Genomic DNA, 54937 nt, shown 5'->3' on the forward strand with positions numbered 1-54937 from the left:
GACCTCGTGCAACGCGCCGACGTCGCCCTATATGCCGCAAAACAGACACAGCGAGGCACCGCCCAGACACACGCCCCAGAGAAGTGGCAACAGTCGCTGGGGCTGTAGAAACGGCTCGAAGCTTCATTGCGTATGAAGGAGAATGCTGGAGCGGCCAGTTGCCTCTGCGGGCCGACGCGAACAATCTCCATCGCCGGGACAGCCGGCTATTCGCCCAAAAGCAAATGTTTCTACACGCTAAGAGTGAGCAGGGCGGGCGTAGAGGTCGACAAAAAAAACACTGCCGGCTGAGCCGGCAGTGTTCCAGAGGTGCTGACGCGTGAATGCGAGCCGAGCACTCTTGCTTAGTATTGATCGTCGTTTGATCGATCAGACGAGCCGCTCATCTTTTCGATGATCTGCATCAGCGTATCCGCGCAGACCTTGGTCGGTTCGTCGTCCGCGCACTTGACGTCTATCTTCGTTCGACCGTCCTCGATCCGGAAATGTGCGGCCTTCGACGGTGGCGGTGGCGGACGGTGGTGCCCGCCCATACCCATCTCGCGAGGACCGGGCGGCGGCGGTGGCGGCGCATCGCGACCCGGCATTGGCGGAGGTGGAGCGTCGGTGGCGTCGCTCATGACTTCCGGCACTGCGGAATGCGGCGGTGGCGCCATCTTTTCCTGTGCTACCGGAGGAGCAGGCGGAGCCGGCTGCGGCGAAGCCGTCTGGGCAAAGGCCGATGTCGTCAATGCGGCGATGGCTAATCCGGTCACTAAAATGGACTTCATGGGGTTTTCCTCGTGCGTTGATAGCACCGGTTAACCCGGGGGACGCCGTTTCGTTCGAGCGGGATGGAGATTTAGTCGGGGAGGCCGGCTCATCTATGCGGCCGGCGTCAAGCAGGGCTATTCTTTGGGGCATAAATAAAGGTAGCCGAACTTGATTTAAGGACGTTGGAGCCTAATGATCGCTCGCCGTAAGTGCTACCACGGCTGTTACCAGGCATGTATCAGCTGCAACACCGAGGTAACGTCATGCTCAGACCTTTTGTGCCTTCGCAAGATTACGAGCGGTCGAGGCAATTCTACGAAGCAATCGGATTTGAAGCCCATTATGCAGACGCAAGAATAGCCGTAATGTCCAACGGAACGGACAGCTTCATCCTGCAGAATTTCTACGTGAAAGAGATGGCGGAGAACTTTGTCTTGCAGTTAACTGTTCCGGACGCCAACGCATGGTGGGCCAAATACGATCCCACCCATGTTGCCAAGCGGTTCAGAACGAAACTGCCTACGTCACCGATCTTGCAACCTTGGGGCATGATTGTCGGATTTGTTCACGATCCGTCGAGTGTCCTTTGGCAAGTGACTGAAGCGAGGCTATGATCCGCAGACGGTACGCCGGATCACTGCGGAACCGTCCACCTCGCACTCGCAAGCACAATATTCCCATCAACGACGCTAAACCTCCCATCTTTATACCGCATCGCAACATTCCGCCGTATTTGTCGCCTTTCAATTCTTCTGGGATCGATTACGATTGGCCTTCGAGGGGCATGCGCAATGGTCAAGTGGGTTTACACATTCGGCGAAGGCAAGGCGGAAGGCCGGGCCGGCGATCCAGAGCTTCTGGGCGGCAAGGGTGCCAATCTGGCGGAAATGTGCAGCCTCGGCCTGCCTGTGCCGCCTGGGCTCACCATCATTGCCGATGCCTGCTGCCTGTACCTCGGCAATGGCCGCAATTTTCCCGACGAGATGAAGCGCGAGGTCATGGCGGGCCTTGCACAGATGGAAGCGATTGCCGGGCGGCGGTTTGGCGGCGCCGAGCGTCCGCTGCTGGTGTCGGTGCGCTCCGGTGCCCGCGCCTCCATGCCGGGCATGATGGATACCGTGCTCAATCTCGGCCTCAACGACGAGGCAGTCGAGGCGCTGGCAATCGATTCCAGCGATCCGCGCTTTGCCTGGGACAGCTATCGCCGCTTCATCCAGATGTATGCCGATGTCGTTATGGGCATCGACAACGAGGTGTTTGAGGAAATCCTCGAGGACGAGAAGGGCCGGCTCGGCCACGAATTCGATACCGATCTGACAGCCGGCGAGTGGCAGGCGGTGGTCGTGCGCTACAAGGCCGTCATCGAGGAGGATTTCGGCAAGACCTTCCCGCAGGATCCGCATGACCAGCTCTGGGGCGCGGTCGGCGCCGTGTTTGCCAGCTGGATGAACCCGCGCGCCGCCACCTATCGGCTGCTGCACAATATTCCGGAAGCCTGGGGCACCGCCGTGACCATCCAGGCCATGGTGTTCGGCAATCTCGGCGACGAATCGGCAACCGGCGTCGCCTTCACGCGCAATCCCTCTACCGGCGACAAGGAGCTCTACGGCGAATTCCTGGTCAAGGCGCAAGGGGAGGACGTGGTCGCCGGCATCCGCACGCCGCAGAGCCTTACCGAGGCTGGCCGCATCGCCTCCGGCTCCGATCGCCCTTCGATGGAAAAGCTGATGCCGGCAGCCTTCGCCAGCTTCAGCCGCATCTGCGCCGAGCTCGAGGCCCATTACCGCGACATGCAGGACATCGAATTCACCGTCGAGCGCGGCAAGCTTTGGATGCTGCAGACCCGCGTCGCCAAGCGCACGACGCAGGCGGCGATGAAGGTCGCCGTCGACATGGTCGCGGAGGGCATCATCAGCGAGGACGAGGCCGTTATCCGCATCGATCCATCGACGCTCGACCAGCTTTTACATCCGACCATCGATCCGCGCGTCTACCGTGAAGTCATCGGCAACGGCCTGCCGGCATCGCCCGGCGCTGCGACCGGCGCCATCGTCTTTTCCGCCGATGAAGCGGTGGCTGCAAGGGCAGAGGGCCGAAAGGTCATCCTCGTGCGCGTCGAGACCAGCCCGGAAGATATCCACGGCATGCATGCGGCGGAGGGCATCCTCACCACGCGCGGCGGCATGACCAGCCATGCGGCAGTCGTCGCGCGCGGCATGGGCATCCCTTGCGTCGTCGGCGCCGGCAATCTCCGCCTCGATGTCCGCAACGAGCGGCTGATCGCCCCCGGCATGTCGTTCGGACGCGGCGACATCATCACCATCGACGGTTCGGCCGGCCACGTCGTCAAGGGCGCGGTGCCGATGACCCAGCCGGCGCTGTCCGGCGATTTCGCCCGCATCATGGCCTGGGCCGACGGAACACGTCGCATGACGGTGCGCACCAATGCCGACACGCCGGCCGATGCGCGTGCCGCACGGGCGTTCGGCGCCGAAGGCATCGGCCTTTGCCGCACCGAGCACATGTTTTTCGAGGGCGACCGGATCCATGTGATGCGCGAGATGATCCTTGCCGAAAACGAGGCCGGACGCCGCACCGCCCTCGACAAGCTGCTGCCGATGCAACGCTCGGATTTCACCGAGCTGTTTGCGATCATGCACGGTCTGCCCGTTACCATCCGCCTGCTCGATCCGCCGCTGCACGAATTCCTGCCGAAGACCGATGCCGAGATCGCCGAGGTCGCCGCCGCCATGAACATATCGCCTGTCTTCCTGCGCCAGCGGGTCGATGCGCTGCATGAATTCAACCCGATGCTCGGCCATCGCGGCTGCCGGCTGGCGATTTCCCACCCCGAAATCGTCGAGATGCAGGCCAGGGCCATCTTCGAGGCGGCGGTCGCAGCGGCGCGCGCGACCGGGGCTGCGGTGGTGCCGGAAATCATGGTGCCGCTGGTCGGTCTCAAGTCCGAGCTCGACTACGTCAAGGCCTGCATCGATGAGGTTGCCGCCGCAGTGATGGGCGAGGCGGGCATGAGCATCGACTATCTCGTCGGCACGATGATCGAATTGCCGCGCGCAGCCCTCAGGGCCCACGTTATCGCCGAGGCTGCCGAGTTTTTCTCCTTCGGCACCAACGACCTGACCCAGACGACCTTCGGCATGTCGCGCGACGACGCCGCGGCCTTCATCCCCACCTATCAGCGCAAGGGGATCATCGAGCGCGATCCGTTCATCTCGCTGGATTTCGACGGGGTTGGCGAGCTGATACAGATTGCCACCGAGCGCGGCCGGCGCACCCGGGGCGATATCAAGCTCGGCATCTGCGGAGAACATGGCGGCGATCCCGCCTCGATCCATTTTTGCGAATCGATCGATCTCGATTATGTATCCTGCTCGCCGTTTCGCGTGCCCATCGCAAGGCTCGCGGCCGCCCAGGCAACGATCAAGGGGCGGAAGTGACGATGCGAGGCGTTTCGTTTACCAAAATCGTGCTCTAAACAGAGGCTCGATACTGTCCTTTCCGGCCGCCGATCCGATGAGCCCCCGATGACCATTCGTTTCGATCGACCTATCTCCGGTGCTGCAAAAGCGGCGCGACTGGTCGCGGCCTTCGCGCTGGTGCTGTGCATCCTGGCGTTGCTCGACCATCGCTTCGGGCCGTTGACCACGCCCTATCTCGCTCTCTTCTTGCTGGTATCGGCAGCCCTTGCAGCCGTGGCGGTGCTTTTGGCCGTCATCGGCCTGGCGCAGCTCTGGAAAACCGGCGCGGTTGCCGGTGTCTCGTCGATGAAGGCGCTCGTCTATGCCGCCCTGCCGCTGGCTCTGCTTGGGCTTGCGACGCAGCGATACGTTACCCGCCCGCAGCTTTTCGATGTGACGACCGATCTTGCCAATCCGCCGGCCTGGCTTGCCCAGTCGCGCGTCGACGCACTCTGGCTGGCAAGGGACGCAAGGATCACGCCCGCTACCCGCGAGGCGCAGGGCATGGCCTATCCGGAGCTGACCGGCAGGCGCTACGAGGGGGCGATGGACCGCGTGCTGCTGGCGGTGAGGAAAGTCGCCCGCCAGCGCGGCATCGCCTTCGTCAAGGCCGAAGGCACGGAGATCCGCGACCCCACCATCGACGACCTGCCGGTCAAGCCGCAGCGCGGCGGGCCGATTGTCATGGCCCCTGATATCGGCCCCATCCCGATGAAGCGGCCGGAGGGCGTGCTGGAAGGTGAGGATCCGATCGCCACGCTGATCCAGCGCGTCACCGACGTGACGCTGCAGGGCGAGACACGGACGAAAATCATCGGCGTGCCGCTTGACGTTGTCATCCGCCTGCATGAGGAGGCGGAGACGACGCTGGTCGATATCCGCGTTGCATCGCGCTACGGCGCCCATGATCTCGGCGTCAGCGCCGGCGTCGCCGAGGCCTATCTGAAGGCGCTGGATGCGGAGCTACTCGGCATCGCCGGTAACTGAGCGCTACGACAGGAACCGCGCCCGCTCCTGCGGCGTCGGCACGTAGCAGCTCTCGCGCCTTCCGGCGATATCGAGGCGGTGGCGGGCGATGAAGCCATAAAGGTTATCGCGCCATCCGCGTGGAACGATGCGCGCCACGCCGGCCAGCGACCACGGCAGGCCGAGCCCGGCGAGGACGCGCAGCGTCGCATCGGATTTCAGATAAGCCCGACCGTTCTCGAGCAGCATGTTCGTCTCGTAGTCGCGGGTCTCGAGGCCGTAGTGCCGGTAGAGCGCATCGCCGAGCGGCGTCTGCGCGGCGATGAACCGGTAGCGATCCCTGCGGTCCTGGTTAAGCACGAAGCGGACCCAGGCCGAACAAAAGACGCAATGGCCGTCGAAGACGATGATCGGCCGCCCGTCGTCGAAATCGGGAACGGCAGCATCGTCGCGATAGCTGAAGTCTCGTGTGCGCGACATGGTCATCCCTCTTGTCCGGGCGTTTTATAGGGGCCTCAGGCGGCCGGGCGGTACGTGCCGAGCAGCGATGGCGGGCCGTCGGTTGCTACCATTCCCTTTTCCACCAGATCTTCCAGATGCGCCAGCACGGAAAGGGCGGCAGCGCCATGCAGGCGAACATCGGTATCGCGGTAGATGGCTCGCACCATGTCGAAAATCAGCCGGTCTCCGGCCTTGATGCGCTCATGGATCGCCCTTTCGCGCATCCGCCGATGCGTGCGCAGGCCGCGCATGAAAGAGGCCGGTTCTCGCACCGGGCCGCCATGGCCGGGAAAGAAGATCTTGTCGTCGCGCGACAGCAAGCGCTCGAGCGAAGCCATGTAATCGGCCATCGCCCCATCCGGCGGCGCCACCACGCTGGTGGCCCAGGCCATGACGTGGTCGGCGGAAAACACGATGCCGGATCCTTCCAGCGCAAAGCAGGCATGGTTGGCACAGTGGCCCGGCGTCAAAAGCGCCGTCAGCGCAAAGCCGTCACCGAAAATCGTCTCGTCGTCGGCCACCGCGATATCGGGCACGAAATCCATGTCGGCGCTTTCCGCGAAGGGATTGATTTCACCCTCATGCAGCGGACGTGCGGCCCGGTGCGGTCCCTGTCCGACGGTAAGCGCACCCGTTTCCTGCCGCAGTCGCCGTGCCAGCGGCGAGTGGTCGCGGTGAGTATGGCTCACAAGGATGTGGCTGACGGTGCGGCCGGCAAGCACCGCCATCAGCGTTTCGAAATGGGCAGCACTGTCCGGTCCGGGGTCGATGACTGCGACCGATGAGCCGGCGCCGACGATATAGCTGTTGGTGCCATGGAAGGTGAAGGCGCTGGGATTTTCGACCGTCAGCCGCTCGACGCCGGGAGCCACAGGCACGCCACGGCCATAGCCGGGATCGAAGGAGCGGTCGAAGTCGGGGCTTGCCATGTCACTCTGCCAGTTCTCGCCCGGCGCAGGCCGAACGATCCAAAGTACGTTTCCCCTCCCGCCGTAGCATAGCGCCCCCGGAACATCAGAAAAATATGCTGCCTTGCAAAACTTAGTGATTGTGACGGCGGCTCCGCTTTGCTAATCAGGCCTCGGTTCGGCGACACTGTTGCCGGACCATGCTGGGGCGTCGCCAAGCGGTAAGGCAACGGCCTTTGATGCCGTCATACCCTGGTTCGAATCCAGGCGCCCCAGCCAGAAACTTATTATTAAATAAGACCAATAACTTGCCGGAATTCAATTTTGTGATGTGGTCTGTTCTAGGGGACCTAATTAGGTGTTGAGCAAAAAGATCGTGCCTATCTCAGCTTGTTAGAACCATGTTGAAAATTTGCCAAGCAAAGCGGTCAGTATCGAACCAAGCGCTGTGCCGATTAGGCCGATTGCGATTGTTTCAACGTTTCGGCGGAAAAACCCTTGTGATGGCCGGTAATACACTGGTTGCCTGAAAAAATCACCATAGCCGCCCCATCCGTGGCCGATTGCGAACGCCGCGGTGATAATAATCGTCACCAAGTTCACTGCAAGTTGAACTGGATCCGACATCGCAGGCATGTATCCAGTCCAAGTCAGTAAGCCAAGTAAAATTATAATTATAAAAAAATAAAAACTAAATTTGTGAATAAACTCAGAGAAACGATCCAATAAAGATTTCCTTTTGGCGAGCTCCTGTGAGAATGATTTGGCCAAAATTGTGTGATGATCACCTCCTACTAGAGGGTAAATGCTATTATAAGAGGAAAAGTTAACAGTAATTTCTTTGGAGTTGATCTGAGGTTTGCCGCTAAATAGACTTTTATGATTTTTGATATCACCAATACTATCAAATCCCGTGTTGAGGTTCTTCGCCGTCACATCAGTTAATTGAAGAACCTCAACCAGTGACACTAGATCATCGACTGATATTGAAACGCGGCCTATTGGAAAATTCGTGTTTTGACGCGAAATATCTCTAACCATTTGGATTGTCTTTTCTGCGAAATTAGAAGCTATTTGTAACAGGAGTGCCTCTGGACGTTGTGCCGTCATGGCTGCGTATAAGCAAGAGAGGCCCGCTGATCTTCACCGGCGGGCTTATGTAAATCAAAGTGATGTCTTTGGTTTCACCTTCGGCGCAATCACCGGCGTCAGCTCCTGTCCGTGAATTCCTGCCCCAAAAGTGCCACCCGGCGTTTCCAATATCGAGAACGTGTCGTTACCGGCATCAGACGACCGATTGTTGAATACCCAGTTGACGGGCTGCTCAGTGCCCGTAGTTAGAGCTACACGAAGCTCAGCTAAATTATGAATTGCATCAATTCGAATCTGGTCAACGTCATCGAACTGATTGATGCAGTCGGAGCCGCCAATAAATCGGCAAGCCATTAGTCGCTCAGCTGCTGATGCAGACGCTACCTGAATCAGGATCAAGGTAGCGGCTACCGCGCCGAGTTTCATGGCCAGCTCCGGAGGAGTGTTGAGAGGTTCGGCTTAAGTTCCCGGTCGCTTTCAGGGAGCAACGGTTCCATGCTTGCCAGCGAAACCATTTTGCCGCCTTCTCTGCCGATAAATAAATGATGTTTATCAAAGCTGTAGCAGGCAATGTGCGCAATCGTTTTGCCGATGTTATTGCCGCATCGAATTTCCGGCTTTCGCCGCTTCGGTAAATGCAACCGGCCAGTCCAGACTTCGTCCGGCGCCATCGCCATGCCCGTGCCCCGTCACCAAACTCTTGTGTCCGCATCGCTCATCGTGGCATGAGGAGATCTTTGTGCAGGAGGCGGGGTTATGATCGGAGCGCTGTTGGCGGCAAGGCGGTGGACGGCCTGGGTGTTGGTTGCTTGTCTTTTCGCAAGTGCGCCGGCCAGTGCCACGCCGGTGCTGGTTGTCGATACGGCAACACGGCAGGTCCTGTACCAGGAGGACGCAGGCGCGCCGTGGTATCCGGCCTCGACGACCAAGCTGATGACGGCGCTCGTTGTTTTCGAAGCCCTGCGCGCCGGTGAGGTGAGCCTGACGACACCGGTGGTCATGACGCGCAATGCCACGAAGCAGGCGTTTCTCGAATCCGGCCTGACCCTTGGGCGAACGATGACGCTCGAGGACGCGCTGTTTGCGGCGCTCACGGCATCGGCCAACGATGTCGCCGTCGCCCTTTCCGAAGCGGTGGCGCCCGATGAGGCGTCGTTCGTCCAGCGCATGAACGCGGAGGCCGTGCGCCTCAAAATGACCGGCACCCACTTTTCCAGTCCCAACGGCCTGTTCGACCGGAAAAACTATACGACCGCGCGCGATCTCGCGATCCTCGGAATGGAGATCGACCAGATGTTCCCCGAGTATCGGCGCTTCTTTGCGGCGACGGCTGTGACGATCGACGGCAAGGAGATCAAGTCCAACAATGCCTTGCTCACCAGCTTCAATGGCACGATCGGCATGAAAACCGGCTTCCTCTGTGCTTCCGGCCGAAACTATGTTGGGCTGGCCATGCGGAACGGGCGGCGTGTGATGGTGGTCCTTCTCGGCGCCACGACGGAGCGGGAGCGCAACGAACGGGCAGCCCTCTATCTGACGCAGGCCTTCGACGGCCGGCTGTCCCCGTCGGGTCCCGTCGACGATGTCCAGAATCGCACCGATATCGCACCGGAGGACATGCGTATCCGGCTCTGCACGGCCAAGGCAGCAGCCTATGAGGCCAGTCGCGATACGCTCTATCCGATGGGCTTGCCGGGCCAGGAGACCTATCTGCGGGACCAGATCCCCGGCCAGATCCACGAGATCAGAACGTGGCCGACGGAAATCGTACCCGACGTACCGGCCCCTCCGCGCCGTCCCTCGTGATCCGGAGGACGGGCCGCTTCTGAGGGGTCGCTTTGCAGTGATATCAGCAGTGCAAGGTCACGGGCTGGAGACCAGCCGTCCTCACCGCGGCCGTTTCACCGCATAGCGCAGATGCAGTGCGCCGTGGCCGAGGGGTTCGCAGGAGATCAGCGAGAGCTCGGCTTTCCCCGTCAGGCCTTCCTCGCCGTGGGCGATGATGCGGTCGCTGCCGTCGCGTGCCTCAAGCGCAGGTGCCACGACGAAACTGAGTTCGTCCACCAGTCCGGCGGCCATCAGCGAGCCGTTCACGGCGGCACCGCCTTCCAGCAGAATGCGGGTAATACCGAGTTCGCGGCCGATGAGGTCGAGCATCGCGCCGATGTCCATCTCAGGTGTTTCCGACACCACATAGGAGACGCCGTCGGCAGTCAGTTCTGCCAGATGGCTGTCGGGCACATCGCGTCCCAGCAGCACGACGACATGGTCGCCGTAGAGCGCATCGCTGGAAAAATGCAGCTTGCCGGAGCGGTCGAGTGCAATCGCGAAACTCGTGGCGGCGATGTTGGCAAAATGATGCGGCCGCCTGACATCGACCGGTGCCGCCGGCGGATGGGCGCCGGCCTTGGAAATCTCGGCCATCGTCACGCGCCCGACCATCCAGGCATTGGCATCGTGTGCCTTGTGGACTTTCTCATACAGCGCCGACCAGTCTGCGCGGCTCCCATCCGGGCTTGTCGTCCAGCGGCTCGGATGCAGACTGCCATCCGGCGATGTGAGCATGAGGCAAATAACGCGAGGTCTCATCTGGCCAATCCTCTGTATTTAAAGCGTGTGAAGAGGACATATAGGCAGCGGCCCGTGATCGAAAAGATCGCCAGCCTTGACTGATTTCGGCCGCCATTAAAAATCTGTTGCGAACATACTTACATAAACTGCCCGCGAAAGGACTCTTTCCGACAAAACCCCTGCCGCAATTCAGGGTCTTTATAGGGCAACTGAAACAGCTAGGGAGAGAATCATGACTTCGCAGCAGCAGACCTGGTACAGGGCCGGCAGCGACATCGTCGCGCGGGCAGGATTTTCGCTTGTCATGTGCGGCGCCCTGGCGGCCGTGATCTATGTGACGCACCGCAACGGCTCGGACGAACTGGCCGCCGCACCGATGAACAATGCGCCGCGGGTTGCGATGGTGCTTCCCGGCGTCGCGGCAAACCCCGGTGTCTCCGTGGCGCAGGCGGCGATCGATGCCAGTCCGGCAGCAGCGCCCGTGGTCGCCAATATCCCGATCCCCACCTGGCGCGTCGTAGCAGCGGCTGATCCGGCTCCCCGGCATGCGCCCGTGCCCACCAAGCGGGCAGTGAGGGAGACGGTCGTCGCTAGTGCCGATGCCCACAGCTTCGAGAGCTGCCTGCCAGGCTGCGAAACGAAGGATCCGCTGATCGTCGGCCACGCCGCTGCACCGAAGGTACCCGTCGCATTCCCGCAAGAGGGGGATACGCTGGTGGAAAAGGTCAGCTTGCAGGATAGGGAGCCGGGTCTCCTCGGCAGGGCGATGGATGCCCCGGGCCTCGTCTACCGCACCGGCCGCAAGGCTTTGACGAGCCTGGTCGCGGCAGCGCTTTAAGCCGAGACGCAAGGCAGTGCAAATCGCTGCACTGCCGCCCGGTCAGAGCACCGTCAGGCGAGCAGATCGCGGACCATCGGTGCAACCTTGGTCCCGTAGAGCTCGATGCAGTGCATCAGCTTTTCGTGGGGAAGCGGGCCTGCGCTGTATTTGAGGTCGAAGCGGCCGACATCGAGCGCCTTGATCGTTGCGGCGATCTTGCGCGCCACCGTCTCCGGCGAGCCGACATAGAGCGAGCCGTGGTCGATTTCCTGGCGAAACTCCGATGCCTCCATCGGCGGCCAGCCCCGTTCCGCGCCGATCTGGTCGCGCATGCGCTTGTAGTCCGGCCAGAATTCGGCCCGCGCCTGCTCGTCCGTGTCGGCGACATAGCCCGGCGAGTGCACGCCGATAGCCTGCATCGGCAGTTTCAGCTGGTCATAGGCCCGCTTCGACAGGTCGACATAAGGCACGAAACGTTTCGGATCGCCGCCGATGATCGCCAGCATCAGCGGAAGATTATGCCGCGCCGCGCGCACGACAGACTCAGGGCTTCCCCCGACACCGATCCACGTCCGCAGAGACCCCGTCTCGATCGGCGGAAAGACCTGCTGGTTGGTCAGCGGCGGGCGGATAGTACCCTTCCAGTTGACGGACTTCTGCGAGACCAGCGCTGCAAAAATCTCCAGCTTTTCCTCGAAAAGCGTTTCGTAGTCGCGCAGCGCAAATCCGAAGAGCGGAAACGACTCGGTAAATGAGCCACGCCCGAGGATGACCTCCGCACGCCCGTTCGAGAGTGCGTTGATAGACGAGAAGCGCTGGAAAACCCGGATCGGATCGTCGGAGGAAAGCACGGTCACAGCCGAGCCGAGCCGGATACGCGTCGTGCGCACGGCGGCAGCAGCGAGCAGGATTTCGGGAGCGGACACGGCAAAGTCGGCGCGGTGATGCTCGCCGATGCCGATGAAGTCGATGCCCAAGGTGTCGGCCAGCACGGCCTCCTCAACGACATTGCGCAAAACCTGCGCATGCGTCAGCGGCACGCCGTCAGCAGACGATGTGACATCGCCAAATGTATCAAGGCCAAGTTCGATCGATGTCATGGGCGTACTCTGCTGGTTCTTGGGCGGGACGGTGCACTGCCGGATGGCGTTCGATCACGAAGGTGGGCATCGCGCCAGGCTTGTTCAAGCGGGCACACTTGCTGCGCCCCGCGCAGGCCAAAATGCGAACAGGCGGCCGGGGGCCGCCTGCGCGATATCATCCGGTCGGCAGCGTCCTAGCTGGCGGCGGCAGGAGGTGTCGGGATGAGCAGTTCGGCGCAATAGGATGGGCCGTTCACGCCGGGCATGTCGCCAAGGATGCGGATCGAGCGGATAACGTAGTCCGACGAGGTGGTAATGTCTGCCTTGCAGCTGAGATTGACCGTGCGGGCTGGCTTGCCCGGCGTTCCATCGGCCGTCTTGGCCTCCACGCGGACCTTCTTGTAGCCGCCGCGCCAGTTGTAGACCCGGCCGCCGCCGTCGTCATGGTCGGAGATCGGTGGGCCATAGGCGGCAAAGAACTTGCCGGCAGACCTGCCAGACCAATAGTCCTGAACCGGATTGGCCTTCATCATAGGAATGGTGGCAACGTTCGAAACGGTCGTGCATCCGGCGAGGGCCATCATCAGCCCCGCCGCAGAAAACATGCGGATGTTCATCGTATCGTCCTTGAGCTCGTTCTCGCGCATTGACTGTCGGAAAAGCCGCTGTCCCGCGCCGTTCCCGTCTGTCCCACCCACGGCTTTACCGCCAAAGTCGATAAAAGCAAATTGTCATTAGCGGCCTTGTCGCGAATTTGATGGGAGTGTTGCGCCAGATGCACGTCTGGCCGCTCGCAACCGGCGTCCGCGCCGATTCGGGCGAGGGGTATCCCGGTCGCAAACCCCGAGGCAACGCCATTGCGCTGTCCCGGGGAGCAAGGTCTGTCGGCTTGGTGCTATTTGACGGCGACCAGCGACGAAAGGATCGATGTCAGTTCCTTGTCGTGCTTGCTGCCGGAATCCTTCGATCCCCAATAGGTCACGACAAGCAGCTTGCCGGGCACTGGCGAAAGGAAGGCGAGTTCCACATCGACGGCGCCGTCATTGTCGGTTCCCTGCCAACCAAGCGTCGACATCTTCATGCCGTTGATGGTGTTGTCGCCCTCGTCCTTCTGGGTAGCGGGATCGATCTTGACGCCGCTCTTCGTCAGGAAGTCGATCGCATCGCTGACGACCTTGTCGGAGGATTTCTCGTCGGCGACGTCAATCGAGAAATAGACCGCAGAATCGTCCGATGTCGCATCGATGCCGGTCTCGGTCTCTTTCGGGGCCCAGCTATGGGGAATGGTCACGGACGCAATCGGCGCGTCGCTCGGAAATTTCAGCGTTTCCGCCTGGGCAAGAAGCGGGAAAGCGAAAGCCATGGCGGAGGCGACGAGAAGCATTTTTTTCATGGGAAAATCCTTGGGGCGGGGTCGGCGGGTTATTATCGAGGCAAAGCTGCGACCATGGCTTTGCTCGCTACCAGCTTGGGGTAAATGCGGCAAAAAATCGACACAATGTTGATTGGCGGCAGCGACCAAATTTGGGTTGTTTTCCAAACCAGCAAGCTCAAGTGACCTGAAGCCAAGATAGCGGCGCGTAATCGCTGCTCATTGATGTGAATGAGGGAACGATAGGTGGCCGAGCCCGTTACGAGCCGAAAGCAATTCTCGGAGCACATCATGTCCAACGCCCACACTGAGACAGGCGCACCGCACAATTCTGACCGGAATTTCGTCTCCGGCAGGCAGTCCGCGCAGACTCAATACGCCGAAGGCGGAAACGCCAGCTACGGCTCCATCAGCCAGGAACAAGACGGCGACGCGCTGCACACCCACAGCAATGACACCCTCGTCATGCTGCAACTGGCTTCCTTCGAAGGTCGGGCTATGTGAGGGCGGCCAGATCGCATCTCCAACGAAGTGCGTTCCACGCCTGAATTCTCGAATGATGGCGAACTGATTCCAAGGTCTGACCCTACGCCAGACCTGGTCTTGCATTCCGATATATCGAGATCTATATCGGGAAAATGAAAAACAAATCTCACGACGACGGTCACGACCACGGGCACGATGGCAAGCATCATCGACATCACAGGGCAAGGGAGGGCAAACGTCCCTTCGATTACGGGGAACTGCGGCTTCTCCTCCTCACGATGATTGCCGGCAATCCGTCGCATGGCTATGACCTCATGAAAGCTATAGAGGAGCGTATGGGCGGCAGCTACTCGCCGAGCCCCGGCGTGATCTATCCGACCCTCGCATGGCTTGAGGACATGGGTTACGCCACCATCGACATCGACCAGCCTGGCCGGAAGCGATACCGCATAACGTCCGAGGGTGAGGCATTCCTCATCGCTAACAAAGCGTCGGCAGACGAGCTTGTCGCACGCGTCAGCACTGCGCGTGGCGACGGCGTTGCGCCTGTTCCTGCATCGATCATTCGAGCCATGGAAAACGTCAAGCTGGCCCTGCGACTTCGGCTTCGCGGTCCTTTGGAAGACCAGTCGGCTGAAACTATTGCCAGCGCGCTGGATGCTGCGGCAAAAACGATCGAACGCTCTTGAGGGCGCCTTCAAAGGTGACGTCTCGTCCTGGCGAAGCTGCCGGTTTGAAAGCGTCTGAACCCGCCGGCCCAGTCGACGGACCGCGATCATCCGGCAGCCGCCTCCGCGACAAGCTGGGCAATCTGCGGCTTCTTGCGCGACTTGTCGCCCAAATCTGGAGAACGAGCCGATGGCTGACGCTTGCCAGCATGTGCCTGAGGCTCGTGCGCGCCATTCAGCCGGTTCTGGCCCTCTATGTCGGCAAGCTCATCATTGACGAAGTGGTGCGCCTGGCCGCAACCCATTCCGCCTCATCAAGTCTCTCTGAGTGGTGGGCCAGCGGGCGACTGAACGTCATTCTTCCGTTGCTGGCGCTGGAATTCGCACTTGTGTTTGCTCTCGACCTGCTGACGCGGGCAACCACGCTCGTGGATTCAGTCCTCGGCGAGCTTCATTCCAATACGGTGAGCGTCGAGCTGATGCAGCACGCTGCAAAGCTGGACCTGCGTCACTTCGAAAGCCCGGAATATCAGGATAGGCTGGAGCGCGCGCGAAGGCAGGCGGCCGGTCGCAATGGGTTGTTGCCGCAGATGTTCGGGCAGGCCCAGGACATGATTACCGTCGCCACGCTGGCCGCCGGGCTGGTGGCTTATGCCCCGTGGCTCATTCTGCTGCTGGCGCTATCCTTCGTTCCGGCGGTCTGGGGCGAAGCGCGCTTCAACACCAGGTCTTACGACCTCACGCGCGGCCGGACACCGGAGCGTCGGCAGCTCGAATACATTCGTTTCATAGGTGCCAGTGCCGACACCGCGAAGGAGATGAAACTCTTTGGCCTCGGAAGGTATCTTGTCGACCGCTTTAAATCGCTTTCCGAGACGATATTCGCGGAAACGCGAAAGCTCTCTATTCACCGGGCGATCTGGGGATCGCTGCTCGCCGCTATCAGCACCCTGACCTACTACGGCGCCTACGCCTATATCGTCTGGCAGACCATCGTCGGTGTATTTTCCATCGGTGACCTCGCATTCCTTGCCGGAGCATTCCTGCGCCTCAACGGGCTCTTCCAGAAGATACTGCTCGGGTTCACGCAGATCGCCGGGCAGTCGCTGTATCTCGACGATCTCTTCTCGTTTTTCGAAATCAAGCCGACTATTGGCTCGCCCGTTGATCCAAAGCCATTTCCGCAGCCGATACGCGATGGCATCGTGTTCGAGGAGGTCGGGTTTCGATATCCGGATACCGACATATGGGCCGTCCGGGGCCTCAGCTTCACCTTACGTGCCGGCGAGACCCTCGCGCTGGTGGGCGAGAACGGAGCTGGCAAGACGACGATCGTCAAGCTTCTGACGCGCCTCTACGATCCCGACGAAGGTCGGATCACCGTCGATGGCATAGATCTCCGGGAAATGGACATTGCCGAAATTCATGCGCATGTCGGGGTCATCTTCCAGGATTTCACGCGCTACAGCTTCACTGCCGCAGACAACATCGGTGTCGGACGCATCGAGGAGCGGACCGACATGGCGAGGATCGAGGGCGCCGCCGAACGGAGCCTTGCCGACGCTGTCATTGGCAAGTTGCCGCTCAAATACGAACAGCCGCTCGGCCGTCTGTTCAACAAGGGGCGCGATCTCTCCGGCGGGGAATGGCAGAAGCTGGCTATCGCGCGGGCCTATATGCGGGATGCCGAACTGGTGATCCTCGATGAGCCGACAGCGGCTTTGGATGCCAAATCGGAGGCGGAGGTCTTTTCCCGGTTCAAGAGCCTGGCCGAAAATACGACGGCGGTCCTCATTTCGCATCGCTTCTCGACTGTCCGGATGGCGGATCGCATCCTCGTCCTCGAAAACGGCAGCATTCTGGAGAGCGGAACCCACACCGAACTACTTCAGCAAGGCGGCCGGTATGCGCAACTCTTCGAACTTCAGGCGGCTGGATACCGCTAAACCGGTGAGCGCAGGATTGCGCCGGTTTTGATCCAAGCCCTGCGTCCAGCTGGCTGTCGGCGCGATAACCGCCGCCCGGACTGTCTTTCGCATCGCCTTGCGCTATGTTGCCCTCTTGCGCATCGCGGGAGGAGCTACACCATGGAATACCGCCGTCTCGGAAAATCAGGGTTGAAGGTCAGCGAGTTCTCGTTTGGATCTTGGGTCACGTTCGGCAAGCAGGTCGATGGTAGCGATGCCGTTAGCCTGATGGCGCATGCCTACGACAATGGGGTCAATTTCTTCGACAATGCCGAAGGTTACGAGAGCGGAAAGTCCGAACTCGTCATGGGCGAGGCCCTGAAAACACTCGGCTGGAGCCGCGACAGCTTCATCGTTTCCAGCAAGGTGTTCTGGGGCGGCCAGAAGCCAACGCAGCGGGGTCTTTCGCGAAAGCATGTGACCGATGCTGCCCATGCCGCACTGAAGCGCCTGCAGGTGGAGTATCTCGATTTGTATTTCTGCCACCGCCCGGACATCGATACACCGATCGAGGAAACGGTTCGCGCCATGCACGATCTCGTCACCCAGGGGAAAATCCTGTATTGGGGGACATCCGAATGGTCGGCTCAACAGTTGACGGAAGCCTACGCTGTGGCCCGCGACTTGCGCATCACGCCGCCGACGATGGAGCAGCCGCAGTATAATCTGTTCGAACGTCAGAAGGTCGAAGCCGATTATCTGCCCCTCTACGATCTGATGGGCCTGGGTACGACGATCTGGTCGCCGCTGGCTTCGGGCGTTTTGACCGGGAAATACAACAAGGGCATTCCCAACGACGGGCGCATGAACCTGCCGGGCTATGAATGGCTGAAGGAAAAATGGTCGAGCGAAGCCGGTCGCGCCGAGCTCTCGAAAGTCTCCGAGTTGGCCGATCTTGCAGACGAAATCGGAATCTCCATCACCCATCTGTCGCTCTTGTGGTGCCTGTCGAACCGCAATGTTTCGACCGTGATCCTGGGCGCATCCCGCCTGAGCCAGCTCGAGGACAATCTTGCCGCGCTCAGCCATAAGGACAAGCTCACCACTGATGTCCTGGCGCGCATTGAGGCCATCTTCGAAAACAAACCTGCCGCTCCGCAGCGGTTCTGAGTGGAAGAAGCCGGACAGGCGCCCGTGGTGGGAAAATCAGCAATGATTTTATCGCCCGGGTGTCGGACGGTTCCCGAACCGCATTTAAAAATAGATTTCCATCGCTTGGTTGCTTAGTTAAAGGCGGCCTGCGGATCCCGATCTATTTCACTGGAAAACCTCTCATCCATGTTCAACATCATTCTCGGACTGCCATGGCTTCTGGTCGTGGTGCGCTTTATCGAACCGTTGCCCTGGCCTTGGTCGATAAAACTGCTTCTCGCCGCGGTCCTGCTGATTGCTTCGCAATTCCTCCTGTTCTGCCGCCTTTCGTCGGGATCGGTTTTCTCGCCGGAGTTTCCAAGGCCGATCATCATTGTCTTCAACGTGATCTTCGGTGCGACAGTCCTGCTGGCAGTATTCCAGATCGGCCTCGACCTCGTCTCGATTGTCCTCTGGCCGATAAAGGGTGCGTTTCCAGTCGTTCGCCCTGAGTTGCGGTACGGAATGGGGATTGTTGCGCTTTGCCTCGCTACGTTTGGCGTGAGCCAAGCCATCCGCGTTCCAGCGCTCAGGGATATCGAAATTCCCATATCCGGTCTTCCCGCCGCCTTTGATGGATATCGCCTCCTGCAGTTGACCGATCTGCATATCAGCAGGCTGTTTCCCGGGCGCTGGGCAGAAGCGGTGGTGTCGAAGGCGAACGCTCTCGATGTGGACGTGATCGTGATGACAGGTGACCTGATCGACGGCGATGTCCAGCACCGACGTCTCGATGTCCAGCCGATCGCGAAACTGCGAGCGCGGGACGGCGTCTGGGCCATTCCCGGCAACCACGAGTACTTCTTCGACTACAATGAATGGATGCGCGAATACCGGTTGCTGGGACTTCAGCCGCTTTTGAACCAGCATGTCGTTATCGAGCGTGACGGAGCGAAGATCGTCATCGCAGGCGTAACCGACCGCTCCGGCAAACACTCGGGCAATGCTGCGCCCGACCTGCTGGCGGCCATTCTTGGCGCACCCGAAGGGGCGCCGATTGTCCTGCTCGATCACCAGCCGATGGGAGCCGCAAGCGCCGCCAGGGCAGGGGTCTCGCTTCAGCTTTCCGGCCACACCCACGGAGGAATGGTCGTCGGGCTCTCCAGCCTCGTGGCGAGGGGCAATAACGGGTTTGTCTCGGGCCTTTACAAGGTCGAGGGCATGTATCTCTACGTGAACAACGGCACGGGGCTCTGGCCGGGTTTTGCCTTGCGTTTGGGAAAGCCAGCAGAACTCACCCGCCTGACTCTCCGGTCCGCGTAGAAAACCGGCAGTTCAGCACTACCAAGTCTGTTGTTGGCGATTACGCTGCTGCCGGCCGCAGTATCTGGTCGGTAGTCCTGGGGCCGGCCCGTTTCAATCGCCAGCGTCAAAGCATCGCCGGCTCATTGCGATTTGAGGATGCCTCAAGCTGCGAGGTCTTGATGGTCCTGCAGGCTGTCAGAATGCGAAGCCACGAGCTGGCGCGCGACAATATCGTGGTTGAGCCAGAGAACGGGGCCTGACGGCTGCGAGGTCTCTCCGAATATCAGTTTCCCTGTGGCTTCCACAACCAGACTGCTCAGGCGGTCGCTGATCAGCGCCTTCCCGTCGCGGTGCATCTGGGTGATTTCGCTCGACGCGCCGATGACAAGATCGGTCTGCTTCTGGCTGTTTGCCATGGGCCACGCCGAAAAGTCGTAGAAGGGGCGCATCACGTCGTTCGCCTGCATTTCGGCGATCTTGCGGAAGACATCTTCCATCGTAAACCCGTCCGCAAGAAGCTGCCCGCAGGCTTGCCACTGGTCGTCGACCCACTGACCGCCGCCCTCCTGCTTGAGCGCAAGCAGCAACGGAATAAGCGGCAGTTCGATGCCCGTGAAGACATCCGAAGAATTCGTGCGGATTTCGGGGCAGTTGTAGACTGTCGCCTTGATCCCGGCTTCCCACGCGCGCGTAGCGATGCCTTCAAGCCGCATCTTGGCGTAGCCCTGGGTGTAGTTGGTGTAGGTCTGCCAGCGATACGCGCCATCGATCAGCACTGCGGAGCCATGATAGCCGTAGGCGGTGTACCTGACCGTGCCGCCCGAGTTTTCGATTCTGTCGCGTATGGCAGAGCTGAACTCGATGAGATGTCCGAAAGTGTCTGCGGACACTTCGTCGAAATTCTGCAGGATGAGCTTGCCCATGTCGCTGTCGAGCAGGGTCTGCGACGACATGTGGCGCGCTCCGCGCCCTTTGTAGATGCGGTTGGCCAGCACGAGGAAGACCTTGGCCTTCGGAATGCCTCCGGCCATCGTATGGGCGAAAAACACGTTCTTTCCGTCGGCGATCATGCCATCCAGCACGTCCATCACCTGGGCAAGCGCATTGGTAAACCGCGCTGTCCCCGTCGCGCGACAGCGCGCCAGGTAGTCCCAGTCGAGTTTCTCGTCCTGCCAGTTCTCCAGCGTCATCTCGCCAAGCAGATCGGTTGGTGTCGGACCGCCCGCGGGAGCGTCCATATCGAAGCCTGCCATCAGCGGGATATTGATGATCCTGCCGCACAGTCGAGCTTCGGCAGCGGAGAGTTCTTCGGCATCGAGCGGGCGCAGGCTTCCGCTTTCATCGCGGCGTCCAACCGTGACGCCGACAATCTCCATTCCAGCAGCGCGTGCCTCGTCAAGCAGGCCAGTTGCATAGCCGCGACCGAACAATTCGCCGAAAAGCACGAAAACGTCGCCTTTGCCGAAGACCGTATTCTTGGCCATGCGACTGACAGCTATTGGCTTTTCCATGAATTTCACTCTTGATCATGCGTCATAGTGCGACGCGTCTCGATGACTTCACCCTCAGATGCCCTGATAAAGCGAAAAACAAAACTCATTTAAAGTGACCAAACATTTCACCGCGTGAACTGCCGGCCGAATTTGCGTGCGAAGGCAGGAGCTGAAATGTTGACCCAAGCTCGGATCGTCACCAGATACCGAGCTATCGGAGGCCTATTTGACCGATCGACAGCACGTTTGAAGGAATTCAAGATGAGCACGCCCGAAGCCGTCATCACCGCGATCGAAACCTTGAGCGTTCACGAGCGCGAGGATTTACTGGTCGGGCTGGCCATTGCCCTCGAGGGTGTTGCCAAAGAGGCACTGGTGGAAGGGAACAAGCACTTCGCTGCGGTGTCGCAGGGAATGGCCGATGCGATTCGCGTCAACGCCGATGACTGGGCCCGTGAAGACGTCGAGAATGCCGGCTTTGCAGCCCAACAGGCTTCGGAAATGCTGTCGAGGTTCCGCGTCGAGCATCCGCACCGCGTCGTGACCTACGCACTGAATTAGGCCGCCAGCGCTTTTCCGACATACCAGCAACGCAGACGGCAACCGGTGTTGACTTCGACTATGGCGACGCCCATTTCGTCGGGATGCCAAGGACCGAAAAGACCGATGCCCCGGAACTGCTCAAGGAGTGGGCGCTGTCGCCAGCAACGACACTCGGCTCATCCGTGCGCGCCAAGGGAATTCTTCTTGAAGTGAGGGCGCGGCTGCCGTTAGCGATCCGGAAATCTCTGGATATCGACGGCTCGACACTGAGACTGGTATTGCCGGAAACCTCGAAAACCATTTTTCGCTCAGTATCGGCTGTTGTCACCGAGGCGCTTGCAGATATCGAAAGCCTTCCGGTCATCCCGCGCGAGATCCAGGATATCCTGACGATCACGACGACGGAAAGGCACCGGTGGCTGAAGGACGGGCGACTGCAGAGTGCCGGAATTCGCACCGTCAGACTGCGCGGGCGGGCGAAACAGATCACGTTCCACGTCTTCGACCCAAGGTTTGTCGAGGATCTGCTCAACCGCAGCGTGGTGGACGAGTGGCGCGAAGACGATGTTATCGCTGCCGCCGAGAAAAGGCAGCAGGCTTCCTGGAAGAGAAAGCTCACCCGTTCGTTGAAGACTGGAAAAACGGCACCTGATCCTGCAAACGGCGGTGACGATGCCCGTTCGCCACTGAGCGGCTGGGAAGAGTTCGGGCGCGATGGCCTTCTGCGCTAGGTGGCTTCACTGAAATTTCGAGATTGCTCGAGACGCTTCTATCCGTCGGCGCTATCCTGCCGCTGCCGGCTGATCTGACGAAACCTGCCAGCGGCCAATTCAACCGACTTGCTATCGACTTGCAATGGCGGGCATCGGCGGCAATTCTAAACACGTCAAAAGGGGAGAGAGAAAGAATGGAACTGGGTCTCAAAGGGAAGAATGCCGTCATTACCGGAGGCAGTGTCGGAATTGGCCTGGCGATTGCGGAAGGACTTGCCGCGGAGGGCGCCAGCGTCATTCTGGCTGCAAGAGGAAAGGAAAGAGTTGAGGCAGAGGCCGCCCGTATCGCCTCGAAATACGGGGTGTCTGCGACAGGCATCGCCGCCGACGTTGCGACTGCCGATGGAACGAGCAGCGTTATCCGCGCTGCTGCTGAAGCCGGGGGAGCGGATATTCTCATCAACAATGCAGGCACCGGCTCGAACGAGACTGTCATGGAGGCCGATGACGAAAAGTGGCAATTCTACTTCGACCTGCATGTCATGGCTGCCGTTCGGCTTGCCAGAGGTCTTGCGCCTCAAATGCGGGAAAAGGGCGGCGGCGTGATCCTGCACAATGCGTCCATATGCGCCGTGCAGCCGCTTTGGTACGAGCCCATCTACAATGTCACCAAGGCGGCATTGATGATGTTTTCGAAGACACTTTCCACCGAATTGATCCCGCAGAACATCCGCGTGAACTGCGTTAATCCCGGCCTCGTCCTGACGCCGGATTGGATCAAGACCGCCAAGCAGCTCACTGCCGATAAGGGTGGCGACTGGCAGGCTTACCTCGACTCCGTGGCCAACGAACATGCTCCCATCAAAAGGTTCGCCACTCCACAGGAAGCCGCCGACTTTTTCGTTTTCCTGTGCTCGGAACGGGCGAGCTATTCGGTCGGCTCGACCTATTTCGTCGATGGCGGAATGCTGAAGTCTATGTGAGTTTCGGCCTATCTCGGCCGCACGATCAGCCTATGTGCGGCCGGGCATTGTCGGCGCTCGCGGAAGGTGGCGGGTGTGCAGAGCCCTCCGACTGTCATTGATCGCAGCGCAACTGCCCGAGGCAACGACAAGGGGTATCATGCGGATCGCCGAAGCTCCCCAACACACCGATCATCCAGCCGGCGCTTCCTCCTTCTCGGAATGGCGCTCGGAAAGAAAGTCGCCCAGCCCTTTCAGTCCATCGATGTGCTCGCAAAACGTATTCACCGCAACGAGCAACGGCACAGCGACAAGCATGCCCACGGCCGACCACAGCCACGCCCAAAAGGACACGGCAATGAAGACGACCACGGTGTTCAGGCGGAGGCTTCGTCCGATGAAATAGGGTGTGATCAACTGGCCCTCGATGCTCGTCAAGCCCAGATAGAGGACGCCGACAGCAAGCGCCCAGCCAGGCACGTCGAACGAAACCAGTGCGACGCTCATGGCGACAAGAATGCCCGCGAATGCACCGAGATAGGGAACGTAGTTGAGAAGGAACGCAAGCACCCCGAAAATGATGGGGCTGGGCATGCCGACAGCCCAAAGCAGCAGCGCAACGGCAACTCCAAGCCCGCCATTGATGATCGTGATCGTCAACAGATAGCGCGAGAGCTTGCGCTCGATATCGTGGGCGATGCGCATCGCCCGCTTCTTGTCCTTGAACGTCGGCATGACATGGACGAGCTTTTCATAGAACATGTCTCCTGACGCCAGAAGGAACAGGAGCAGGATCAGCGTGAAGATGAACTGTGCCATCGCTGCGGGAGCAAAGAGAGCAGCGTTTGCGATCATGCTGCTGTCGCGGACCTCGACCTGCTGAACGTCGGCCGAGTGGCTGCGGGTCAATTCCCCGAGGCGGGTCGCGGCATCCATGATCCCTGAAAAGGTGCTGGAAAGACCGCTGAGCTTGCTTTGCACATCCCTCTGGATCTGGGGCGCGCGCTCCATCCATCCGCTGACGGGAATGGCCAGAGCGCCTATGAGGGCGAGAAACCCGAAAAACAGAAAGGCGACGATCACAAGCGATGTCAGTGTCGAAGACACACCACGCCGGTCAAAGAATCTTCTGATCGGCCCGAAGACCATCGCGAGCAAAAATGCCAACACGATGGGCACCAGGAACTCTTTCGCGCTGCTCAACGTAAAGACTGAGCCGTACAGGAAGAGGCCAATGATTGCCCATCTCGGGGCGGCGCGAACGGCGGAGGCTTTCGAGCCATCTCCGCGGTCCTCTGGCAACATGTTCACGTCTGACAAATCATTCCCCCAATGCCGGTGGACTACAGCGTAGCCGACGAGGGTGAAGTGGCGCGGCTGTCACAAAAGGCAATCGAACCAGAAAGGCATTTGGGGCCAGTCGCGGCGAGAGCTTGCGAACGCCCGATACGGCAAAGGTCTTCCTCGGCTATCTCGGAAGGACGGGCACAACTGCAACGCGACCACGGACATCATGACCGCGTGCTGCTCGTATGGCCAATCGCCAGCCCCAAGCGTCCTGGTCGTTCCGTATCGGTCAGTTAGCCCCCAAATAGATTGTAACTTCTCTGCCCTCCATCCAATCGGGAACGCATAAGCCCGAGGGACGTTAGCAAGCGCAAATGGAGGACTACAAATGAACAAGATAATTCTGACAGCAGCACTTCTGATGGTTTCAACTTCGGCCTTTGCCCAGTCGGCCGCCGAAAGCACAGGCGTCAATTCGCTCATGGGCAACGCTCCGAAGACGGAAGACTTTGTCACCGAAGCGGCCACCAGTGATATGTTCGAGATCGCTTCGAGCAAATTGGCCGTTGAAAAGGCCGATCCCGCCACGAAGGCATTCGCCCAGCAGATGATTGCCGACCACACCAAGACCTCGGCCGAGATGAAGGCGATGGTCGATTCCGGCAAAGTGAAAGCCGCAATCCCGGCCGCGATGACGTCCTCGCAGCAAGGCATGCTGGACAAGCTCAACGGCCTGCAGGGTGACGAATTTACCAAGCAGTACCATTCCGACCAGGTCTCGGCCCACAAGGATGCAGTTGACCTGTTCAAGCGCTACGGCGACGGCGGCGACAATGCCGACCTGAAGACATGGGCGGCGACCACACGCCCTGCGTTGGAGCATCATCTCATGATGGCGCAGGACTTGAACAAGTAGTCACGGACTGGGCGGCGGACTTACCGTCGCCCGGCCACAATTCGGGCAAACCACAAAGAAAATGCCGCAAGTCATTATTGCGGCATTTTCGAATCCCTACAGTGCGCCGCCAGTGACCGGGTTCACGATCGGCCTCTCGCTTTCGTCTTTTGCCCCTGCAGGCTGAACCAAGGGCGGAGCCATCGATTCCTCGTCGCCGAACTTCTCGGAGTCCGCGATCGGCGAGACGTCTTTTGGACGTCTTTGTTCGGGAGTGGCGTTCTGGTCGTTGGTGGACATGGCGATCTCCTTTTCGAGATAAAGCTTTGCCGCCAACAAGGTTCCAGTGGCCGCCTATGGCGCAACCCTGCACCGCTGACCACACCACTCGGAAAAGCTTGCCGTCCTCCTCAGCGCGGAATGCAAGGCGAAGCGCGCAGCAAGTCGAGCGCTATCCTTCGTTGCAGACACCACCAAGCGTCGACGTTGTCGAAGCGTCTTCTCGATGTATCGACACTGTCGATTTCTGATAAAGGCTTTAAAGTTTCAGAATTTCGGGAATTTTTCAACGCTACAAACTGGTCGGAGTGGAGTGATTCGAACACTCGACCCCCACGTCCCGAACTTTGCTGACCTGTCCACATATGCGGGTAAAACCCCGCAGCTCTGGGCTTTTTGGTGCGGGTTAAGCCGCTTTGGTCTGGGTTGATCTTGCCTATTTCGGGCTGTTTCTCATGGTATCTCCGGGTGCGACTTTCTGGACGTCCTTCATGACATCCTCGACCTCGCCGACGTAGATCGGCTGGCCCCGGCCTTTCTGAAGGTCACTCCGCGTCGGTGCTTCATGTTCCCTTTTTGTTCTCATCGAATAGAAAAGTCAAGTCTGGCGCGCGCCCTCCCAACCTTCACGCAGCACTTTACTAGCGTCGTTCACTAAAGGTAGTAAAGTGCGTTAGTAAACTCGCGCGATTACGGACCCATGGAAAAGCTGCTCGGCAATGCCATCGACTCAATAGAAGTCGGGATGCAGGATTTCTGGAACGGCTCTGACCGCCGACTGGTGTCGGCCGTGCGGAATGTCTACGCGGGCCTATTGCTGCTTGCTAAGGCTGTTCTTTGGAATGAGTCGCCGGGCAATGACGGCTCGCTCGTGTTCATCACGAAAGTCAAAAAGGACGGCACTATCATCAGGACCGGAAAGACGGTCGATGTGAAGGGGATACAGGATCGCTTCGTCGAGATTGGCTTGTCGCCCGATTGGGGACCTCTCGATGCGTTGCAGAGCTACCGAAACGATATCGAACACCTGTTCTCGTCGGCCGACCCAAACGTCGTGAAGGAACAGCTCGGCAGGACACTGCCGTTGATACAGAAATTGATGGGCGAGTACCTGGGCATCGATCCCCGGCGCCAGTTCTCCGATGACTGCTGGCAAGCCCTTTTGGAAACCGAACACTTCTTCAACGAATTGCAAGCGGCCTGCGCCGCGACCTTCGACAACATCGACTGGGAGTCCACGGAAGTTCCGTTTCCGAAGACAGATATGAGCTGCCCCAACTGTGGATCGCACCTCATTTGGCAAGAGCACCCGGACCAGCGCAATGCACAGCACATGCATTTGATATGCAGGAACTGTGGCACGGAGCCGGACCTCGAAGACTGCATTGAGCAGGCGCTGGCAGATAGCACGGCCGCCGCGCGCTATCTCGTGATGACGGATGGCGACCGTGCTCCGATCGAGACTTGTCTTTCGTGCGGCCGTGAGGCGTTCATCGTGGATATCGGCAAGTGCATTCTTTGCGACTTCGAGATCGGTGGAGAGTGCGCCATCTGCGGCGAGCACCTCAGTGTCCAAGACTATAGTCCCGAGTATCCAGACTTCTGCGAGTACCACGCACACGTCATCTCAAAGGACGACTGACCGCTACTTGAACTGGTCGCCGAGGATGCCGATGCATTTCGAATAATTATCGAGCGCCGCGGTGCTGTGTGTTCGCTTTCCGGCGTCATCGGTGCTTGCTACTGTCAAATCTATCGGTAGCTGTATGTCCGTGTTCCCGCCGTTCTGGTTAAATCCAATTGTCAACGTCGTGGACGACATCGCCTCCACCAAGATCGTAAAAGACGGCTGGAAGTTGTAGATCGCGAACCACGCGCCCGGAGACGTCGAGGCCGCGTTCACGAGGCTTCCCAGGTTGTTCGTGTAGTTCTTGCCGATGAGATAAGCCCGTGAGGGTGCCGACGGGATAAGCTTGGCGTCGGTCGACGTCGGATCGAGGACCTCGGCGACGACCTTCACCGTCGCGCCCATTTTTCCGCCGGATGACATGATCGACGCCGACCCCGAGATTTTCAGGAACGCCCCGTCGTTGTAGGTGTAATCCTGCGCGATAGCATCGAAAACGAGTTGGCAGCCCTGGAGCTTGCCATTCGATATCGATGGCAAGCTCTGGACGTCCATGGTGCCCAAAAGAGGACCTAGCGTTTGAACCTGTTCCGGCAAAGGCCGCGCCCCCACGGACGACACCATCGTCAACGCGATCCCCACCGACGCCCACAAGCTCTTCATGATATTCCCACCGTTTGGTCGCTAGAGATCATGCCCGAGTTTTCGCGTCAAGCGAGTGATCTGATCGTCTTCGAAATCTGGGCTGACGATCAAGTTCCCGCAGTCCGCCCTCAGTTCTTCGAGGTTACAAGAGGCAAGCGCAACCAGTCAGGGTCACTCGTAACTTGGCTGTCCGAGTGCAAGCGTCGGCCTGACGGCACCTTGATCGCCCGCCGTGTCATCCTTGACCGCAAGCGATGGTGCGAACTACAAAGCGGGCAGTGGATACCGATAGAGGTCTAGCTCTCAGAAGCCCACGAACTTCGACGGCTCCCGCGCTTCGGCACCGGGAGGTCGTCTAAGTCAACCAAAGCAAGCACGATTATTGCTGTTTAGTATTTGCCTTCTTCGCAGCCTTCTCAAACCAGTCTGGAACTTCAAAGCTCCCGTCCCAGAAAATGTTTTCGGGAATCTCCTGCCAGAATTGCGTAAACGCTGCATGGAATTCTCCGAGCTGATCGGCCGTGACCGACAAGCTGGTATGATCCGCGTATTTAGACCAAATCTCGTCATCGTCCGATTCCCTCAGGTATTCCGGGAAGCCCGACTGGAGAGCATCGAGTGCTTTGCCCTTACCATGTTTGTAGACGTTGACCACCAGACGGCAAGCTTCGATCTTGTTATGCTGGGGAAGTGCCCGAGCGTCCCACCCCCAGTTGCCAAGTAGGTCGAGAATCTCGCTCATGAGAGCTGACCATATTTTTGGCTCCAGATACTCCATCTCAAAACTGCGCGCGAGTTCCCTCGACAGCCAGTCTCGCAACTCTTTTTCCCATTGATGATACAGTCCGGCGGCGACGGACAAATGGACATCTCTCCTCATGTCCGAAAGCATTTCGTACCGTTCTATGCTTTGGTCTTGTGCCATATCGGCAGCGTCGGCTTGATCGTAGTGTTCCGGGTCAAGGGTCGTCTCGAGCCGACGGTATGTTTCTTCACCGTGCGTTTCCGCTTCACCTTCGATATCGCCGAACTGCGCTATCAACCGTTCATTCGCCTGTTCGAAATAGAAATCGAGCTGGGAGATAAGTTGATTTCTCCAAGGGGTCCAGACCTGCAGTAAAGCTTTGGCCATTCCGTGAATCTCCCGCTGTCTAACGCGTGGTCTTTGATATGGCCCGACTCAAACCAGCCTCCGTTCTTGTAGGCGAGCACATGAGCCGCTGACATTCAGGGGTTGTCAACATTAAGAGACTAGCCGCCGCCGGCTATTTCGCCCGGCGTGGCCGAACGTTACCCTGAGCGCGTTTAGGGCGGCTCCAAGGCCGCCTGGCTTCATGCTTGGCCGTCTTTTTGTTGCATTTTACAGGCGTTTCTCATGGTGAAAACCATGGTGGGAATCTGAACGGCATATCAGGAGAAACGAAAAAACCCCGCCGTAGCGGGGGTTCTGACTGGTCGGAGTGGAGTGATTCGAACACTCGACCCCCACGTCCCGAACGTGGTGCGCTACCAGACTGCGCTACACTCCGTGACCAGTTGCGTGTATTTAAACCAGCCGTTTTGGTTAGACAAGGCCGAATCTGCGGGGTGCTGTTTTTTGGATCGTGAGGCCGATTTGGCGGTTGGCAACACGCACGACATCGCTTGGTCCGAGGAGCGGGGTGAGCGCGATACCGGCTCACCCCGGCAAGTGGCTACTTCTTTGCGAGGCCTGGAATGGTGACCTGGAAGACCTGGAACATGGTATCGACGTCAGCGCCGCCTTCTCCCTTGTAGGCGGCGCCGACCTGGTAGCCGTCCTGGGTCAGGAAGTCGTTGTCGTTGGCGACAAGCAGGAAGTAATCGTCGGGGAGTTTCGGGTCGAGGACGCTTACGAGCGACATGGCTTCCCATTTTTCGGACAAGTTGTTGCGGTCGTTCGGCGCGCCGTTGTGGAGGCCGAAGCGGGCAAGCTGCGCATCGTCGTTGAGGTCGATAAACGGCGTGCGCTTGGCGGGCGTAACGGAGGGGTCGAGCACGCCTTTCGGTGCCACCGGCTTGTCGGCGTCGAAGGCGGTGCCGGCGATATCGGTGGCGGCGGAGACATCCACGAGATCGATAGCGCGGTGCAGCGACTTGTCGCCCTTGACGCCATAGCCGTTGTTGCTGTCGCGGGCGAGCATCAGGAATGTCGTCGGCGAGAGCGCGACGATCTCGCTCTGGGCGGCCACTACCGTCTTGCCCTTGGCATCGGTGAAGACGGGCAGCGGCACGACATATTCGTGCACCAGCTTCAGATGATCGACATCGCTGGCGTCATAGACGAGGGCGCGCGTGTTCTGGCGCGTGGTGCCGCTGTCGCCGCCATCCTGTCGCGTGGCGGATTGCAGCACAGCGATGACGGTCTTGCCATCCGGCGCCATAGCCATGCCTTCGAGGCCCTGGTTGTTCTGCCGTCCGGTCTGCGGATCCTTGGGCTCGGGCGCCTTCTCGCCCGGGCCGGGATTGTTGGAGGCGAAATTCGGCTTGCCGTCGCGCATCGGGATCAGCGCTGCCGGCGGCTGCGTTGCCGAGACGAGCCGGCCGTCTGCCGAGAAATGATAGATGTTCGGGCCGTATTCGTCGCTGATCAGCATCGAGCCGTCGGCAAGGCGGGCGATCGCCTCATTGTCGAGGGAGATCTTGCCATTGGACGCCTGCGGCAGCATCGGCAGCGTCGCGCTCGCCGGCCGCACACCGGCTGACGGATCGAGGCCGGTCATGTCGGCACCCTTGTCGTCCTTCAGAAGCATGGTGCTGGCGAGTGTGGCGGTGACGCCGGATTGCTCCTTGCCCGAGGGAGGTGCGGTACCCGGCGCGGTCGGCGTCATCTGGATGTCGATGGTATTGAGACGGGGACGGTAATCCGTCGTGCCGCTGACATTGTATCCCCGGTCCGGCAGCAGCCAGAGCTTGCCCTTGTACCCCTCGGCGGTGCGCGTCCAGGTGCGGGGATCTATCGCCATGCCCGAGCCGGAGCCGAATGTCTCGCCGAACGAATCCCGCTGGCTGGCCGGGATGCGGCCGATGCCGACGAGACCCTTGTTGACGAGTGTCTGGCCAGCGGCCGGAGCGGTATCGTCGGCACGGCCCGGAGCCACCGCAAAAGCCGTCAGGAGGACTGTCGAAAGCAGGATCGTCTTCAATACCGGGGTCTTCATCGCAATATCCTCCATCAATGATCGGCACCGCATCGGCTGCGGCTTCGGAGATGGAGCTGTCTTTTTCAAGAGATCGACAAAGCCCCGCCACCGTTCAGCACGGTTTATGGCGGCAACATGATAGCTGGATGACAGGTTTTGAAATGTTGATACCACAACCCTGGCGGATCACACTGCAAGCAGGATGGCACAGTCGCGGATAGCGGTATCTCAGTCGGTGGCGCCGCGGCGGAAGGCCGAGGGGAGGCGCGTCCTGTCGATAACAGCGCCGAGGGCGACGCCCCACATGCCGCTCGCCATATTGACGATGATATCGAACGGGCGACCGTCATTGCCGATGGTTAGCACATGGGCCAGCCCCAGAGCGCTGACGGTGGCAATCATCATCAGGAAGGCGAAAGACGGTGAGTCAGGGTAGGCCAGTCGGGCCAGGCAGCCTGCGATGCAAAGTGCGACGATATGGTAGATGTTGAACGGATTGCCAATCTCGGCCTGCCAATTCACATGCGCAAGCGTCAGCACGACGAGGGCTGCGATATAAATCCAGACGCTGAATTTCAAAACGCGATTGGTGTCCATAGGATGAGGATATATCAGCGACTAAAGGCAAGACTAGCGTCTGCACCGCTATATCAGCACTTTCGGGGCACACAAATTGTGTACGGTCGATATAAATGTCGAAACAAATAGAGGATGTTGAGCCATTCTGCGGGCGGAATTCCGCCATGTTTCGCATCTTCCCCGCCTGGCGGTGATCCAGCCGTATCCGGCTTCGTAAAGAAACACGCGAGACGGATGTGAGTGCCAGGCCTGGCCGCACCGTCGGGCTTCACAAGGACAGGAGCTTAGTTGCAGGACAGCGTTGGAACGGAGCCAGGCACCAGGCGGAACAAACGGACCCGGGTCAGGCTCAGGGACGTGGCGCAGAAGGTGGGCGTGAGCGCCATCACAGTGTCCCGTGTCCTGCGCGCACCCGACAAGGTTTCCGCGCAATTGCGCGAAAACATCCTGCGTGCAATCGAGGACATGGGCTATGTGCCCGATCTGGCCGCGCGGGCTCTGGCTGGTCGTCATAGCGGTATCATCGCGGTTCTTGCCCCGGCGCTCAACAGCCAGATACTTTCAGATGTCATGGGCGGTATCGAGGCCCGCATGCGCAACACCGGTCTGCACACGCAATATGCCTGTACGATGTACAGCGGCGGCGAGGAGACGGGTCAGATCCGCAACCTGCTGGCGCAGAACCCGGCAGGCATCCTTCTCGTCGGCACCGAATGCTGCGAGCGGATTGCCCCGACCGTTATTTCGGCGACCTGCCCCGTGTCCTACATCCTCGATCATAGCCAGAAGCCCGAAGAGCCCATGGCTGCGGCCATCGACCACGAGGCTGTCGGCGAGGCGGCCACACGTCATCTTGTATCCGGCGGATATCGCCGCATCGGCCTGCTCGGCGGCTACCTCGATGTCCGGTCAAGCCGGCGCCGCCAGGGTTACGAAAACGTGTTGCAGGCTGCAGGCATGCACGATCCGCGCCTGACGGTCATGGAGGATGAGCCGACCAGTGTGGCACTCGGTTGCCGGTTGTTCTCCGATCTTCTGGCGCGGGCGCCCGATGTCGATGCGGTACTCTGCCAGAACGACGATCTGGCGCTCGGCGTGCTGTTCGAATGCCAGCGTCGCGGCATCGGCGTGCCCGGCGATCTCGGCATCTGCGGCATCAACAATCTCGAATTCGCAGCCTCCGCCCATCCGGCCATCACGACCGTCGATATCCCGCGCTTCGAACTCGGTTTCGAGGCTGCCGATATGCTGATCCAAGCGATCGGCGGAAGGGAAATCGCCGGCCGGCGCAAGCTTGGCTTCAAGCTGATCGTGCGTGGAACGACGCTTTAAGGGTTAGGTCAGGGGGATGTGGCCCCCTGACTGATCGGTTCGCTCAGATGTCGCTTGCCGCGTCCGACCAGAGATCGGCTGCTTCTGCGGAGGTCATCCGTCGGACTTTTGCCTCGTCCCGACGGCTGGCGAAGAGGTCGCTTGCCATGATCTGTTCGGCAAGGTCTGCCGGCAGGGAGAGTAGCACGCGCGTCTGGTCAGGATCGTACGCGCCTAAGTCGGCACGCTTTCCCGAGATCATGCCGCCGGCTACCGTGTTGTTGGTGTCTGCATCGATCAGGATGAAAGCCCCCGTCGAGCGGCTCTGCTCGTAGGGGTCGAAAATCGCCAGCTGGTCGAAGATCAGTTGCACCTTCCCGATGGAGTTCATCGGCAGGGCCTTGGCAGGGTTCCATGCGCCGCTGATCAATTCCAGCTGGCTGATCGGAAGCACCTGCACCCGCTGGCGGCGGCTGCCGCTCTTCAGCCAGTAGCGCTTGCCAGAGTGGACCCCTTCCGGCTGCAGCGCGACGATCTGCGCATCGAAGGAAAGGCCGACCTGCGGCTGGTGGTCGATGGCAACGATCATGTCTCCGCGCGACACGTCCACCTGCCGGTCGAGAACGAGCGTGATCGCATCTCCCGCTACCGCTGCGTTGCGCACCAGGTCGAAGGTGACGATCTTGGCGACGTTTGCGACCATGCCCGATGGCAGGATCAACACGCTGTCGCCAGGCTTCACCGAGCCGCCGGCCACGGTGCCCTGATAGCCGCGAAAGCTTTCGCCGGGCCGCGACACGCGCTGGACGGACATCCGGAAACCGACAGCCTGCGACGAACGAACAGTTGCCAGTTCCAGCGCCTCGACCAGCGTCGGGCCGGTGTACCACGGCATGGATGCAGCGCCGGAATAGACGACGTTTTCGCCCTTCAGCGCCGACATCGGGATCGTGGTAATCTGCCTGACGCCGAGCGTCGCGGCAAATTCCTTGAAATCATGGGCGATCTTGTCGAAGCCGGCGCGATCGTAGTTGGTAAGATCGATCTTGTTGATCGCCAGCACGAACTGCTTGATGCCGAGCAGCGACGCGATCGTCGCATGACGGCGCGTCTGCTCGAGAATGCCGACGCGGGCATCGATCAGCAGGATGGCAAGATCCGCCGTCGAGGCCCCCGTCGCCATGTTGCGGGTATACTGTTCATGGCCGGGCGTGTCGGCAACGATAAAGGAGCGGTTGTCGGTGGCAAAGTAGCGATAGGCGACATCGATGGTGATACCCTGTTCGCGCTCGGCCTGCAATCCGTCCAGCAAGAGCGCAAAATCGGGCAGCCCGAGGTCGTTCTGCTTGCCGGTGGAGTCCCGGCGCAACGTTGCGGCCTGGTCTTCCTTGATGGCCTTGGTGTCCCAGAGCAGGCGGCCGATCAGCGTGGACTTGCCGTCATCGACGCTGCCGCAGGTGATGAGGCGCAGCGGGCGGGTATCGCGCACGGCTTTCAAAGGCTCGGCCGGGGCGAGATGGACGACGTTTGCGGCACTGGCGACAGTCATCTCAGAAATATCCTTCACGCTTCTTCTTTTCCATGGAGCCGGACTGGTCGCGATCGATCGCGCGTCCCTGCCGTTCGGAAACCGTTGCAATTTCGAGTTCGCCGATCACCTCGTCAAGAGTGGTGGCCTCCGACCGGATGGCGCCGGTGAGCGGGAAATCGCCAAGCGTGCGGAAGCGGATCATGCCTTCCTGGCGGACTTCGCCGGGCAGAAGCTCCAGCCGCGGATCTTCTGCGAGGATCATCATCCCGTCGCGCTCCACGTAAGACCGCTTCTTGGCGTAATAAAGCGGTACCAGCGGAATGTCCTCGGCCTGGATATACCGCCAGATGTCGACCTCGGTCCAGTTCGACAGCGGAAAGGCGCGCACGCTCTCACCCTGTCGGATCATGCCGTTGTAGATATTCCAGAGCTCGGGCCGCTGGTTGCGCGGGTCCCAGCGATGTTCGGGAGTGCGGAAGGAATAGATACGCTCCTTGGCGCGGCTTGCCTCCTCGTCGCGGCGCGCACCGCCAAAGGCCGCATCGAACTTGCCGGCGTCGAGCGCCTGGCGCAGCCCTTGCGTCTTCATGATGTCGGTAAAGTCGGACGAGCCATGGGTAAAGGGGGTAATGCCCTCGGCAGCACCGCGCGGATTGATATGCTCGATGAGGTCGAGATCGTAGGTCTTCGCGATATTGTCGCGAAAGGCGATCATCTCGGAAAACTTCCAGCCGGTGTTGACGTGCAGCAGCGGGAAGGGGACGCGGCCGGGATAGAAGGCCTTTCGCGCCAGATGCAGAAGCACCGACGAATCCTTGCCGACCGAATAGAGCATGACCGGCCGTTCGAATTCAGCCGCCACTTCCCGGAAAATATGAATGGATTCGTTTTCCAGCGCTTTCAGGTGCGGATCGAGCGGCGGCTTTACGCTCTGCGGATTGTGCAGTTCCGTATCCGGACGGCTGTCGGCCATTGTCTACTCCAACTCTGTCGTCTCCGGCCGCAGGTAGGGCCGGTATAAAGGGAATTGCGTCTCGCAAGTCGAGATTGGAATTTGCAGAGACGCGGGGGAAGGTTCAAGCGGTAACGACAGGATCCTCGGCAACATGCAGGCCGCATTCGCGCGTTTCGTCGTTTTCCCACCACCAGCGGCCGGCGCGCTCCGGCTCGCCGGGCTTGATGGCGCGGGTACAGGGCTCGCAACCGATCGAAGGATAACCGCGCGCATGCAGCGGATTGATCGGCACGGCATTGTCGGAGACATAGGCGCGGATGCGATCAATATCCCAGTCGGCCAGCGGATTGATTTTCAACAGGTGCCGCTCCGCATCGTATTCGGCAAAAGGCGTATCCGAGCGGTTGGCCGATTGGCCGCGTCGAAGGCCCGTAACCCAGATCGTCGCGCCGGCAAGTGCGCGGGCAAGCGGCAACACCTTGCGTACGCCGCAGCAGGCATGCCTTGCCTCAACGCTCTCATAGAAGCCGTTGATCCCGTAGCGCGCCGCAAAGGCGTCGATGTCGGCCTGTTCTGGCTCGAAGCGGTGGATCGAAATGTCGTAGCGGTTTTCCGTCTCGTCGATCAGCGCCAGCGTTTCGGCAAACAGCCGGCCCGTCTGCAACGTCGAGACGTCGATTGGAAACCGGTGCGTGCCGATCTCGGCAGTGATCACCTGATCCTCGATGCCGAGACTGGTGGTGAACACCGCGCGACCGAGGCTGGCCGCCAGCGACAATCGGCCGGCGAGGTCGAGGCCTGCCAGCGCTGCGTTCAATGTTTGCGTATCTTCGATGGAGTTGATGGCAGTCATCGGAAAACCTTGTCTGAAAGTGCGAACAGCATCGCAGAAGGTCGCCGAAAAAGACAGGAATGGGATTTCTTAAACGCCTCGGTGTGAGCAAATATCTCTCACAACCGCCGAGGCAGCGCAAAAGCAAACGCTTTTGCCGCAACCGTCGCCGCTCGGGCCAGCGCTGTCAGAGATGCCAACGCTTATATCTACCAATCTAGTAGAGTTAACCGCCGGATGTCAAACTGATTTCTGCTGCAATCTTCAATTTTATAGGCATCACGGCCGCACGCGTTCAATTCCGGTTCAGGCGGCATCCGCCAAAAGGGGTGTTCACCAAGCAAAAGGCGCCCCTGCGCCGTGGATGAATGGCATTGCAGATGATCACCCAGAAGGCAAAATATGCATTGAGGGCGCTGACCATCCTGGCGCGCGCCGATCAAGGCGAGCCGATGCTCATCTCCGAGATCGCCGCGCAGCAGAAGATCCCCAAGAAATTTCTCGAACAGATCCTGCTGGAACTGAAGCACCGCGACATCGTCGAAAGCCGCCGCGGCAAGCAGGGCGGTTACCTTTTGCTGAAATCCGCCGAAGAGATCACTTTCGGGGAAATCCTGCGCATCATCGACGGCCCGATCGCGCCGCTTCCCTGTCTGTCGCTGACCGCCTATCGCCGCTGCAGCGATTGCGACGGCGAGCAAGGCTGCGAAATCCATCATGTCTTCGCCAAGGTTGCGGATGCCATGCGCAAGGTCCTGTTCAACACCACCATCGCCGATGCCATCCGCCGGCCCGAAAGCGCCACGGTCACAAGGCTGCTTGCCTGATCAGGCCGAGCCCGCGTCGGTCCGCGCGGCATCCTTGTCATGCGTTCGTCGTGCGCGGATAGCTGCAGCGATGTAGACACGCGAAAGCCCGTGATACAGCGGCTCCGGCGATAGCATCCGTGATGTGACATAACCGAGCATCGACACTGCCATGATCGGGATGACCGCTTGATGATCGCCGGTCATTTCCAGGATGATGACGAAGGCCGTCATCGGCGCCTGCACGACACCGGCGAAATAGCCGGCCATGCCGAGGATGGCGGCAAGCGCGATGCTGGTGCCCATGAGGTGCCCGACCGTGCTGCCGAAACCGGCGCCGACTGCGAGCGACGGCGCAAAGATCCCGCCCGGAATACCTGAAATCATCGACAAAAAGCTTGCCAGCAGTTTTTCCACGAAGAACAGCAGCGGCAACGAATGCCCCTCGACGGCGCCGCGCGCCTGCTCGTATCCGGTGCCAAACGTGTTGCCCTTGGAGATGACGCCGATGACAGCCACCGCCAGCCCGCAGCCACCTGCCATCATCAGCATGCGCAGGAGAGGTTGCGGCTGGGCCCAGCGGCGGATACGCAGGCCAAAATGCAGGGCAAGTCCGCTGAAACCGGCACCGAGCGCGCCGCCGCCAATACCGCAGACCAGCACCAGGCCCCAATCGGCAAGGAAAGTCGGCGACGTCACCGCCGTGCCGAAATAATTGTAACTGCCGGAGAGCCCGAGAGCCGCAAGGCCGGCAAGGATCACCGCCGTCAGCACCAGCCCGTTGGCACGGGCCTCGTACGTTCGGCTCATCTCCTCGATGGCAAAGACGATGCCGGCCAGCGGCGTGTTGAAGGCCGCAGCGATCCCGGCCGCAGAGCCAGCAAGGATCAGCCCGCGTGCCTGTGCCATGCCTCCGAACCGGGCCGCTGCCAGCATGATGGCGGCGCCGACCTGGACAGTCGGTCCCTCGCGACCGATCGAGGCGCCGGAAAGCAGGCCGAGGATCGTCAACAGGATTTTCCCCGCCGCTACCCGCAGCGACAGCAGCCGCACCCGGTCGTCCTCCTGATGCAGGTGCCGCGCTGCGATCGCCTGCGGAATACCGCTTCCCTGCGAATTCGGAAACAGCGTGATGGCAAGCCACGCCGACAGCACGAACCCGACCGGGGTGATGGCGAGAGGCAACAGAAATCCCCAGTCGCCGGAGGTCGTCACCGCACCGAAAAGCCGCTGCGCCATGTCTGCCGCCTTGGCAAAGCCGACGCTGATCAACCCGATGGCGACCGCCCCCGCCCAGAACACGAGCCGTGTTCGCCAGGTCCCATGCGACCCCCAGACCGCGCGGGAGCGGCGTAGGAACTTCGATTTTCGATAGGAGGAGGAAGGCATGGGAGCTCTGGACTGCTGAAAAAATGGCTGAGTTCGGGCAAATTGAGCCTCTGGGCGAAGACCCCCTTATCGACTCCGCTGGCGCGTGTTGCAAGTTGGAATCGGTCGGGGGTACCACTGAGCCCCGGCCGGTCGCCGCCTTTCCGGCTTTGGCGATCTAGCGCTCGCGGCCCGGCATGGCGCGCCTCTGCCGGCCCGGGATTTAGGCCGATCTCTCACCGAAAGCGCCGGTCGATGGGCAGGGTAAAAGACCATGCTGTCGTCCTTTTGCACGTGCCGCGCCTGAAAAATCTCCTGAGCAGGCGACCGGCAAAACCCGCAGGCGCTGTAGGCGGCGGATTTGGGGTTTCAGGTTCGGGATCGGTCGGGTCGCCGAAGCGCTCGATGTAGAGATCCGCATACAGACTCGAAATCGGTGGCATGACGACAGCTTTCCCGGTTTGGCAAGAGAGCTGACTGGTTTTGAATCGATTCAATATTGCTGACGGGGGGTTGCCTGTCAAGCAAAAGTTGAATCGATACAAAGGACGCGGTATGCTTCGCTTTCGGTGCAGTCGGGGTAGGGCATGAAGGAAAAGAGCGCAAAACTTGCCGACGTCGCGCGGGTGGCGGAGGTCTCGCAGGGGACGGCCTCCAATGTCTTCAACCGGCCGGAGGTAGTGCGCGAACAGGTTCGCGAGCATGTCCTGAAGGTCGCTGCCGCGTTGGGCTACAGGGGGCCCGACGTAAAGGGCCGGTTGCTGCGAGCAGGGCGCGTCAATGCGATCGGCGTGGCAACGGTCGAGCCGCTGTCATATTTTTTTGAAGATCCTTGGGCACGCGCGATCATGACGGCGATTGGCGACGTCTGCGATGAGAGTGGAACCGGGATCGCGCTGGTGTCCGCGAAAAACCAGGAAAAGCTGGCCTGGAATGTCAACAGTGCCTTGGTCGACGGGTTTATCCTGCTCTGTGTCGAAGGTGGAGAAAGGCTGGTCGACCTGACACGCCGGCGGCAGTTGCCCTTCATCGCGCTGGCGCTTGGCGAGGACGACGCCTCGGTCCCGAAGATCGGCATCGACAACAGGGCCGGTGCGGCGGCGGCGGCGCGGCATCTGGGCGAACTCGGCCACAGGAACGTTGCCATACTGGCCATCGGAAACCACGATGTTCCGCATGGGCTGTTGCCGCTTTCGCGGATCGACGAGGTTTTGGGCGGCAGCATGCGGGAGCGGATGCGTGGCTACTGGCAAGGGATGGAGACGTTCGGTATCGGGCCCGACGATATGCCTCTCTTCGGAACGCTGAACGACCAGCCGACGGTCGAGGCTGCAATGACGGAGCTGTTCTCAAAGCCTGCGCCGCCAACTGCCGTTTTGGCCATGTCCGACCACATCGCCATTCTGGCGCTGCAGTGGCTCGCGGCTCGTGGCATCGCCGTGCCCGGCGAAGTGTCCGTGGTCGGCTTCGACGGCGTGCCGGAAGCGGCTTTGTCACAGCCCGCCTTGACGACCGTCGTCCAGCCGCTGCCGGAAATCGCGCGACGCGCGGTCGCGTCCATACTTGACGCCACCATGCCGGCGGATGGGGATGTCATGGCGGTCGATCTGGTGGTCCGCAGAAGCACAGCCGCGCCCCGGCGATAGGCGGCGGGCGCGGCTGTCGAAATAGGATTACCGGTCGCTGATATCAGCGCGCGGGTTGGTCCAGGGTTGCTGGTTGGAGCGGGCGAGCGGTTGGCGGCCGAGGATGTGGTCGGCGGCTTTTTCGCCGGCCATGATCGATGGGCCGTTGAGGTTGCCGTAGGTCAGCGACGGGAAGATTGACGAGTCCGCGACGCGCAGGCCGTCGAGGCCGATGACCCGGGTTTCGGGGTCGACGACGGCCATCGGGTCGTCCTTCGATCCCATCTTGCAGGTGCCGCATGGGTGATAGGCGCTTTCCAGGTGTTCGCGCAGGAATGCGTCGATCTGCTCGTCTGAGGTCACCTCGGCGCCCGGCTGGATTTCAGGGCCCCGGTAGTGGTCGAAAGCCTTCTGGCCGAAAATCTCACGCGTCAGCCGCACGCAGTGGCGGAATTTCTCCCAGTCTTCCGGATGGCTCATATAGTTGAAGCGGATCACCGGATCGGCCTTCGGGTCGGAGGAGCGCAGCGTCACGGCACCGCGCGATTTCGACAGGTTGTAGCCGACGTGGACCTGGAACCCGTGGCTCTTGGCGGCCGCCTTGCCGTCATAGCTGATGGCCACGGGCAGGAAATGATACTGGATGTCGGGCTGCTTGACGGCGGGCGCCGAGCGCAGGAAGGCGCAGGCCTCGAACTGGTTGGAGGTACCAAGCCCCGAGCGGGTAAAAAGCCACTGCGCCCCCGCCACGCCCTGCCAGAACCATGGCAGCCAGGAATAGAGCGACACCGGCTTGGTCGAGACCTGCTGGAAATAGAACTCCATGTGGTCTTGCAGGTTGGCGCCGACGCCCGGCCTGTCGACCTTCACCTCGATGCCCATCTCTTTCAGATGCGCCGCCGGCCCGATGCCCGACAGCATCAGCAGTTTTGGCGAATTGAACGAGGATGCAGCCACGATCACTTCGCGGTTGGCCTTGACGACCTCGACCTTGCCGCCGCGCTCGATCTCGACGCCGGTGGCACGGCCGTTCTCGACGACGATCTTCCGGGCAAGGCAGCGGATCAGCGTAACGTTCGGGCGTTTCAGGGCGGGGCGTAGATAGGCATTGGCGGCAGACCAGCGTCGACCCTTGTAGATGGTCTGCTCCATCAGCCCAAAGCCTTCCTGCTTCGAGCCGTTATAGTCGTCGGTGGTCCCGAAGCCCGCCTGCTTGCCGGCCTCCACGAAGGCGTGGAACAAGGGATTGGTGAAGCCGCCGCGCTGCACATGCAGCGGCCCGTCGGTGCCGCGCCAGCCCTCTTCGCCGCCATGGCTGTTTTCCATGCGCTTGAAGTAGGGCAGCACGTCGGCATAGGCCCAGCCCCGCGCGCCAAGCTCCTCCCAGCGGTTGAAGTCCTCGGAATGGCCGCGCACATACACCATGCCGTTGATCGACGAGGAGCCGCCGAGCACCTTTCCGCGCGGCGCGGTGATCCGCCGGTTGTTGAGGTGAGGCTCCGGCTCGGAGTGATATCCCCAGTTGTAGCGATCCATGCTCATCGGCCAGGCGAGCGCCGCCGGCATCTGGATGAACGGCCCGAAGTCCGTGCCCCCATATTCCAGCACGATTACCGAATGCCTGCCGTCTTCCGACAGCCGATAAGCCATGGCCGACCCTGCCGAACCGGACCCGATGATGACGAAATCTGCTTGCTGCATGGCGGCTCCAGACGTCTATTGAAAAGGGCGACAGATGTATCGCGATGCGCTATCATTGTTACAGGCGGTATAGCTCAGGGCGATGGTGTCGGAATGAGGGACGTTGTCGTATCCAGGCTTGCCGACAAAGCGCTTATGCGCATGCAGCCAAAACGGCGGCTGGCGATCATTGAAAAAGTCAAAGCCTATGCGCGCGGAGAGATTGTCGACATCAAGAAGATGAAGGGCGGAAATCTCTACCGTATCAGGGTCGGACAGGATCGCGTCATCATCGACGACAAGGGTAGGATTGTCGTGGTCATCGATGCCGGTCCGCGGGGCAGTATCTACAAGGAGTGATCCACAATGGGCGATATCAAGAGGTTCGAGATCGACGGCAAACCCTACGTGCTGTTGAGTGAAGAGGACTACGAGGATCTGGTCGATGGACTGAGAGCAAATGCTGTCCTGGCCGGGATTTCTGCAGGAGAAGAAACCTGGCCCTTGGAGATCGTTGAGGCGCGTGCCAATGGCGGAAATGCCGTTCGTATCTTCCGAAACTACCGTCGCATGACTGTAACCGAACTTGCCACGGCCGCCGGAATTTCGCAGCCTTATCTCTCTGAGATCGAGGCAGGCAAGAAAACCGGCAGTGTCGATGTGCTGAAGCGTATCGCTACAGCCCTCAAGGTCGATCTCGACGATCTCGTCGTCGACGTGGCGGACTGATCCATCCATGGTCAATACGGCGCCTCGACCTTGCCCATTGCCACGTAGACCGTCTTCAGCTCGGAATAGTGCTCGAGCGCTGCCAGCGAATTCTCGCGGCCGAAGCCGGATTGCTTGGAGCCGCCGAAGGGGATTTCGACGGGGCAGAGATTGTAGGTGTTAATCCACAACGTGCCGGCTTCAAGCCGGTCGACGATGCGGTGGGCGCGGGTGATATCGGCGGTGAAGACGCCGCCGGAGAGGCCGAACTCTGTGCCGTTGGCCCGCGCGATCACCGTCTCTTCGTCATCGAAATCGAGGACGCACATGACTGGCCCGAAGATCTCTTCGCGGGCGATGGTCATGGTGTCGGTGACGTCGGCAAACACGGTCGGCTGGATGTAATAGCCTTCACTGCCAACGTTGTTCGGAATGCCGCCGCCGGCAACCAGCGTTGCGCCCTCGGCCTTGCCTGCCGCGATATAGGCGAGCACTTTGTCGCGCTGGGCGAGCGACACCATCGGCCCGACCTGCGTCGCCTCGTCCATGGGATTGCCGATCACCATCGCCTCGGTGCGTGCCTTCAGGCGCCTCAGGAACTCGCCCTTGATTGCGGTATGGACGAAGACGCGGGTGCCGTTCGAGCATACCTGGCCGGTCGAATAGAAGTTTCCGAGCATCGCGCCGCCGATTGCGCTGTCGATGTCGGCATCGTCGAAAACGATCAGCGGCGATTTCCCGCCGAGTTCCATCGTCACCTGCTTCAGGCTGCCGGCGGCAGCGGCGGCCACCTTGCGGCCGGTCGGCACCGAGCCGGTCAGCGACACCTTGGCGACATCGGGATGGTTGACCAGCAGCGGCCCGGTATCGCGGTCCCCCTGGATGACGTTGTAGAGGCCCTTGGGAAGCCCGGCTTCATGCAGGATTTCGGCGATCTTCAGCGCGCCCAGCGGCGTATTTTCGGATGGCTTGAAGACCATCGCATTGCCGCAGGCAAGCGCTGGCGCACCCTTCCAGCAGGCGATCTGCTGCGGGTAGTTCCACGCGCCAATGCCGACGCAGACGCCGAGCGGCACGCGCTTGGTGTAGGCGAAGTCGCCGCCGAGCGGGATGTAGCTGCCGTTCAGGCCGGCTGCGATGACGCCGCCGAAAAACTCGAAACTGTCGGCCCCCGAGGTCGGGTCGGCGACGATCGTCTCCTGGATCGGCTTGCCGGTGTCCAGCGTCTCCAGTTCCGACAGTTCGCGATTGCGTTCCCGCATGATATCGGCGGCGCGCTTCAGGATGCGACCGCGCGCCGTCGGGCTCATAGCCGCCCATTCCGGCTGGGCACGCTTGGCAGACGCGATCGCCTTCTCGATGATGGCCGGCGTTGCCGCATGCAGCCGCGCGATGACTTCGCCGGTGGCCGGATAGAGGCTTTCGAACACCGCTCCCGCCGTATCCTCCACATATTCGCCGTCGATGAAGTGCGAGGCTTTCGGTTGGGCTTTCATCTTATTCTCCGCGCGGATAGCGTTTGGATTCTTCGAGGGTATCGAGGTTCATGTGGTTGCGCATGTAGCGCTCCGAGGCCTTCTGCAGCGGCTGGTAGTCCCAAGGATAGTAGGAGCCGTTGCGCAGCGCCTCGTAGACGACCCAGCGCCGCGCCTGGCTTTCGCGCACGGCGGCGTCGAAGGCGCCCATGTCCCAACGTTCCTCGCGCTTGCGCCGGAACAGGGCGACGACTTCGACAAAGTCCGGATCGTCGGCGAGATTGGTGAGTTCCAGCGGGTCGGTGTCGAGGTCGTAGAGAAGGTCAGGGTCGAGCATGCAGTGGATGTATTTCCACTTGCCCTCGCGAATGCAGACGAGCGGCGCGTAGGAGCCTTCCGCCGCATATTCCATCAGCACCGGCTCGGTGCGCTCGGCGCCATTGATGACGGGCCTCAGGCTCATGCCGTCTGTCCAGGGCATGATGTCCTCCATGGATATGCCGGCAAGGTCGGCCATGGTCGGTGTCACGTCGAGGTTGGAGGTCGGCGCCAGATGCAGGCCGGGAGTAACGCCGGGGCCGGCCATCATCAGTGGCACCCGTGCGGAGCCCTCGAAGAAGTTCATCTTGAACCAAAGCCCGCGCTCGCCGAGCATGTCGCCATGGTCGGAGCAGAACAGGATGAGCGTGTTGTCAAGCATCCGGGTGCGCGTCAACGTGTCCATGAGCTCGCCGACCTTGTCGTCGAGATAGGAAATATTGGCGAAATAGGCCTGGCGGGAGCGGCGGATGTGCTCTTCGGTGACCTCGAAATTCTTGTAGTCGCAGGAGTGGATGATGCGTTTCGAATGCGGATCCTGCTGCTCGTCGGGCAGCATGCCGACTTCGGGCATCAGCTGATCGCAGCCTTCATAGAGATCCCAGTATTTCCGGCGGGCGACATAGGGGTCGTGCGGATGGGTGAAGGACACCGTCAGGCACCATGGTCGGCGGCTCTGGTCGTCGTTCTCGCGGCTGAGATGATAGAGTTTCTGGTTGGCCAGAAACGCCACCTCGTCGTCATATTCCATCTGGTTGGTGATCTCGGCAATGCCGGCGCCGGTCACCGAGCCGAGATTGTGATACCACCAGTCGATGCGCTCGCCGGGCTTGCGGTAATCCGGCGTCCAGCCGAAATCGGCCGGATAGATATCCGTCGTCAGCCGTTCCTCGAAGCCGTGCAACTGGTCGGGCCCGACGAAATGCATCTTGCCGGACAGCGCCGTATAGTAGCCGGCGCGGCGAAGGTGGTGGGCGTAGGTCGGGATCGACGAGACATATTCGGCGGCATTGTCGTAGACACGGGTGCGGCTCGGCAGTTGGCCGGCCATGAACGAGGCGCGGGAAGGGGCGCAGAGCGGCGACGAAGTGTAGTTGTTGGCAAAGCGTGCCGAGCGTGCTGCCAGTGCCTTCAGGTGCGGCGCATGCAGGAACTCCGCCGGACCATCCGGAAAGAACTTTCCGTTGAGCTGGTCGACCATGATGATCAGGATATTCGGCTTGGTCTCGGTCACGGCGTCGATCCTTTGCCAAGGGCGGTCAGATGAGTGTTTATGTAATCTTCGGTCAACGCAATGGAGGCTTCGATACCCGTCGGCACCGAGCGCAGACTTTGCCGGATATAAAGCCCGTCGATCATCGCAGCCGCGCCTTCGGCCATGCGTTCCGCGTCATCAGCAGTGCAAAGCGGCCGGAGGTTAGCGAGCAGGTTGGAGCGCAGGCGGCGCGCATAGATCACCAGGAAGCGCCGCGTTTCCTCGGAGCGCTGCGCCTCGGCATAGAAGGCCAGCCAGGCGGCAATTGTCTCCGGGGCGAACTGGTTTGCCTGGAAGCTGACGCGGATCAGGGCCGACAGCTTTTCACGCGGGCCTGCCGCCGCCTTGAGCGCCGTCACGGTGTCGTTGCGCAACTGGCCTAGAAGAGAGCGGATGGTTGCCTGCAGCAGCCGCTCCTTGCTGCCGAAATAATGATGGGCCAGCGCTGCCGAGACACCGGCTTCCCGGGCGATCTCGGACATGGTGACGCTCAGCGATCCGTGATCGCCGATCACCCTGAGGGCAGCGTTGACGAGCGCCTCGCGCCGCACTGGCTCCATTCCGACTTTCGGCATCGTCGTCTCCTGATGACGATCATCGTATTTTTGATTGAGCCGTCAATCAATAAAAATCGGAAAGCCTGCGAATTGATTTCGATCAGTGTGCGGGGAAGGCTTTTTGCGGTAGAATGCGTTTCAGGACGTGGATGTCGCGAGACGCAGAAGCAACAGGAACGGGTGTCGCCATGGTCATGGGTTTGAACGAACTGCCGCACGCTTCCGCTCATGCCAAATGGGGCTGGTTCGTGGCGCTGGGCGTCCTGCTGTTGCTGCTCAGCGGCATTGCCTTCGGCAATCTGTTCGTCGCCACCGTCGTCTCGGTCTACTACGTCGGCATGCTGATGCTGCTGGGCGGTATCGTTTATCTGATCCATGCCTTCCAGGTGCGGGGTTGGGAACATAGCATGCCATGGATCCTCAGCGGTCTGCTCTACACGCTGGCCGGAATCTTCGCCTTCATGAACCCGTTGCCGGCCTCGGCGGTCTTTACCCTGATGCTCGCCATCGCGCTGGTGATTGCCGGCGTCCTGCGCATCTGGGTCGGCCGCAGGATGAAGCCGGCGAAGGGCTGGGGGTTCATTCTCCTTAGCGGTATCGTGACGATGGTGGCCGGCTTCGTGGTCGCGCTCGGCTGGCCTGTCAACAGCCTGTGGATACTCGGCCTGTTCCTCGCCGTCGACCTGATGTTCCAGGGCTGGACGCTGATTGCATTCGGACTTGGCCTCAGGCGCTGATTAGAAGAAATCGCCCGTTGGTTCCGCCTTTTGACAAGCTTGGCGCGCAGGCATAACGTGAAAACGTGGCAGCACAGCGTGAGGCCCGTACCTCCTGCCGTAAGCCGCCCTTGAGTGAACCTTGAACGCAGGCATGATGCCTGCGCTGATCTGGCAGTTCGGCCAGACACGGCAAAGAGAGGCGATATCATGCCTATGGTCACTGTTTCCATCTCTCCAGTGCAGGTCGCCGGCATCCGCGCCGCCGTCGACAACGGCAATTACGCATCCGGCAGTGAAGTCGTGCGCGAGGCGCTGCGCATGTGGGAGGCGGCACGCAAGCGCGGCGACCTTTGCGACGCACACCACCTTGCGAAGGTTTTGCCCGACGCGGCCGGCAGTGCCGACAGGCGCGTCGCCGATATGTTTGCCGACTTCGACGCTTCAGCTGCGGCCCACAATTGAAGCTGCCGCGTGAAGGCCGAAAAGCTAAACTATTCCTGCAGGTTGGTGCACGCCGGCGTGAAAGCCGGGATAGGGCTTTTTGTCATCAAAACTTCACGAACCGGAAAGCTTTTGTTGACGCCTGACAACCATCTTCAACTCGAGCGACATCGCGTGAGGTAGTGGAGACGAGCATGTCTGGGAGTATGGTCAAAGAGATGGCAGTGCGGCGCCATCCCTTCGATGCCGCCAGATGGACGCTCATCGAAACCGCGTTCCAGCCGATCGTCGATATCCAGACCGGGGCCATCTTTGGCTATGAGGCGCTGATGCGCGGCCATGACCGCATCGGCTTTGCAGACCCCGTCGCGGCTCTCGACGAGGCTGAGCGCACCGGCCAGTTGTTCGGGCTCGAACAGATGATGGAGCGGCTGGCGCTCGGCGCCTTCTCCAGTCTTCCGAACCGCGCCGAGGCGACGCTTTTCCTCAATCTCGACGCTCGGCTTATTCCGCAAGGCCTGCTGCTGGTTGAGGGTTTGCTGGGGCTTTTGAAGACGCGGTCCATTCCGCCGTCTTCCGTCTGCTTCGAGTTTTCCGAGCGCTTCGACAACAGTGCCTTTCCGGAGATCGCCGGCCTGATCGCCTACATGCGCAAGTCCGGTTTCAAGCTGGCTATCGACGATTTCGGCGTAGGTCACTCGGAAATGCGGCTGCTCTGCGACCAGGTGGTGGACTATATCAAGATCGACCGTCATTTTGTCACCGGTGCCGATACCGCGATGCGCAAACGACATTTCCTGAAAAGCGCCGTCTCCATGGCTCATATGCTCGGTGCCCGCGTCATCGCCGAAGGCATCGAGACTGAAGGCGAGCTAGCGGTTTGCCGGGATCTCGGCGTCGATATGGCCCAGGGCTGGCTCATTGCCCGGCCGATGCCCGATGTCAGCCAGTGGCATCCGCGCCTGTCGCATTTTCCGGATCACAAATCGACCGCCACGCCCCTGCAGTCGCTCGACGACATCCTCATCCGCAAGCAGATCGAGGTGCTGCCGACCGTGTTCGAAAACGAGCCGATCGACACGGTGTTCGAACTCTTCAGGCGCAATCCGCGACAGGCTTATTTCCCGGTCCTCAATGCCAACAACGAGCCGCGCGGCATTATCCACGAATACAGCCTGAAAGCCTATATCTACCAGCCTTTCGGCCGCGAGCTGCTGAAGAACAAGGCCTATGAGCGGACGATCTCGCATTTCATGGAGCCGGCGCCCGTCGTCAGCATCAACTCGACCGTCGATGACCTGATGGGAATCTTCGCCGATGTCGACGATGCCACCTGCCTCGTCGTCATCGAGGACCTGCGCTATGCCGGCGTCGTCTCCGCGGCGTCGCTGGTCAAGGCGATGACCGAAAAGCAGCTGAAGACGGCGCAGGACCAGAACCCGCTGACCGGCCTGCCGGGGAACCATGCCATCCGCGATTTCATGCGCATGACGGCCGGCGGCACGGTCGATGCCATCCGCTATTTCTGCTATTGCGACTTCGATGCCTTCAAGCCGTTCAACGATGCATACGGTTTCCACATCGGCGATCACGCCATCTCGCTGTTTGCAGCCCTGATGCGCCGCCATTTCCTGCTGGGCACACATTTCCTCGGCCATGTCGGCGGCGATGACTTTTTCATTGGCGTCATCGGAGGCAGCCGCGAGGAACTGACCGAGACGCTCGACCGGCTGCGCGCCGACTTCAGCAACGATGTCGCCGCACTTTATCCGTCCGACGACAGGGAGCGTGGCTTTATTACCGGCCATGACCGCAGCGGCGCGGAAACCATATTCTCGCTGATGCGCTGCTCTATCGGCGTCGTCGAATTGCCGGAAGGCACGGTGATCGACGACATCGGCAATGTCAGCAAGCGGATCGCCGGCCTGAAGACCAAGGCCAAGGAAAGCGCCAGCGGTCTGGTTTTCGAACAACTCTGCGAGACCAATTGACGCCCCGCGACGTCGCGCCTTTTATTTCCGCTCCTGCTGACCTATGTGCGTCTCTCCCTGATGTCATGGAGAGCCAGATGCCTTTGCCAACTGATATGCGCTGCGTCGACCTGCCGTCCTTCGGCGCCCCCGAGGTGATGACCATTGTCCGCAAGCCGCTGCCGGTGCTGAAGCCCGGCGAGGTTCTCGTGCGGGTCGAGGCAATAGGCGTCAACCGCCCCGATGTTGCCCAGCGTCAGGGAAACTATCCGGCCCCGAAGGATGCAAGCCCCATCCTCGGTCTTGAAGTGTCCGGCGAGGTCGTCGATGTCGCACCCGGTGTCACCGAATTTGCCATCGGCAACAAGATCTGCGGCCTTGCCAATGGCGGCGCCTATGCCGAATACTGTGCCGTTCCCGCCTCCCAGGCGCTGCGCTTCCCGAACGGGTACGACGCGGTTCGCGCTGCAGCGCTACCGGAAAATTATTTCACCGTCTGGGCCAATCTCTTCCAGATGGCGGGGCTGACCGAGGGCGAGAGCGTCCTGATCCATGGAGGCTCCAGCGGCATCGGCACGACGGCGATCCAGCTTGCCCGTGCTTTCGGCGCCGAGGTCTTCACCACGGCCGGCTCCAAGGATAAATGCGACGCTTGCGTCCGGATCGGCGCCAAGCGGGCGATCAACTACCGCGACGAGGATTTCGTCGAGGTCATCAAGGCGGAGACAGAAAGCGGCGTCGACATCATTCTCGACATGGTCGGTGCTGCCTATCTGGAAAAGAACCTAGCGGCCCTCGCCAAGGACGGTTGCCTGTCGATCATCGCTTTCCTCAGCGGCTCGGTGGCTGAGAAGGTCAATCTGGCGCCGATCATGGTCAAGCGGTTGACGGTCACTGGCTCGACGATGCGGCCGCGCACGGCGGAGGAAAAGCGCGCTATCCGCGACGATCTCCTGTCGCAGGTCTGGCCGCTGCTGGATGCCGGCACCATCGCCCCGCTGATCCACCATACATTTGCCTTCGAGGATGTCGTCGAAGCCCACAAGATGATGGAAACCAGCAGCCACATTGGCAAGATCATGCTCCGCGTGGAATGAGCGGACGAATCTGCTCCTTGTGAACCGGGAGCAGCGCGAACCGATGGTGCGATGACAGTTGGCAAGCGTCGCCCCAGACGCTATCACCGCTCGACCCCACCAGCATCGGATGCCATCATGACCAATCCCGTCACCGTCGAAGTTACCCGTGGTTTGCTTGTCGAGAGCCGCCATCGCGGCACGATCGTTGTCGTCGACGGCGACGGCGGCGTGGTGTTTTCACGCGGCGATATCGATGCGGGCGTGTTTCCGCGCTCTGCCTGCAAGGCGATGCAGGCCTTGCCGCTGGTCGAAAGCGGCGCTGCCGATGCCTATGGTTTCGGCCACAAGGAACTGGCGCTGGCCTGCTCCTCCCACAATGGCGAAGACGAGCATGTGGCGCTGGCAGCCTCGATGCTGGCGCGCGCTGGCCGCGATGTCGAGGCGCTGGAATGCGGCGCCCACTGGTCTTCCAACCAGAAGACCCTGATCCATCAGGCCCGCACGCTGGAGAAGCCGACAGCGCTGCACAACAATTGCTCCGGGAAGCATTCCGGTTTCGTCTGCGCCTGCTGCCACCAGGGCATCGATAGCAAGGGCTACGTCGGCTACGAGCATCCGCTGCAGCAGCAGATCCGCGACACGATGCAGGACCTCACCGGTGCCACGCTCGGCGCCGACGTCTGCGGCACGGACGGCTGCTCGATCCCGACCTATGCCGTGCCGCTGCGCGCTCTCGCGCACGGCTTTGCGAAGATGGCGACCGGCCAGGGTCTCGCCCCGTTGCGTGCCCAGGCCTCGCGCCGGCTGATCGAGGCCTGCATGGCAGAACCCTTCTATGTCGCCGGCAGCGGCCGCGCCTGCACGGAACTGATGCAGATCGCACCCGGCAAGATCTTCTGCAAGACCGGCGCCGAGGGCGTGTTCTGCGCCGCCATCCCGGAGCAGGGCATCGCCATCGCCGTCAAGTGCGACGACGGCACCGGCCGCGCAGCCGAGGCGATGATCGCCGCCACGCTCGCCCGCTTCTTCGAGACCGATGGCGAGATCCATGCCGGCCTGACGGCCATGGCGACAAAGTCGATGCACAACTGGAACGGCATTCACGTCGGCGACGTCAGGGCGACGATCTAAGCCCCAGCGAATTCGCCGAGGCAGGCGCTCACGCCAGTTGGATCGCCAGTCCGGCATCGCGGTAAGGCTGGAGGTCGGCCTCCGCCAGCGGTCCGGGCAGGATCATGCCGGCCACGGATGCAAGCGGCAGGATATGGCACGGCGACGATGCGTCGAGCTTGTCCGGCGTCGCCAACACGAATGTTTCGGCGGAACATGCTGAGATATGCCGCTTGATGGCCGCCTCCTCGAAGTCGCCCGTCGAAAACCCGCGGGCCGGGTGGACGGCGGTAACCCCGAGAAAGAAGATATCCGGCCGCACCAGCGAAATCGCCGCCATCGCACTCGCTCCGGTTGAAACCATCGAGTGCTTGTAGATCCGTCCGCCGATCAGGATGACCTCGGCCGTCGGATGGTGTTCCAGTTCGCCGGCAATCGTCGGGCTGTGTGTCACCAAGGTGAAGGCAAAGTCTCGTGGCAGGTGTCGCGCGATCTCAGCGTTCGTTGTGCCGCCGTCAAGGAACACCGTCTGGCCCGGGCGGACCATCCCGGCGGCATAGGCGCCGAGCCGCTGTTTTTCGCCCGACGACAGGCTGCGGCGGGCAGACAGGTCCGGCAAGTCCGGCGACAGCGGCATCGCCCCGCCGTGCACTCTCAGCAATAGCCCCTCGGCTGCCATCTCGCGCAGATCGCGCCGGATGGTGTCTTCCGACACCCCGAGCATTTCCGCCATCTGCTTGGCAATCACCTGTCCGTCGCTGCGCAAGGCCGCCTGGATTGTCGATTTGCGTTGGTTCGTCAGCATGTTTTCTTCCTGCACGAAAATACACGATATTGCGCATAATAAGAAATATGACTCGACATACCAGCAATATTATCTCTATTCATGCAAATTGTCGCATCAGGCGACGGGAGACGAACCATGTTGATATTGATTGCCGGCCCCTATCGCTCCGGCACGAACGACGACCCGGTGAAAATGGCGGAAAACCTGAAGCGGCTGGAAGCGCCGTCGCATCGCTTGTTCGAGGCCGGCCACGTGCCGATGATCGGCGAGTGGGTTGCCTTGCCCATCTGGAACGCCGCCGGTGGAAAAACCGTAGGCGATGACCTCTACGAGGCTATTTTTCATCCTGTGGCCGGCCGGCTTCTGGCGCTTTGCGACGGCGTGCTGCGCCTGGAGGGCGCATCCAAGGGCGCCGACAACGATGTGCGCATCGCCAGGCAAAGGGGCATTCCCGTCTGGACCCGCCTGGAGGATGTTCCCGGCTGCGCCTGAAGTCGGCAGGGGGCGATCTATCGCCCTCTTATCCTCCGATTTTCCGGCGCATGGCCTTTCACTTCGGTGGGAAACGCGCTTATTCTACTCTCCCAAGGGAGAGGAATCATCATGACATTTTTGTATTATTCACCGGGAAGTTGTGCGCTTGCGAGCCTCATCGCCATGGAGGAAGCGGGCATCGCCTACGAGCCGCGCCGCATGGATCTCTCGAAGGGTGATCAGAAGACGCCGGAGTATCTCAAACTCAATCCGAAGGGTAGGGTGCCTACGCTGGTGACCGAGCGTGGCGTCATAACGGAGACGCCGGCGATCCTCGCCTATATCTCCCAGGTCTCGCGCAACGTGCGACTGGCGCCGCTCGATGACTCCTTCGCCTTTGCCGTCATGCAGGCATTCAACAACTACCTGTCATCGACCGTCCACGTAAACCACTCCCATGGGCGCCGGGGCAGTCGCTGGTCGGACGATGCAGCCGCCATCGAGACGATGAAGGCCAAGGTGGCCGAAACCATGACCGAGAGCGTCCTGCTGATCGAGAACCAGTTACTGGCCGGCCCCTGGGTGCTCGGCGCCAACTACTCCGTGGCCGACGGTTATCTCTTTACCGTCGCCAACTGGCTGCCCGGCGACGGTGTCGATATGGACCGGTTTCCCAAGGTCAAGGCGCATGGCGAGCGTATGCGCGACCGGGCGGCGGTGCAGCAGGCGCTCGCCATCGAAAAGGGCTGAGCCTCAGCCTTTTTCCTGCCCGCGCGTCGCCTGCATGGCAAGGTAGGCGGCGCGCGCCTGGCAGCGCTTGATCCATGCGTCGAGGGCCGGACGCGCGTCGAACAATGCTGCTTCGCTCTGGGCATAGCGAAGCACTTCTGCAACGTTGAGGTCGGCGACAGTGAAGCCGTTTCCGACAAAATGGCCGTTCGCCGAGAGATGCTTCTCCAGCACGTCCAGTGGCCGCTTCAGGAGACGGCAGGCCACCGCGATCGTGGCCTTGCCGGCGTCTGTGCCCTGTTCCCCACGGTCGTAGGTCTGGACAAGCCGGATGCTGTGCGGCTCCAGTTCCGTCGCGGCGAAGATCGTCCACATCGACAGCAGGCCGTCCTCTTCCGTCGTCTGGCCAGCGAGCGGCCCACCATGCTTGCGCGCAAGGTAGAGGTTGATGGCGAGCGACTCGTGCATGACGAAGTCGCCGTCGGTAATGCTCGGGATCAGCCCCATCGGGTTGATGGCGAGGAACTCCGGCGACATGGTGTTGATCGGTGCGCCCGGCGCCAGCGGCTCGTCCAGACGGTGGGCCTGCATGACGGGTATGGATTTGAACGGAATCCCCAGTTCGTTTGCCATCCAGTAGTTGCGCGATGCGCGCGAGCGGTAGACACCATAGATCGTCAGCATGAAAGTCCCCTCTATTGCTTATGCCGACAAACCTATCTGGCAGCGCAGGCGAACGGAAGCAGCTGGCGTTGATGCAGCGATGAAAGCTTTTGATCGGTCGCGCTACGCCAAGCGGTTGCCGAGGATCGTCAGTTGCGGATAGGCCGTGCTGCCGGTTACGAGGTCGGCCGATGCAGGCTTGTCCCAGAGGAAGGCGACGATTGCCCCCTGGCTCGCGGCCTCGAACAGGTTGTTCGAAATCACCGCCGATCCCGCCCCGTTCGCGACCGAGACCGCGCAACCGACAGGCGCATTACGGACGATGTTGCCGGAGGCGACGAGGTTGCGCATATAAGGCCCCCAGCCGAGCTTGATGCCCCAGAGCGGCGCGTTTTCGATGACGTTGCCCGAAATCAGCGTGTCTGCCTCAGCCGAGATGCCGATACCGAAACCGCCGTCCTGCGCATAGGGCGCCGACAGCGACAGGTTGCGCACCACGTTGCCGGTGACACTGGCGAGCCGGCCGCCCTTGTCGAAATTGGCAATGGCGATGCCATTGGCGGCGCCGTCGATCAGGTTGCCCGACACGACAGCGCCCTCGAATTCGAATTCGCAGAAAATCGCCGTCTCGCCGGAGCGCAGGCACTGGTTGTCGCTGATCTGCACGTCCGAAGCAGAGTTGGCTCGCACCGCCGTAAAGGCGCAGTCGGCGATGTGGTTGTCGGTCACCATGACATTGCCGGCGTAATAGACGTTGATGCCGTTGCCGTTCTCCCCCGTGCCGCCGTCGCGGGCGCCGATGCGGGCGATGCGGTTGCCGGAGATGACGCTGCCATCCTCGCCCTTCTGCCAGCGATGCACCAGAATGCCGCCATTGCCGCAATCCTCGACGCGGTTGCCGGTGATGGTCAGCGCGTTCGACTGGACCGCATAGACGCCGGCATTCGCCGCGCCCGCAATACGGTTGCGCTCGATCCTGCCGCCGCAGCGCTCCAGATGCAGCCCATTCCCGGCGCTGCCGGTAATCTCGCAATTGCTGACCAGCAAATCGCCGACGCCATTGAACCGCAGCAGCCCGCCGGCATCCGCGGCCAGCCCGAGGTTCCCCCCGTCGATGACGACGCCGGAGATCTCGATCCGCCCGGCATCGGCCGCATTCATCAGAAACCCGCCACCGCCATAGACGATGCGCGTCGCCCCGGGGACGCCGATCAGCCGCGTATTGTCGGGGAGGGTGAGGTTCGAGGCCGTGTAGTTGCCGGCCGGCAACATCACCGGCCCCTTGTCCCGCGCCGCCGCATCGATCATCGATTGCAGCC

General features: G+C 60.8%; 56 protein-coding genes and 2 tRNA genes (2 of these 58 only partly in view). 29 read left to right on the top strand and 29 right to left on the bottom strand.

The annotated features are described in order from the left end of the window. Positions 1-108, top strand: the 3' portion of a protein-coding gene (locus PR017_RS02740) for a sensor domain-containing diguanylate cyclase (RefSeq protein ID WP_111220102.1). 1383 nt of this gene lie to the left of the window's left edge; the window shows 108 of its 1491 coding nt (coding positions 1384-1491); its start codon lies beyond the left edge, outside the window; its stop codon occupies positions 106-108. 236 nt (positions 109-344) lie between these two features. Here the strand turns inward: PR017_RS02740 and PR017_RS02745 are convergent, their stop codons facing one another. Further along, positions 345-770, bottom strand: coding sequence for a hypothetical protein (locus tag PR017_RS02745; RefSeq protein ID WP_111220104.1), 426 nt, complete (start codon positions 768-770; stop codon positions 345-347). A 348-nt stretch (positions 771-1118) separates the two neighbouring features. Here PR017_RS02745 and PR017_RS02750 point away from each other — a divergent pair, with 348 nt between their 5' ends. The 3 genes from PR017_RS02750 (at position 1119) to PR017_RS02760 (ending at position 5219) form a co-directional block, all read left to right on the top strand. Next, the gene (locus tag PR017_RS02750) at positions 1119-1367 is read left to right on the top strand and encodes a VOC family protein (protein ID WP_206423168.1); all 249 of its coding nucleotides are present in this window, start codon (positions 1119-1121) and stop codon (positions 1365-1367) included. A gap of 177 nt (positions 1368-1544) precedes the next feature. Beyond that, positions 1545-4211, top strand: a complete 2667-nt coding sequence (ppdK, locus tag PR017_RS02755) for a pyruvate, phosphate dikinase (protein ID WP_111220108.1) — start codon at positions 1545-1547, stop codon at positions 4209-4211. An 87-nt stretch (positions 4212-4298) separates the two neighbouring features. Further along, positions 4299-5219: a DUF1499 domain-containing protein gene (locus tag PR017_RS02760; RefSeq protein ID WP_111220109.1), complete on the top strand. Its 921-nt coding sequence runs from the start codon at positions 4299-4301 to the stop codon at positions 5217-5219. 3 nt (positions 5220-5222) lie between these two features. On the opposite strand, the gene PR017_RS02765 is transcribed toward PR017_RS02760, so the two are convergent. Continuing rightward, complete coding sequence (locus PR017_RS02765) at positions 5223-5684, bottom strand: thiol-disulfide oxidoreductase DCC family protein (protein WP_111220111.1); 462 nt, start codon at positions 5682-5684, stop codon at positions 5223-5225. A gap of 29 nt (positions 5685-5713) precedes the next feature. Then, on the bottom strand, positions 5714-6628 hold the full coding sequence (locus PR017_RS02770) for an MBL fold metallo-hydrolase (protein WP_111220113.1): 915 nt from the start codon (positions 6626-6628) through the stop codon (positions 5714-5716). A 183-nt stretch (positions 6629-6811) separates the two neighbouring features. On the opposite strand from PR017_RS02770, the gene PR017_RS02775 reads away from it, so the two are divergent. Beyond that, positions 6812-6886: transfer RNA gene (locus tag PR017_RS02775), tRNA-Gln, on the top strand. 114 nt (positions 6887-7000) lie between these two features. Here PR017_RS02775 and PR017_RS02780 read toward each other — a convergent pair. From PR017_RS02780 to PR017_RS02790, 3 genes are all read right to left on the bottom strand, one after another. After that, complete coding sequence (locus PR017_RS02780; protein ID WP_133255587.1) at positions 7001-7648, bottom strand: hypothetical protein; 648 nt, start codon at positions 7646-7648, stop codon at positions 7001-7003. 123 nt (positions 7649-7771) lie between these two features. Beyond that, positions 7772-8125 (bottom strand): hypothetical protein, encoded by a 354-nt coding sequence (locus tag PR017_RS02785; RefSeq protein ID WP_111220117.1) that lies wholly within the window; start codon positions 8123-8125, stop codon positions 7772-7774. Next, entirely contained in the window at positions 8122-8376 is a 255-nt protein-coding gene (locus tag PR017_RS02790) for a hypothetical protein (RefSeq protein ID WP_133255588.1), read from the bottom strand. Before PR017_RS02790 ends, PR017_RS02785 begins: the two co-directional genes overlap by 4 nt. 79 nt (positions 8377-8455) lie before the next feature. Here PR017_RS02790 and PR017_RS02795 point away from each other — a divergent pair, with 79 nt between their 5' ends. Then, on the top strand, positions 8456-9505 hold the full coding sequence (locus PR017_RS02795) for a D-alanyl-D-alanine carboxypeptidase family protein (RefSeq protein ID WP_240538983.1): 1050 nt from the start codon (positions 8456-8458) through the stop codon (positions 9503-9505). A gap of 81 nt (positions 9506-9586) precedes the next feature. Here PR017_RS02795 and PR017_RS02800 read toward each other — a convergent pair whose 3' ends face one another. Continuing rightward, the gene (locus tag PR017_RS02800) at positions 9587-10288 is read right to left on the bottom strand and encodes a RibD family protein (protein ID WP_111220119.1); all 702 of its coding nucleotides are present in this window, start codon (positions 10286-10288) and stop codon (positions 9587-9589) included. A 214-nt stretch (positions 10289-10502) separates the two neighbouring features. Here PR017_RS02800 and PR017_RS02805 point away from each other — a divergent pair, with 214 nt between their 5' ends. After that, complete coding sequence (locus PR017_RS02805; protein ID WP_111220121.1) at positions 10503-11108, top strand: hypothetical protein; 606 nt, start codon at positions 10503-10505, stop codon at positions 11106-11108. Positions 11109-11161: 53 nt separating this feature from the next. On the opposite strand, the gene PR017_RS02810 is transcribed toward PR017_RS02805, so the two are convergent. The 3 genes from PR017_RS02810 to PR017_RS02820 form a co-directional block, all read right to left on the bottom strand. Then, positions 11162-12190: an LLM class flavin-dependent oxidoreductase gene (locus PR017_RS02810; protein ID WP_111220123.1), complete on the bottom strand. Its 1029-nt coding sequence runs from the start codon at positions 12188-12190 to the stop codon at positions 11162-11164. A 176-nt stretch (positions 12191-12366) separates the two neighbouring features. Further along, positions 12367-12819: a hypothetical protein gene (locus PR017_RS02815; RefSeq protein WP_240538984.1), complete on the bottom strand. Its 453-nt coding sequence runs from the start codon at positions 12817-12819 to the stop codon at positions 12367-12369. A gap of 248 nt (positions 12820-13067) precedes the next feature. Continuing rightward, positions 13068-13565: a histidine kinase gene (locus tag PR017_RS02820; protein ID WP_111220125.1), complete on the bottom strand. Its 498-nt coding sequence runs from the start codon at positions 13563-13565 to the stop codon at positions 13068-13070. A 270-nt stretch (positions 13566-13835) separates the two neighbouring features. Between PR017_RS02820 and PR017_RS02825 the strand changes: the two genes are divergently transcribed. The 5 genes from PR017_RS02825 (at position 13836) to PR017_RS02845 (ending at position 19059) form a co-directional block, all read left to right on the top strand. Next, positions 13836-14048 (top strand): hypothetical protein, encoded by a 213-nt coding sequence (locus PR017_RS02825; protein ID WP_111220127.1) that lies wholly within the window; start codon positions 13836-13838, stop codon positions 14046-14048. Positions 14049-14182: 134 nt separating this feature from the next. Then, positions 14183-14719, top strand: a complete 537-nt coding sequence (locus PR017_RS02830; protein WP_111220129.1) for a PadR family transcriptional regulator — start codon at positions 14183-14185, stop codon at positions 14717-14719. Between the two features lie 14 nt (positions 14720-14733). After that, complete coding sequence (locus tag PR017_RS02835) at positions 14734-16644, top strand: ABC transporter ATP-binding protein (RefSeq protein ID WP_341798036.1); 1911 nt, start codon at positions 14734-14736, stop codon at positions 16642-16644. A 141-nt stretch (positions 16645-16785) separates the two neighbouring features. Then, positions 16786-17775, top strand: a complete 990-nt coding sequence (locus PR017_RS02840) for a potassium channel beta subunit family protein (RefSeq protein ID WP_111220133.1) — start codon at positions 16786-16788, stop codon at positions 17773-17775. Between the two features lie 168 nt (positions 17776-17943). Next, complete coding sequence (locus PR017_RS02845) at positions 17944-19059, top strand: metallophosphoesterase (RefSeq protein WP_111220135.1); 1116 nt, start codon at positions 17944-17946, stop codon at positions 19057-19059. A gap of 143 nt (positions 19060-19202) precedes the next feature. Here the strand turns inward: PR017_RS02845 and PR017_RS02850 are convergent, their stop codons facing one another. Continuing rightward, entirely contained in the window at positions 19203-20552 is a 1350-nt protein-coding gene (locus PR017_RS02850; protein WP_111220137.1) for an enoyl ACP reductase FabMG family protein, read from the bottom strand. Between the two features lie 243 nt (positions 20553-20795). On the opposite strand from PR017_RS02850, the gene PR017_RS02855 reads away from it, so the two are divergent. From PR017_RS02855 to PR017_RS02865, 3 genes are all read left to right on the top strand, one after another. Next, positions 20796-21095 carry a hypothetical protein gene (locus PR017_RS02855; protein WP_111220746.1) on the top strand — a complete coding sequence of 100 codons (300 nt, stop codon included), beginning with the start codon at positions 20796-20798 and terminating at the stop codon, positions 21093-21095. A gap of 83 nt (positions 21096-21178) precedes the next feature. After that, a complete protein-coding gene (locus PR017_RS02860) occupies positions 21179-21808 on the top strand; it encodes a hypothetical protein (protein ID WP_111220139.1) in 630 nt (209 codons plus the stop codon). Positions 21809-21984: 176 nt separating this feature from the next. Next, positions 21985-22773, top strand: a complete 789-nt coding sequence (locus PR017_RS02865) for an SDR family NAD(P)-dependent oxidoreductase (RefSeq protein WP_111220747.1) — start codon at positions 21985-21987, stop codon at positions 22771-22773. Between the two features lie 171 nt (positions 22774-22944). Here PR017_RS02865 and PR017_RS02870 read toward each other — a convergent pair whose 3' ends face one another. After that, positions 22945-24057 carry an AI-2E family transporter gene (locus tag PR017_RS02870; protein ID WP_111220141.1) on the bottom strand — a complete coding sequence of 371 codons (1113 nt, stop codon included), beginning with the start codon at positions 24055-24057 and terminating at the stop codon, positions 22945-22947. Positions 24058-24427: 370 nt separating this feature from the next. On the opposite strand from PR017_RS02870, the gene PR017_RS02875 reads away from it, so the two are divergent. Further along, positions 24428-24955: a DUF4142 domain-containing protein gene (locus PR017_RS02875; protein WP_111220143.1), complete on the top strand. Its 528-nt coding sequence runs from the start codon at positions 24428-24430 to the stop codon at positions 24953-24955. A 96-nt stretch (positions 24956-25051) separates the two neighbouring features. Here the strand turns inward: PR017_RS02875 and PR017_RS02880 are convergent, their stop codons facing one another. Further along, a complete protein-coding gene (locus PR017_RS02880) occupies positions 25052-25234 on the bottom strand; it encodes a hypothetical protein (RefSeq protein WP_111220748.1) in 183 nt (60 codons plus the stop codon). A 679-nt stretch (positions 25235-25913) separates the two neighbouring features. Here PR017_RS02880 and PR017_RS02885 point away from each other — a divergent pair. Continuing rightward, positions 25914-26855 (top strand): hypothetical protein, encoded by a 942-nt coding sequence (locus tag PR017_RS02885; protein ID WP_111220145.1) that lies wholly within the window; start codon positions 25914-25916, stop codon positions 26853-26855. A 3-nt stretch (positions 26856-26858) separates the two neighbouring features. Here the strand turns inward: PR017_RS02885 and PR017_RS02890 are convergent, their stop codons facing one another. The 5 genes from PR017_RS02890 to PR017_RS02910 all read right to left on the bottom strand — a co-directional run bounded on the left by PR017_RS02890 (position 26859) and on the right by PR017_RS02910 (position 31243). Further along, complete coding sequence (locus PR017_RS02890; RefSeq protein WP_111220147.1) at positions 26859-27503, bottom strand: hypothetical protein; 645 nt, start codon at positions 27501-27503, stop codon at positions 26859-26861. 361 nt (positions 27504-27864) lie between these two features. After that, positions 27865-28617, bottom strand: coding sequence for a hypothetical protein (locus tag PR017_RS02895; RefSeq protein ID WP_111220151.1), 753 nt, complete (start codon positions 28615-28617; stop codon positions 27865-27867). Positions 28618-28937: 320 nt separating this feature from the next. Further along, positions 28938-29014, bottom strand: a tRNA-Pro gene (locus PR017_RS02900). 165 nt (positions 29015-29179) lie between these two features. Continuing rightward, a complete protein-coding gene (locus PR017_RS02905) occupies positions 29180-30664 on the bottom strand; it encodes an esterase-like activity of phytase family protein (RefSeq protein WP_206423169.1) in 1485 nt (494 codons plus the stop codon). Positions 30665-30874: 210 nt separating this feature from the next. Continuing rightward, positions 30875-31243, bottom strand: coding sequence for a hypothetical protein (locus PR017_RS02910; RefSeq protein ID WP_240538986.1), 369 nt, complete (start codon positions 31241-31243; stop codon positions 30875-30877). 339 nt (positions 31244-31582) lie between these two features. On the opposite strand from PR017_RS02910, the gene PR017_RS02915 reads away from it, so the two are divergent. Continuing rightward, positions 31583-32557: a LacI family DNA-binding transcriptional regulator gene (locus PR017_RS02915; RefSeq protein ID WP_275113023.1), complete on the top strand. Its 975-nt coding sequence runs from the start codon at positions 31583-31585 to the stop codon at positions 32555-32557. A 43-nt stretch (positions 32558-32600) separates the two neighbouring features. On the opposite strand, the gene cysN is transcribed toward PR017_RS02915, so the two are convergent. The 3 genes from cysN to PR017_RS02930 form a co-directional block, all read right to left on the bottom strand. After that, positions 32601-34085, bottom strand: coding sequence for a sulfate adenylyltransferase subunit CysN (gene cysN, locus PR017_RS02920; protein WP_111220156.1), 1485 nt, complete (start codon positions 34083-34085; stop codon positions 32601-32603). Position 34086: 1 nt separating this feature from the next. Continuing rightward, positions 34087-35040, bottom strand: coding sequence for a sulfate adenylyltransferase subunit CysD (gene cysD / locus PR017_RS02925; RefSeq protein ID WP_111220158.1), 954 nt, complete (start codon positions 35038-35040; stop codon positions 34087-34089). A gap of 103 nt (positions 35041-35143) precedes the next feature. After that, positions 35144-35875: a phosphoadenylyl-sulfate reductase gene (locus tag PR017_RS02930; RefSeq protein WP_111220160.1), complete on the bottom strand. Its 732-nt coding sequence runs from the start codon at positions 35873-35875 to the stop codon at positions 35144-35146. A 359-nt stretch (positions 35876-36234) separates the two neighbouring features. On the opposite strand from PR017_RS02930, the gene PR017_RS02935 reads away from it, so the two are divergent. Beyond that, positions 36235-36681, top strand: a complete 447-nt coding sequence (locus PR017_RS02935; protein ID WP_111220750.1) for an RrF2 family transcriptional regulator — start codon at positions 36235-36237, stop codon at positions 36679-36681. Here the strand turns inward: PR017_RS02935 and PR017_RS02940 are convergent, their stop codons facing one another. Then, a complete protein-coding gene (locus PR017_RS02940) occupies positions 36682-38049 on the bottom strand; it encodes a chloride channel protein (RefSeq protein WP_111220162.1) in 1368 nt (455 codons plus the stop codon). It abuts the gene before it with no gap. 566 nt (positions 38050-38615) lie between these two features. Between PR017_RS02940 and PR017_RS02945 the strand changes: the two genes are divergently transcribed. Continuing rightward, positions 38616-39674, top strand: coding sequence for a LacI family DNA-binding transcriptional regulator (locus PR017_RS02945; protein ID WP_111220166.1), 1059 nt, complete (start codon positions 38616-38618; stop codon positions 39672-39674). Positions 39675-39701: 27 nt separating this feature from the next. Here PR017_RS02945 and betA read toward each other — a convergent pair whose 3' ends face one another. Next, positions 39702-41354, bottom strand: a complete 1653-nt coding sequence (betA, locus tag PR017_RS02950) for a choline dehydrogenase (protein WP_111220168.1) — start codon at positions 41352-41354, stop codon at positions 39702-39704. Between the two features lie 93 nt (positions 41355-41447). Between betA and PR017_RS02955 the strand changes: the two genes are divergently transcribed. Together PR017_RS02955 and PR017_RS02960 are read left to right on the top strand one after the other, a co-directional pair. Then, entirely contained in the window at positions 41448-41693 is a 246-nt protein-coding gene (locus PR017_RS02955; protein ID WP_111220170.1) for a type II toxin-antitoxin system RelE family toxin, read from the top strand. 6 nt (positions 41694-41699) lie between these two features. Beyond that, positions 41700-42062, top strand: a complete 363-nt coding sequence (locus tag PR017_RS02960) for a helix-turn-helix domain-containing protein (RefSeq protein ID WP_111220171.1) — start codon at positions 41700-41702, stop codon at positions 42060-42062. An 11-nt stretch (positions 42063-42073) separates the two neighbouring features. On the opposite strand, the gene betB is transcribed toward PR017_RS02960, so the two are convergent. From betB to betI, 3 genes are read right to left on the bottom strand one after another with little or no spacing between them, the layout of a single operon-like run. After that, complete coding sequence (gene betB, locus PR017_RS02965; protein WP_111220173.1) at positions 42074-43537, bottom strand: betaine-aldehyde dehydrogenase; 1464 nt, start codon at positions 43535-43537, stop codon at positions 42074-42076. 1 nt (position 43538) lies between these two features. Beyond that, positions 43539-45068: a choline-sulfatase gene (betC, locus tag PR017_RS02970; protein ID WP_111220175.1), complete on the bottom strand. Its 1530-nt coding sequence runs from the start codon at positions 45066-45068 to the stop codon at positions 43539-43541. Continuing rightward, entirely contained in the window at positions 45065-45664 is a 600-nt protein-coding gene (gene betI / locus PR017_RS02975; RefSeq protein WP_111220177.1) for a transcriptional regulator BetI, read from the bottom strand. The genes betC and betI overlap by 4 nt, the downstream gene beginning before the upstream one ends. A gap of 170 nt (positions 45665-45834) precedes the next feature. On the opposite strand from betI, the gene PR017_RS02980 reads away from it, so the two are divergent. The 5 genes from PR017_RS02980 to PR017_RS03000 all read left to right on the top strand — a co-directional run bounded on the left by PR017_RS02980 (position 45835) and on the right by PR017_RS03000 (position 50986). Further along, the gene (locus PR017_RS02980) at positions 45835-46383 is read left to right on the top strand and encodes an HdeD family acid-resistance protein (RefSeq protein WP_111220179.1); all 549 of its coding nucleotides are present in this window, start codon (positions 45835-45837) and stop codon (positions 46381-46383) included. A gap of 189 nt (positions 46384-46572) precedes the next feature. After that, positions 46573-46827 (top strand): ribbon-helix-helix domain-containing protein, encoded by a 255-nt coding sequence (locus tag PR017_RS02985; RefSeq protein WP_111220181.1) that lies wholly within the window; start codon positions 46573-46575, stop codon positions 46825-46827. Between the two features lie 185 nt (positions 46828-47012). Beyond that, the gene (locus tag PR017_RS02990) at positions 47013-48797 is read left to right on the top strand and encodes a GGDEF domain-containing protein (RefSeq protein ID WP_240539007.1); all 1785 of its coding nucleotides are present in this window, start codon (positions 47013-47015) and stop codon (positions 48795-48797) included. A 77-nt stretch (positions 48798-48874) separates the two neighbouring features. Continuing rightward, the gene (locus tag PR017_RS02995; protein ID WP_111220185.1) at positions 48875-49873 is read left to right on the top strand and encodes an NAD(P)H-quinone oxidoreductase; all 999 of its coding nucleotides are present in this window, start codon (positions 48875-48877) and stop codon (positions 49871-49873) included. 117 nt (positions 49874-49990) lie between these two features. Then, positions 49991-50986 carry an asparaginase gene (locus PR017_RS03000; RefSeq protein WP_111220751.1) on the top strand — a complete coding sequence of 332 codons (996 nt, stop codon included), beginning with the start codon at positions 49991-49993 and terminating at the stop codon, positions 50984-50986. Between the two features lie 28 nt (positions 50987-51014). Here PR017_RS03000 and PR017_RS03005 read toward each other — a convergent pair whose 3' ends face one another. Then, complete coding sequence (locus PR017_RS03005; protein WP_111220187.1) at positions 51015-51770, bottom strand: DeoR/GlpR family DNA-binding transcription regulator; 756 nt, start codon at positions 51768-51770, stop codon at positions 51015-51017. A 117-nt stretch (positions 51771-51887) separates the two neighbouring features. Here PR017_RS03005 and PR017_RS03010 point away from each other — a divergent pair, with 117 nt between their 5' ends. Then, positions 51888-52244, top strand: coding sequence for a DUF4406 domain-containing protein (locus PR017_RS03010; protein ID WP_111220189.1), 357 nt, complete (start codon positions 51888-51890; stop codon positions 52242-52244). Positions 52245-52355: 111 nt separating this feature from the next. Further along, positions 52356-52976: a glutathione S-transferase family protein gene (locus PR017_RS03015; protein WP_111220191.1), complete on the top strand. Its 621-nt coding sequence runs from the start codon at positions 52356-52358 to the stop codon at positions 52974-52976. 3 nt (positions 52977-52979) lie between these two features. Here the strand turns inward: PR017_RS03015 and PR017_RS03020 are convergent, their stop codons facing one another. Continuing rightward, positions 52980-53639 (bottom strand): glutathione S-transferase family protein, encoded by a 660-nt coding sequence (locus tag PR017_RS03020; RefSeq protein ID WP_111220193.1) that lies wholly within the window; start codon positions 53637-53639, stop codon positions 52980-52982. A 102-nt stretch (positions 53640-53741) separates the two neighbouring features. Next, positions 53742-54937: the 3' portion of a TIGR03808 family TAT-translocated repetitive protein gene (locus tag PR017_RS03025; protein ID WP_111220752.1), read on the bottom strand. It continues 163 nt past the right edge of the window; the window shows 1196 of its 1359 coding nt (coding positions 164-1359); the start codon falls outside the window, past its right edge — the gene reads right to left on this strand; it ends in the stop codon at positions 53742-53744.

This window comes from Rhizobium tumorigenes, assembly GCF_003240565.2.
GTDB lineage: Bacteria > Pseudomonadota > Alphaproteobacteria > Rhizobiales > Rhizobiaceae > Rhizobium > Rhizobium tumorigenes.

What these genes read in the sequence shown, in the direction of transcription:
- PR017_RS02745 (WP_111220104.1), bottom strand. Translation starts at nt 770, where the DNA reads ATGAAGTCCATTTTAGTGACCGGATTAGCCATCGCCGCATTGACGACA.
- PR017_RS02750 (WP_206423168.1), top strand. Translation starts at nt 1,119, where the DNA reads ATGTCCAACGGAACGGACAGCTTCATCCTGCAGAATTTCTACGTGAAA.
- ppdK (WP_111220108.1), top strand. Translation starts at nt 1,545, where the DNA reads ATGGTCAAGTGGGTTTACACATTCGGCGAAGGCAAGGCGGAAGGCCGG.
- PR017_RS02760 (WP_111220109.1), top strand. Translation starts at nt 4,299, where the DNA reads ATGACCATTCGTTTCGATCGACCTATCTCCGGTGCTGCAAAAGCGGCG.
- PR017_RS02765 (WP_111220111.1), bottom strand. Translation starts at nt 5,684, where the DNA reads ATGACCATGTCGCGCACACGAGACTTCAGCTATCGCGACGATGCTGCC.
- PR017_RS02770 (WP_111220113.1), bottom strand. Translation starts at nt 6,628, where the DNA reads ATGGCAAGCCCCGACTTCGACCGCTCCTTCGATCCCGGCTATGGCCGT.
- PR017_RS02780 (WP_133255587.1), bottom strand. Translation starts at nt 7,648, where the DNA reads ATGGTTAGAGATATTTCGCGTCAAAACACGAATTTTCCAATAGGCCGC.
- PR017_RS02785 (WP_111220117.1), bottom strand. Translation starts at nt 8,125, where the DNA reads ATGAAACTCGGCGCGGTAGCCGCTACCTTGATCCTGATTCAGGTAGCG.
- PR017_RS02790 (WP_133255588.1), bottom strand. Translation starts at nt 8,376, where the DNA reads ATGGCGATGGCGCCGGACGAAGTCTGGACTGGCCGGTTGCATTTACCG.
- PR017_RS02795 (WP_240538983.1), top strand. Translation starts at nt 8,456, where the DNA reads ATGATCGGAGCGCTGTTGGCGGCAAGGCGGTGGACGGCCTGGGTGTTG.
- PR017_RS02800 (WP_111220119.1), bottom strand. Translation starts at nt 10,288, where the DNA reads ATGAGACCTCGCGTTATTTGCCTCATGCTCACATCGCCGGATGGCAGT.
- PR017_RS02805 (WP_111220121.1), top strand. Translation starts at nt 10,503, where the DNA reads ATGACTTCGCAGCAGCAGACCTGGTACAGGGCCGGCAGCGACATCGTC.
- PR017_RS02810 (WP_111220123.1), bottom strand. Translation starts at nt 12,190, where the DNA reads ATGACATCGATCGAACTTGGCCTTGATACATTTGGCGATGTCACATCG.
- PR017_RS02815 (WP_240538984.1), bottom strand. Translation starts at nt 12,819, where the DNA reads ATGCGCGAGAACGAGCTCAAGGACGATACGATGAACATCCGCATGTTT.
- PR017_RS02820 (WP_111220125.1), bottom strand. Translation starts at nt 13,565, where the DNA reads ATGAAAAAAATGCTTCTCGTCGCCTCCGCCATGGCTTTCGCTTTCCCG.
- PR017_RS02825 (WP_111220127.1), top strand. Translation starts at nt 13,836, where the DNA reads ATGTCCAACGCCCACACTGAGACAGGCGCACCGCACAATTCTGACCGG.
- PR017_RS02830 (WP_111220129.1), top strand. Translation starts at nt 14,183, where the DNA reads ATGAAAAACAAATCTCACGACGACGGTCACGACCACGGGCACGATGGC.
- PR017_RS02840 (WP_111220133.1), top strand. Translation starts at nt 16,786, where the DNA reads ATGGAATACCGCCGTCTCGGAAAATCAGGGTTGAAGGTCAGCGAGTTC.
- PR017_RS02845 (WP_111220135.1), top strand. Translation starts at nt 17,944, where the DNA reads ATGTTCAACATCATTCTCGGACTGCCATGGCTTCTGGTCGTGGTGCGC.
- PR017_RS02850 (WP_111220137.1), bottom strand. Translation starts at nt 20,552, where the DNA reads ATGGAAAAGCCAATAGCTGTCAGTCGCATGGCCAAGAATACGGTCTTC.
- PR017_RS02855 (WP_111220746.1), top strand. Translation starts at nt 20,796, where the DNA reads ATGAGCACGCCCGAAGCCGTCATCACCGCGATCGAAACCTTGAGCGTT.
- PR017_RS02860 (WP_111220139.1), top strand. Translation starts at nt 21,179, where the DNA reads ATGCCAAGGACCGAAAAGACCGATGCCCCGGAACTGCTCAAGGAGTGG.
- PR017_RS02865 (WP_111220747.1), top strand. Translation starts at nt 21,985, where the DNA reads ATGGAACTGGGTCTCAAAGGGAAGAATGCCGTCATTACCGGAGGCAGT.
- PR017_RS02870 (WP_111220141.1), bottom strand. Translation starts at nt 24,057, where the DNA reads ATGTTGCCAGAGGACCGCGGAGATGGCTCGAAAGCCTCCGCCGTTCGC.
- PR017_RS02875 (WP_111220143.1), top strand. Translation starts at nt 24,428, where the DNA reads ATGAACAAGATAATTCTGACAGCAGCACTTCTGATGGTTTCAACTTCG.
- PR017_RS02880 (WP_111220748.1), bottom strand. Translation starts at nt 25,234, where the DNA reads ATGTCCACCAACGACCAGAACGCCACTCCCGAACAAAGACGTCCAAAA.
- PR017_RS02885 (WP_111220145.1), top strand. Translation starts at nt 25,914, where the DNA reads ATGGAAAAGCTGCTCGGCAATGCCATCGACTCAATAGAAGTCGGGATG.
- PR017_RS02890 (WP_111220147.1), bottom strand. Translation starts at nt 27,503, where the DNA reads ATGAAGAGCTTGTGGGCGTCGGTGGGGATCGCGTTGACGATGGTGTCG.
- PR017_RS02895 (WP_111220151.1), bottom strand. Translation starts at nt 28,617, where the DNA reads ATGGCCAAAGCTTTACTGCAGGTCTGGACCCCTTGGAGAAATCAACTT.
- PR017_RS02905 (WP_206423169.1), bottom strand. Translation starts at nt 30,664, where the DNA reads ATGAAGACCCCGGTATTGAAGACGATCCTGCTTTCGACAGTCCTCCTG.
- PR017_RS02910 (WP_240538986.1), bottom strand. Translation starts at nt 31,243, where the DNA reads ATGGACACCAATCGCGTTTTGAAATTCAGCGTCTGGATTTATATCGCA.
- cysN (WP_111220156.1), bottom strand. Translation starts at nt 34,085, where the DNA reads ATGACTGTCGCCAGTGCCGCAAACGTCGTCCATCTCGCCCCGGCCGAG.
- cysD (WP_111220158.1), bottom strand. Translation starts at nt 35,040, where the DNA reads ATGGCCGACAGCCGTCCGGATACGGAACTGCACAATCCGCAGAGCGTA.
- PR017_RS02930 (WP_111220160.1), bottom strand. Translation starts at nt 35,875, where the DNA reads ATGACTGCCATCAACTCCATCGAAGATACGCAAACATTGAACGCAGCG.
- PR017_RS02935 (WP_111220750.1), top strand. Translation starts at nt 36,235, where the DNA reads ATGATCACCCAGAAGGCAAAATATGCATTGAGGGCGCTGACCATCCTG.
- PR017_RS02940 (WP_111220162.1), bottom strand. Translation starts at nt 38,049, where the DNA reads ATGCCTTCCTCCTCCTATCGAAAATCGAAGTTCCTACGCCGCTCCCGC.
- PR017_RS02945 (WP_111220166.1), top strand. Translation starts at nt 38,616, where the DNA reads ATGAAGGAAAAGAGCGCAAAACTTGCCGACGTCGCGCGGGTGGCGGAG.
- betA (WP_111220168.1), bottom strand. Translation starts at nt 41,354, where the DNA reads ATGCAGCAAGCAGATTTCGTCATCATCGGGTCCGGTTCGGCAGGGTCG.
- PR017_RS02955 (WP_111220170.1), top strand. Translation starts at nt 41,448, where the DNA reads ATGAGGGACGTTGTCGTATCCAGGCTTGCCGACAAAGCGCTTATGCGC.
- PR017_RS02960 (WP_111220171.1), top strand. Translation starts at nt 41,700, where the DNA reads ATGGGCGATATCAAGAGGTTCGAGATCGACGGCAAACCCTACGTGCTG.
- betB (WP_111220173.1), bottom strand. Translation starts at nt 43,537, where the DNA reads ATGAAAGCCCAACCGAAAGCCTCGCACTTCATCGACGGCGAATATGTG.
- betI (WP_111220177.1), bottom strand. Translation starts at nt 45,664, where the DNA reads ATGCCGAAAGTCGGAATGGAGCCAGTGCGGCGCGAGGCGCTCGTCAAC.
- PR017_RS02980 (WP_111220179.1), top strand. Translation starts at nt 45,835, where the DNA reads ATGGTCATGGGTTTGAACGAACTGCCGCACGCTTCCGCTCATGCCAAA.
- PR017_RS02985 (WP_111220181.1), top strand. Translation starts at nt 46,573, where the DNA reads ATGCCTATGGTCACTGTTTCCATCTCTCCAGTGCAGGTCGCCGGCATC.
- PR017_RS02990 (WP_240539007.1), top strand. Translation starts at nt 47,013, where the DNA reads ATGGTCAAAGAGATGGCAGTGCGGCGCCATCCCTTCGATGCCGCCAGA.
- PR017_RS02995 (WP_111220185.1), top strand. Translation starts at nt 48,875, where the DNA reads ATGCCTTTGCCAACTGATATGCGCTGCGTCGACCTGCCGTCCTTCGGC.
- PR017_RS03000 (WP_111220751.1), top strand. Translation starts at nt 49,991, where the DNA reads ATGACCAATCCCGTCACCGTCGAAGTTACCCGTGGTTTGCTTGTCGAG.
- PR017_RS03005 (WP_111220187.1), bottom strand. Translation starts at nt 51,770, where the DNA reads ATGCTGACGAACCAACGCAAATCGACAATCCAGGCGGCCTTGCGCAGC.
- PR017_RS03010 (WP_111220189.1), top strand. Translation starts at nt 51,888, where the DNA reads ATGTTGATATTGATTGCCGGCCCCTATCGCTCCGGCACGAACGACGAC.
- PR017_RS03015 (WP_111220191.1), top strand. Translation starts at nt 52,356, where the DNA reads ATGACATTTTTGTATTATTCACCGGGAAGTTGTGCGCTTGCGAGCCTC.
- PR017_RS03020 (WP_111220193.1), bottom strand. Translation starts at nt 53,639, where the DNA reads ATGCTGACGATCTATGGTGTCTACCGCTCGCGCGCATCGCGCAACTAC.